Annotated in this window: 52 protein-coding genes, 2 tRNA genes and 2 pseudogenes (2 of these 56 cut by a window edge); 30 read left to right on the top strand and 26 right to left on the bottom strand. The window is 41.3% G+C overall.

Annotation, left to right across the window (positions count from 1 at the left end; all coding sequences use genetic code 11):
• The 12 genes from FY557_RS08595 to FY557_RS08540 all read left to right on the top strand — a co-directional run.
• Positions 1-3130 carry the 3' portion of a polysaccharide deacetylase family protein gene (locus tag FY557_RS08595; protein WP_149246849.1) on the top strand. 269 nt of this gene lie to the left of the window's left edge, so the window shows 3130 of its 3399 coding nt (coding positions 270-3399); the start codon falls outside the window, past its left edge; the stop codon is at positions 3128-3130.
• 76 nt (positions 3131-3206) lie between these two features.
• Entirely contained in the window at positions 3207-5234 is a 2028-nt protein-coding gene (locus FY557_RS08590) for a M13 family metallopeptidase (RefSeq protein ID WP_149246848.1), read from the top strand.
• A 197-nt stretch (positions 5235-5431) separates the two neighbouring features.
• Positions 5432-7531: a M13 family metallopeptidase gene (locus FY557_RS08585; RefSeq protein ID WP_149246847.1), complete on the top strand. Its 2100-nt coding sequence runs from the start codon at positions 5432-5434 to the stop codon at positions 7529-7531.
• Positions 7532-7784: 253 nt separating this feature from the next.
• On the top strand, positions 7785-8231 hold the full coding sequence (locus tag FY557_RS08580; protein WP_228451734.1) for a type VI secretion system contractile sheath small subunit: 447 nt from the start codon (positions 7785-7787) through the stop codon (positions 8229-8231).
• An 18-nt stretch (positions 8232-8249) separates the two neighbouring features.
• The gene (locus FY557_RS08575) at positions 8250-9614 is read left to right on the top strand and encodes a DUF5458 family protein (RefSeq protein WP_149246845.1); all 1365 of its coding nucleotides are present in this window, start codon (positions 8250-8252) and stop codon (positions 9612-9614) included.
• Between the two features lie 72 nt (positions 9615-9686).
• Positions 9687-10139: a hypothetical protein gene (locus FY557_RS08570; RefSeq protein WP_149246844.1), complete on the top strand. Its 453-nt coding sequence runs from the start codon at positions 9687-9689 to the stop codon at positions 10137-10139.
• A gap of 123 nt (positions 10140-10262) precedes the next feature.
• Positions 10263-11309, top strand: coding sequence for an A/G-specific adenine glycosylase (gene mutY, locus FY557_RS08565; protein WP_149246843.1), 1047 nt, complete (start codon positions 10263-10265; stop codon positions 11307-11309).
• Positions 11310-11787: 478 nt separating this feature from the next.
• Positions 11788-12345, top strand: coding sequence for a gliding motility lipoprotein GldD (gene gldD / locus FY557_RS08560; protein ID WP_149246842.1), 558 nt, complete (start codon positions 11788-11790; stop codon positions 12343-12345).
• Between the two features lie 28 nt (positions 12346-12373).
• The gene (locus FY557_RS08555; RefSeq protein ID WP_149246841.1) at positions 12374-13297 is read left to right on the top strand and encodes a PfkB family carbohydrate kinase; all 924 of its coding nucleotides are present in this window, start codon (positions 12374-12376) and stop codon (positions 13295-13297) included.
• An 88-nt stretch (positions 13298-13385) separates the two neighbouring features.
• Positions 13386-14756: a peptidylprolyl isomerase gene (locus tag FY557_RS08550; RefSeq protein ID WP_149246840.1), complete on the top strand. Its 1371-nt coding sequence runs from the start codon at positions 13386-13388 to the stop codon at positions 14754-14756.
• 78 nt (positions 14757-14834) lie between these two features.
• Positions 14835-15824: an NAD(P)H-dependent flavin oxidoreductase gene (locus tag FY557_RS08545; protein ID WP_149246839.1), complete on the top strand. Its 990-nt coding sequence runs from the start codon at positions 14835-14837 to the stop codon at positions 15822-15824.
• Between the two features lie 14 nt (positions 15825-15838).
• Complete coding sequence (locus FY557_RS08540; RefSeq protein ID WP_149246838.1) at positions 15839-16621, top strand: alpha/beta fold hydrolase; 783 nt, start codon at positions 15839-15841, stop codon at positions 16619-16621.
• A 393-nt stretch (positions 16622-17014) separates the two neighbouring features.
• On the opposite strand, the gene FY557_RS08535 is transcribed toward FY557_RS08540, so the two are convergent.
• Positions 17015-17632, bottom strand: a complete 618-nt coding sequence (locus FY557_RS08535) for a hypothetical protein (RefSeq protein ID WP_149246837.1) — start codon at positions 17630-17632, stop codon at positions 17015-17017.
• Between the two features lie 32 nt (positions 17633-17664).
• Positions 17665-17964, bottom strand: coding sequence for a rhodanese-like domain-containing protein (locus FY557_RS08530; protein ID WP_149246836.1), 300 nt, complete (start codon positions 17962-17964; stop codon positions 17665-17667).
• A 121-nt stretch (positions 17965-18085) separates the two neighbouring features.
• On the opposite strand from FY557_RS08530, the gene queG reads away from it, so the two are divergent.
• The 6 genes from queG to FY557_RS08500 all read left to right on the top strand — a co-directional run bounded on the left by queG (position 18086) and on the right by FY557_RS08500 (position 23636).
• Positions 18086-19030 carry a tRNA epoxyqueuosine(34) reductase QueG gene (queG, locus tag FY557_RS08525; RefSeq protein ID WP_149246835.1) on the top strand — a complete coding sequence of 315 codons (945 nt, stop codon included), beginning with the start codon at positions 18086-18088 and terminating at the stop codon, positions 19028-19030.
• Positions 19031-19383: 353 nt separating this feature from the next.
• On the top strand, positions 19384-20061 hold the full coding sequence (locus FY557_RS08520; protein WP_149246890.1) for a TIGR02117 family protein: 678 nt from the start codon (positions 19384-19386) through the stop codon (positions 20059-20061).
• Positions 20062-20065: 4 nt separating this feature from the next.
• On the top strand, positions 20066-20245 hold the full coding sequence (locus tag FY557_RS08515; protein WP_228451733.1) for a hypothetical protein: 180 nt from the start codon (positions 20066-20068) through the stop codon (positions 20243-20245).
• Positions 20246-20592: 347 nt separating this feature from the next.
• Positions 20593-21804: a T9SS type A sorting domain-containing protein gene (locus FY557_RS08510; RefSeq protein ID WP_149246834.1), complete on the top strand. Its 1212-nt coding sequence runs from the start codon at positions 20593-20595 to the stop codon at positions 21802-21804.
• Between the two features lie 67 nt (positions 21805-21871).
• Positions 21872-22333: an SRPBCC family protein gene (locus FY557_RS08505; protein ID WP_149246833.1), complete on the top strand. Its 462-nt coding sequence runs from the start codon at positions 21872-21874 to the stop codon at positions 22331-22333.
• Between the two features lie 4 nt (positions 22334-22337).
• Entirely contained in the window at positions 22338-23636 is a 1299-nt protein-coding gene (locus FY557_RS08500) for a cryptochrome/photolyase family protein (RefSeq protein ID WP_149246832.1), read from the top strand.
• Between the two features lie 381 nt (positions 23637-24017).
• Here FY557_RS08500 and FY557_RS08495 read toward each other — a convergent pair whose 3' ends face one another.
• The 8 genes from FY557_RS08495 to FY557_RS08460 all read right to left on the bottom strand — a co-directional run bounded on the left by FY557_RS08495 (position 24018) and on the right by FY557_RS08460 (position 34850).
• The gene (locus FY557_RS08495) at positions 24018-24482 is read right to left on the bottom strand and encodes a hypothetical protein (RefSeq protein ID WP_149246831.1); all 465 of its coding nucleotides are present in this window, start codon (positions 24480-24482) and stop codon (positions 24018-24020) included.
• A 357-nt stretch (positions 24483-24839) separates the two neighbouring features.
• Complete coding sequence (locus FY557_RS08490; RefSeq protein ID WP_149246830.1) at positions 24840-26123, bottom strand: TolC family protein; 1284 nt, start codon at positions 26121-26123, stop codon at positions 24840-24842.
• Between the two features lie 82 nt (positions 26124-26205).
• On the bottom strand, positions 26206-28635 hold the full coding sequence (locus FY557_RS08485; protein WP_149246829.1) for an ABC transporter permease: 2430 nt from the start codon (positions 28633-28635) through the stop codon (positions 26206-26208).
• A 96-nt stretch (positions 28636-28731) separates the two neighbouring features.
• Positions 28732-31143: an ABC transporter permease gene (locus FY557_RS08480; protein ID WP_149246828.1), complete on the bottom strand. Its 2412-nt coding sequence runs from the start codon at positions 31141-31143 to the stop codon at positions 28732-28734.
• A gap of 100 nt (positions 31144-31243) precedes the next feature.
• Complete coding sequence (locus FY557_RS08475; RefSeq protein WP_149246827.1) at positions 31244-32377, bottom strand: transglutaminase-like domain-containing protein; 1134 nt, start codon at positions 32375-32377, stop codon at positions 31244-31246.
• Between the two features lie 114 nt (positions 32378-32491).
• Positions 32492-33214: an ABC transporter ATP-binding protein gene (locus tag FY557_RS08470; RefSeq protein WP_149246826.1), complete on the bottom strand. Its 723-nt coding sequence runs from the start codon at positions 33212-33214 to the stop codon at positions 32492-32494.
• A 53-nt stretch (positions 33215-33267) separates the two neighbouring features.
• Positions 33268-33603, bottom strand: a complete 336-nt coding sequence (locus FY557_RS08465) for a hypothetical protein (RefSeq protein ID WP_149246825.1) — start codon at positions 33601-33603, stop codon at positions 33268-33270.
• 5 nt (positions 33604-33608) lie between these two features.
• On the bottom strand, positions 33609-34850 hold the full coding sequence (locus FY557_RS08460; protein WP_149246824.1) for an efflux RND transporter periplasmic adaptor subunit: 1242 nt from the start codon (positions 34848-34850) through the stop codon (positions 33609-33611).
• Positions 34851-35078: 228 nt separating this feature from the next.
• Here FY557_RS08460 and FY557_RS08455 point away from each other — a divergent pair, with 228 nt between their 5' ends.
• The 4 genes and pseudogenes from FY557_RS08455 to FY557_RS08445 all read left to right on the top strand — a co-directional run bounded on the left by FY557_RS08455 (position 35079) and on the right by FY557_RS08445 (position 38825).
• Positions 35079-35999, top strand: coding sequence for a YhcG family protein (locus FY557_RS08455; RefSeq protein WP_317131777.1), 921 nt, complete (start codon positions 35079-35081; stop codon positions 35997-35999).
• Complete coding sequence (locus FY557_RS20540; protein ID WP_317131776.1) at positions 35992-36120, top strand: hypothetical protein; 129 nt, start codon at positions 35992-35994, stop codon at positions 36118-36120. The genes FY557_RS08455 and FY557_RS20540 overlap by 8 nt, the downstream gene beginning before the upstream one ends.
• Positions 36121-36135: 15 nt before the next feature.
• Positions 36136-37479, top strand: a pseudogene (locus FY557_RS08450) (sigma-54-dependent transcriptional regulator).
• A gap of 29 nt (positions 37480-37508) precedes the next feature.
• The gene (locus FY557_RS08445) at positions 37509-38825 is read left to right on the top strand and encodes a sensor histidine kinase (RefSeq protein ID WP_149246823.1); all 1317 of its coding nucleotides are present in this window, start codon (positions 37509-37511) and stop codon (positions 38823-38825) included.
• Positions 38826-39024: 199 nt separating this feature from the next.
• On the opposite strand, the gene FY557_RS08440 is transcribed toward FY557_RS08445, so the two are convergent.
• Entirely contained in the window at positions 39025-39324 is a 300-nt protein-coding gene (locus FY557_RS08440) for a helix-turn-helix domain-containing protein (protein WP_149246822.1), read from the bottom strand.
• A 161-nt stretch (positions 39325-39485) separates the two neighbouring features.
• On the opposite strand from FY557_RS08440, the gene FY557_RS08435 reads away from it, so the two are divergent.
• Together FY557_RS08435 and FY557_RS08430 are read left to right on the top strand one after the other, a co-directional pair.
• Positions 39486-39722: a hypothetical protein gene (locus FY557_RS08435; protein ID WP_149246821.1), complete on the top strand. Its 237-nt coding sequence runs from the start codon at positions 39486-39488 to the stop codon at positions 39720-39722.
• 81 nt (positions 39723-39803) lie between these two features.
• On the top strand, positions 39804-40028 hold the full coding sequence (locus FY557_RS08430; RefSeq protein ID WP_149246820.1) for a hypothetical protein: 225 nt from the start codon (positions 39804-39806) through the stop codon (positions 40026-40028).
• A 70-nt stretch (positions 40029-40098) separates the two neighbouring features.
• Here the strand turns inward: FY557_RS08430 and FY557_RS08425 are convergent, their stop codons facing one another.
• The 3 genes from FY557_RS08425 to FY557_RS08415 form a co-directional block, all read right to left on the bottom strand.
• Complete coding sequence (locus tag FY557_RS08425) at positions 40099-40776, bottom strand: hypothetical protein (RefSeq protein WP_149246819.1); 678 nt, start codon at positions 40774-40776, stop codon at positions 40099-40101.
• Between the two features lie 185 nt (positions 40777-40961).
• Positions 40962-41041, bottom strand: a tRNA-Leu gene (locus FY557_RS08420).
• A 78-nt stretch (positions 41042-41119) separates the two neighbouring features.
• Complete coding sequence (locus FY557_RS08415; protein WP_149246818.1) at positions 41120-41887, bottom strand: MBL fold metallo-hydrolase; 768 nt, start codon at positions 41885-41887, stop codon at positions 41120-41122.
• A gap of 53 nt (positions 41888-41940) precedes the next feature.
• Between FY557_RS08415 and FY557_RS08410 the strand changes: the two genes are divergently transcribed.
• Complete coding sequence (locus FY557_RS08410; RefSeq protein ID WP_149246817.1) at positions 41941-43368, top strand: TonB-dependent receptor; 1428 nt, start codon at positions 41941-41943, stop codon at positions 43366-43368.
• A gap of 15 nt (positions 43369-43383) precedes the next feature.
• Positions 43384-43833: a GAF domain-containing protein gene (locus FY557_RS08405; RefSeq protein WP_149246816.1), complete on the top strand. Its 450-nt coding sequence runs from the start codon at positions 43384-43386 to the stop codon at positions 43831-43833.
• Positions 43834-44742: 909 nt separating this feature from the next.
• Here the strand turns inward: FY557_RS08405 and FY557_RS08400 are convergent.
• The 5 genes from FY557_RS08400 to FY557_RS08390 form a co-directional block, all read right to left on the bottom strand.
• A complete protein-coding gene (locus tag FY557_RS08400; RefSeq protein ID WP_149246815.1) occupies positions 44743-45483 on the bottom strand; it encodes a helical backbone metal receptor in 741 nt (246 codons plus the stop codon).
• 25 nt (positions 45484-45508) lie between these two features.
• Positions 45509-46831 carry a magnesium transporter gene (gene mgtE / locus FY557_RS08395; RefSeq protein ID WP_149246814.1) on the bottom strand — a complete coding sequence of 441 codons (1323 nt, stop codon included), beginning with the start codon at positions 46829-46831 and terminating at the stop codon, positions 45509-45511.
• A gap of 156 nt (positions 46832-46987) precedes the next feature.
• Positions 46988-47131 (bottom strand): bacteriocin-like protein, encoded by a 144-nt coding sequence (locus tag FY557_RS20110; RefSeq protein ID WP_185151688.1) that lies wholly within the window; start codon positions 47129-47131, stop codon positions 46988-46990.
• Positions 47132-47155: 24 nt separating this feature from the next.
• On the bottom strand, positions 47156-47305 hold the full coding sequence (locus FY557_RS20105; protein ID WP_185151687.1) for a hypothetical protein: 150 nt from the start codon (positions 47303-47305) through the stop codon (positions 47156-47158).
• A gap of 371 nt (positions 47306-47676) precedes the next feature.
• On the bottom strand, positions 47677-48228 hold the full coding sequence (locus FY557_RS08390) for a pyruvate decarboxylase (RefSeq protein ID WP_149246813.1): 552 nt from the start codon (positions 48226-48228) through the stop codon (positions 47677-47679).
• Between the two features lie 172 nt (positions 48229-48400).
• On the opposite strand from FY557_RS08390, the gene rpsO reads away from it, so the two are divergent.
• The 4 genes from rpsO (at position 48401) to FY557_RS08370 (ending at position 52675) form a co-directional block, all read left to right on the top strand.
• Positions 48401-48670, top strand: coding sequence for a 30S ribosomal protein S15 (gene rpsO, locus FY557_RS08385; protein WP_034704056.1), 270 nt, complete (start codon positions 48401-48403; stop codon positions 48668-48670).
• A 323-nt stretch (positions 48671-48993) separates the two neighbouring features.
• The gene (locus tag FY557_RS08380; protein ID WP_149246812.1) at positions 48994-51360 is read left to right on the top strand and encodes a polyribonucleotide nucleotidyltransferase; all 2367 of its coding nucleotides are present in this window, start codon (positions 48994-48996) and stop codon (positions 51358-51360) included.
• Between the two features lie 244 nt (positions 51361-51604).
• Positions 51605-51946, top strand: a complete 342-nt coding sequence (locus FY557_RS08375; protein WP_149246811.1) for a hypothetical protein — start codon at positions 51605-51607, stop codon at positions 51944-51946.
• Between the two features lie 294 nt (positions 51947-52240).
• The gene (locus FY557_RS08370; RefSeq protein WP_149246810.1) at positions 52241-52675 is read left to right on the top strand and encodes a cold shock domain-containing protein; all 435 of its coding nucleotides are present in this window, start codon (positions 52241-52243) and stop codon (positions 52673-52675) included.
• A 39-nt stretch (positions 52676-52714) separates the two neighbouring features.
• Here FY557_RS08370 and FY557_RS08365 read toward each other — a convergent pair whose 3' ends face one another.
• The 7 genes and pseudogenes from FY557_RS08365 to FY557_RS08340 form a co-directional block, all read right to left on the bottom strand.
• Positions 52715-53797, bottom strand: a complete 1083-nt coding sequence (locus FY557_RS08365; RefSeq protein WP_149246809.1) for a DNA polymerase beta superfamily protein — start codon at positions 53795-53797, stop codon at positions 52715-52717.
• 27 nt (positions 53798-53824) lie between these two features.
• Positions 53825-55201, bottom strand: coding sequence for a TROVE domain-containing protein (locus FY557_RS08360; protein WP_149246808.1), 1377 nt, complete (start codon positions 55199-55201; stop codon positions 53825-53827).
• Between the two features lie 106 nt (positions 55202-55307).
• Positions 55308-55438, bottom strand: a tRNA-OTHER gene (locus FY557_RS08355).
• Between the two features lie 207 nt (positions 55439-55645).
• Positions 55646-55918, bottom strand: a pseudogene (locus FY557_RS20325) (hypothetical protein); the annotation flags it as partial.
• 18 nt (positions 55919-55936) lie between these two features.
• Positions 55937-56407, bottom strand: coding sequence for a tRNA(His) guanylyltransferase Thg1 family protein (locus FY557_RS20320; RefSeq protein ID WP_228451732.1), 471 nt, complete (start codon positions 56405-56407; stop codon positions 55937-55939).
• A complete protein-coding gene (locus tag FY557_RS08345) occupies positions 56397-56831 on the bottom strand; it encodes an AAA family ATPase (RefSeq protein WP_149246807.1) in 435 nt (144 codons plus the stop codon). Before FY557_RS08345 ends, FY557_RS20320 begins: the two co-directional genes overlap by 11 nt.
• A gap of 118 nt (positions 56832-56949) precedes the next feature.
• Positions 56950-57671, bottom strand: partial view of an ATP-grasp domain-containing protein gene (locus FY557_RS08340; RefSeq protein ID WP_149246806.1) — the 3' portion only. 13 nt of this gene lie beyond the right edge of the window; 722 of the gene's 735 nt are visible here — the last part of the coding sequence; the start codon falls outside the window, past its right edge; the stop codon is at positions 56950-56952.

The raw sequence follows: 57671 nt of genomic DNA, 5'->3' as shown, positions 1-57671 counted from the left end.
TCTGGCCAAAATTGAGAAGGCAAAAGCCGAAAGACTGAAAAACCAGAACCGCAACTGGTCCCAGTTTCCCGCCGGGATCCGTTCTGCCTTTTATGTAGCCTGGGATCCGCAGTCCCTGATGTCTTTAAAAAGAAACATCAGGCACATCAACCTGGTTTTCCCGGAATGGTTTTTCCTGGATCCTAAAACCGGAGACCTGAAAACCAACGTGGATCCCGAAGGATACAAGATCATCAGAAGAACGGGGGTGGCTGCAATGCCGATTCTCAGCAATAATTTCAATCAGGAATTCCATTCGGAAGGATTGGGGCAAGTGTTGAAAGATTCCTGCAGAAGAACACAGCTTATCCAGAAACTGAAACAGCAGTGCAATAAGATGCATTTCAAAGGAATCAACATCGACTTTGAAGACATGAACCTCGATTCCGATGAAAACCTGATCGCTTTCATGAAAGAACTTTCAGAAACTTTTAAGAAAGATAAGCTTTTGGTTTCCATGGATATCATGACGGATAACGACGATTACAATGTTGAAAAACTGAGCCCGTATGTCGATTATTTTGTATTGATGGCCTATGATGAATATTCCGCCGACGGCGATGCCGGACCGGTTTCCTCACAGAAATGGATCGAAGCGCAAACCGGGAAGATCCTGGCAAAAACATCACCGGAGAAAGTTATTTTAGGACTGGGAGCCTACGGCTACGACTGGAGTACCCATAAAGACGACAACAGTTCTGTGACTTACATGCAAGCCATCACCAAAGCCAGTGCCAGCAAAGCAAAAATCAATTTTGACGACAATACCTTCAACCTGAATTATTCCTATACTGATTCCAAGAACAATACGCACACCGTATTTTTCAACGATGCGGCATCGGTCTTCAACACCATGCGTTTTTCTTCGGAATATCCGCTCGCCGGAACTGCTCTGTGGAGACTGGGAAGTGAAGACAGCCGGATCTGGAATTTTTATGACAAAGACTTAACGCTTGCAGGGCTTTTAAAATTAAACTTAAAAGTGCTGGAAAATGTAAAGGGACAAACCATGGTGGATTATATCGGCGACGGCGAAGTGCTGGACGTGCTGAACACCCCGCATGACGGAAAGATTGCCGTTGAGATCGACCCGGAAGAAAAAATTATTACCGACGAAAATTACATCACCTATCCGAGTTCCTATGAAGTAAGAAAGTATGGCGGAGCTCCTCAGAAAGAACTCGTGCTTACCTTTGATGACGGACCGGATGAAACCTACACGCCGCAGGTGCTGGATGTGCTTTCAAAATACCATGTTCCTGCCGCTTTCTTTCTGGTCGGTTTAAATGCTGAAAAAAACCTTCCGTTGGTTAAAAGAATTTACCGCGAAGGCCATGAAATAGGGAATCACACTTTTACCCATGAAAATGTGGCCAAAGTAAGTCCCGAAAGAGCCCTGCTCGAAATGAAACTCACCAGACTGCTGATCGAGTGTATTACCGGACACAGCACCATCCTCTTCAGGGCACCGTATAATGCGGATTCTGAACCGACGACTTCGGAGGAAATCATTCCCGTAGCTTTGGCAAGGCAACAGAATTACCTGGATATCGGTGAAAATATCGATCCCGAGGACTGGCAGCCCGGAATAAAAGCCGATGAAATCGTAAAAAGGGTAATGGCCGGGGTAAAAGCAGAAAGAGGAAATATTATCCTGCTGCATGATGCAGGCGGCGATACGCGGGAAGAGACGGTAAAAGCATTAAAAATTTTAATTCCAACACTGCAGAAACAGGGATATCACTTCACCAACCTTACCAACATCCTGCATAAAAGCAAAAACGAACTGATGCCTGAAGTGCCGAAAACAAAAGCTTATTACGTAATGCAGCTGAACCTCATCCTGGCAACAATTATTTATGGCATCAGTTATTTCCTGGTGGCCCTGTTTACGATCTTCATCGGGTTGGGACTGATCAGGCTGTCCGTTATGCTGTACTGGGCCTTTCAGGAAAGAAAAAAGGAGAAAAAATTAGGCGTTTTCCCGATGCTGGAATCCTATCCGAAGGTTTCGGTTATTGTTCCGGCTTACAATGAAGAGGTGAATATTGTTTCTTCACTAAGCAACCTGTTGAAACAGACCTATCCGAATTTCGATGTCATTATGGTGGACGACGGAAGCAGGGATTCAACGTATGAAAAAGCCAGGGAAGCCTTTTCCGGGAATCCGAAGCTTAAAATTTTCAGTAAAATAAACGGAGGAAAAGCAACTGCTCTGAATTTCGGAATTTCTGAAACGGATGCGGAATATATAGTCTGCATTGATGCCGATACCAAACTGGAACAGAACGCGGTAAAATATTTAATTGCCCGGTTTTTAAATTCCGCGCCGGAAGATAAAATTGCCGCCGTTGCAGGAAACGTAAAAGTAGGGAATACGGTAAACTGGCTTACCAGATGGCAGTCTATCGAATATACGACCAGCCAGAACTTCGACCGGCTGGCCTATGCCAACATCAATGCGATTACGGTAATTCCGGGAGCCATCGGAGCCTTTAAAAAATCTGTTGTCGAAGAAGTGGAGGGCTATTCTTCTGATACCCTGGCGGAAGACTGTGACATTACCGTAAAAATTCTGAGAGAAGGATATACCGTAGCCAATGAAAACAGGGCGGTTGCCGTAACCGAAGCGCCTGAAAGCGTAAAGCAGTTTTTAAAACAGCGCTTCAGATGGACTTACGGCATTATGCAGATGTTCTGGAAACAAAGACAGACCTTTCTGAATCCGAAATACAAAGGCTTAGGACTATGGGCAATGCCGAATATTTTATTGTTCCAGTATATCATCCCGTTTTTCTCACCGATGGCTGATCTTATCATGTTTTTCGGTCTCTTATCAGGAAACGGCGGGAAAATATTCGGCTATTATCTGATCTTTCTTCTGGTGGATGCTTCACTGGCCTTCATTGCCTTTATCATGCAGCGCGAGAAAATCGTTAACCTGCTGTATGTCATTCCGCAGAGATTCGGTTACCGGTGGCTGATGTACATCGTCCTGTTCAGAAGCCTGAGAAGGGCGCTTAAAGGCGAAATGCAGTCTTGGGGATTCCTGAAAAGAACCGGGAATGTAAAAGAAATCGCAAATTCTTAATATTTGATTAAATTTGTTTTCATAAAAAGTAACGAATTAAAAAAAAGTTATACTTATTGTATAAATTGTAATTATAATGAAAAAACTAACGCTTTCCCTGCTTTTATTGGGAGGACTATGTTCACAGACGGTGAACGCTCAGGCGACAGACAAAGGCCTGGATCTTACCCTGATGGATAAATCGGTACGTCCGCAGGATGACTTTTATAACTTTGTAAGCGGAACATGGATGAAGACGGCTAAAATCCCTTCCGATAAACCTACCTGGGGAAGTTTCAACAAGCTGGCTGACGATACGGACAACAATTCCATGACTATCCTGAACTCGCTTCTGAAAGATAAATTTGCTGACGGAACAGAAGGTAAAAAAATCCAGGACCTTTACGCTTCGTACATGGATATGGCCAAAAGAAATGCAGACGGCATCAAGCCGATCCAGGCCAACCTGAATAAGATCGACGCTATTAAAAACGTAAATGACCTTCAGAATTATTTGATTTCCGTAACCAAAGAAGGAGAGAATAATTTCTACGGATGGGGCGTGGATGCGGATCTTAAAGATTCCAAAATGAATGCGGTGTATCTTGGAAATGCTTCTTTAGGACTGGGAAGAGACTATTACCAGAAAGTAAACGAAAAGAATACCGAGGCTTTGGCGGAATACACAAAATATGTGGCTTCCATGCTGAAAGAATTAGGATATAAAAACGCGGATGCGGCTGCAAAAGGTATCGTTGATTACGAGAAAAGCATCGCTCAGACCTATCTGACCAACGAGCAGAGCCGTGACAATACCCTCCAGTACAATCCGAAAACCATGGCTGAGCTTTCCGCTCTGGTAAAAAATGTAGACCTTGCGGGTTACCTAAAAAAGGTAGGCGTAACTTCAGATAAGGTGATCATTGGGGAATTAGGCTATTACAAAAATTTAGATAAATTCATCAACGCCAAGAATCTTCCTGTGATCAAAGATTATCTTAAATTCCACATGATCCATGGCAGTGCTTCTTATCTAAGCGAAAAGATCGGAGATATGAAGTTTGCTTTTTACGGTAAATACCTGAGAGGCCAGCAGGAGCAGAGGGCTTTGAACAAAAGAGGGTTTGAGCTGATCAACGGAACTTTGGGCGAAGCGTTCGGAAAATTATACGTTGAGAAATATTTCCCTGCGGAAGCCAAAGCGCAGATGGTAGAACTGATCGATTACCTGAAGAAAAGTTTCGCGGTACACATTAATAATTTAGCGTGGATGTCTTCAACAACCAAGGAAAAAGCGACGCAGAAATTAAATAAATTCACGGTAAAAGTAGCTTATCCGGATAAGTGGAAAGATTATTCCAAATTAACCATCGTTCCTGAATCCAAAGGCGGAAACCTGTATTCCAACCTTCAGAACATTACGGAATGGCAGTACAACAAAGACCTTGCTAAAATCGGGAAACCGGTGGATAAATCAGAGTGGGGAATGACGCCACAGACGGTGAATGCCTACTATAACCCGGTAAATAACGAAATCGTTTTCCCGGCTGCCATCCTTCAGCCGCCATTCTTCAATCCTAAAGCGGATGCTGCCGTGAACTTCGGAGGAATCGGTGCGGTAATCGGTCATGAAATGAGCCACGGATTCGATGATTCCGGAGCGCAGTTTGATGCCGACGGAAACCTGGTAGACTGGTGGACACCGGAAGATAAAGCCAACTTCGAAAAAGCAACCAAAGCTTTGGCTGCACAATATGACAAATATGAGCCTGTAAAAGGAACTTTCGTCAACGGGACCTTTACCAACGGTGAAAACATCGCCGACCTAGGCGGGGTAAACATCGCTTATGATGCCTTGCAGATGTATCTGAAAGATAAAGGAAATCCGGGGATGATCAGTGGGTACAGCCAGGATCAGAGGTTCTTCTTGAGCTGGGCAACCGTGTGGAGAACTTTATCAAGTGAAAAATACATGGTGAATCAGGTGAAAACCGATCCTCACTCTCCGGGATATTTCAGAAGTTTCGGACCTTTAACCAACGTTGACGCTTTCTATAAAGCATTCGACGTAAAAGAAGGTGACAAACTTTATAAGAAGCCGGCAGATCGGATCAAAATCTGGTAGTCCATTCTTAAATATCATAAAAACCGTTCAGCAATGAGCGGTTTTTTTATGGAAAATACAGCCGACTTTAGCTGAAGTTTATCTTCAGCCGGTAATTATTTACTTAAACTGGTGTTTTCTTGTGGTACAAATAAGCGGTCAAGATTACAATCAAATTTGTATATTTGGTAAGTTTGTGTAAATCAAAATATATTTAAATGAAAAAGCTAAATATCGGGATACTTGCCTTTTCGGGACTGGTATTCCTAAATTCGTGCGGTACAGCAAAGACGGCGGATACTCAGAAACCGGAAACCGTGAAGGAAGCGGCCGCGGAGCCGGTGAAAAAAGAAGAAATGAAAGAAGAAGGACTGAATTTGGCCTATATGGATAACTCCGTACGTCCGCAGGATGACTTTTTTAGCTACGTTAATGGAAATTGGGTGAAGACCACACAGATTCCTTCCGATAAAGCGAGCTGGGGATCTTTCAATGCGTTGAGGGAAAATGTAGACGATGCTTCCCTGGATATTTTAAATAAAATTTTATCCGAATCGTATCAGGCAGGTTCCGAAGGACAGAAAATCCAGAATCTATACGCCTCTTTTATGGATACCGGTAAAAGAAATGCAGAAGGCCTGAATCCGATCAAGGGAGACCTGGCAAAAATCGATGCCATCAAAAACCTGAACGATCTTCAGAAATACTTACTGGAAGCAACGAAAGTAGGCGACAATTCCTTCTACGGCTGGAGAGTAGGCGCCGATATGAAAAATTCCAATATGAATGCAGTATATCTTGGCGGGCCGGACCTTGGTTTGGGAAGGGATTACTATCAGAAAGTCAATGAAGCCAATACCAAAACCCTGGCGGAATATCAGGCATATGTCGGGAAACTCTTCGGCGTTCTAGGATATAAAAATGCGGATGCTGCATCGAAAAACGTAGTGGATTTCGAAAAGCAGCTGGCCAATTACTTATTGACACTTGAGCAGAACAGAGATGCCAATTTAAGATACAATCCTAAAAACGTATCGGAACTGCCGGCTTTGGTTAAAAATATCAATCTTCCGAAATACTTAAAAGAGGCAGGCGTCAGTACCGACCGTGTGATTGTCGGCGAATTGAAGTATTACCAGAATATGGATTCGTTCCTGACACAGAAAAACCTGCCGTTGCTGAAAGATTATCTGAAATATCATTTAATTAATGGAAATGCCAGCAATTTAGATGAAAATCTGGAACAGATCCGGTTCGATTTCTATTCCAAATACCTTCAGGGCCAGAAAGAACAGCGGCCGATGAACAAAAGAGGACTGTCTCTTGTAAACGGTGTTCTGGGAGAAGCTTTCGGAAAACTGTATGTTGAAAAATACTTTACGCCTGAAGCCAAAGCGCAGATGGAGACATATATCGATTATATTTTAAAGTCATTCAAAACCCATATCAACGATATGGACTGGATGTCTCCGGAAACCAAAGTAAAAGCACAGGACAAACTGTCGAAATTTACAGTAAAAATCGCTTATCCGGATAAATGGAAAGATTATACCCAATTAAAAGTGGAATCTCCGAAAGCAGGAGCAACCTTATATTCCAACCTTCAGAATGTGTCGGCGTGGCAATACCAGAGGAGCCTCGATAAAGTAGGAAAACCTGTTGATAAATCGGAATGGGGAATGACGCCGCAGACGGTAAATGCTTACTATAGCGGATCCAACAACGAAATCGTTTTTCCTGCTGCAATCCTTCAGCCTCCGTTTTATAACCCTAATGCAGATGCTGCCGTAAATTTCGGTGGAATCGGAGCGGTAATCGGCCATGAGATTTCCCACGGATTCGATGACAGCGGTTCCAGATTCGACGGTGACGGTAACCTGAACAACTGGTGGACGGATGCGGACCGTAAGAATTTTGATGCCAAAGTAGCCCAGCTGGCTGCCCAGTACAGTGCTTACGAGCCGGTAAAAGGAAGCTTCGTGAACGGTAAATTCACCAGCGGTGAAAACATCGGGGATCTGGGAGGAGTAGCGGTTGCCTACGACGCGCTTCAGATGTACCTGAAAGACCACGGCAATCCGGGACCGATCAGCGGTTTTACGCAGGACCAGCGGTTCTTTATGAGCTGGGCAACGGTGTGGAGAACAAAATCCACCGACCAGTACATGACCAACCAGGTGAAGACCGATCCGCATTCACCGGGCGTTTTCAGGGCATTCGGGCCATTGGTAAACCAGGATTCTTTCATCAAGGCATTCGATGTAAAGCCGGGCGATAAAATGTATAAAGCGCCTCAGGACAGAATAAAAATCTGGTAAAAAGCCGGAAAATTGTTAGAAAGAAAAAACGCATCGGAAATGGTGCGTTTTTTTATTTATTTTTCCTAGTTTAGTGAAGCCGGAAATATCGGTTTTTTGCTGATGTTGATCCGCTAAACAATATTTCAAAAAAATCTTAACAAAATTTTTTATGTTACAGTTTTTTTTTAAATTTAAACATTGGATTGGTCAGTTATTTGATGCTGATAAAAACAATGAACACCAAAATAGGAAATCTCAAAATAACAACAATATGGCAATGTTTAATTATGGCGTTGGCGGAAACGAAGTAAAAGTAGACGCTAATGAAGCTATTCAGCAGATACAGGAGAACAAGTCGCTGATAGTGAGCCAGCTTACAACAGAAGAATCTTACGTTCCTGAAATTGTGACAGGATTAAAAACCGTGGAAGACGTCTTCAGACATTTCCAGCCTTCTGTACACGTTCAGCACGAAACGGAAGACGGTAATGTAGTAGAAGAAGAATTCCGTTTCCAGAATCTTGCGGACTTCACTCCCAGAAACCTTACGCAGAAATCAGAATACCTACAGAAGCTGAGCATGGAGCAGGAGCAGTACAATAAAATCGTACGCCAGCTGAAAACCAATAAAATTCTGCGCAATATGCTTGAAAATGACCAGACCAGAGCTGCATTTGTAGAGGTATTGAAAGAAGTGGCCCAAGAACTTGAAAAATAATCTAAAGACTCACGAATCATGGACAGTAAATTACAGGCAGCTGAAAACCAACAACAGCACGGGCAGCAGCAACATGCAGGCCAGCCCAAAGGTAATCCGCTCGCCGAACTCAATAAAATAGGAGGTTTCGGTTTTGTAGAATCCGTTGTAGACGGCATCGCCAATATGAACCCCACCAGAAAAGCCAGAAAGGAAATCTTCCTGAACGACAACAATAAAGCAGAAGAAAGAAAAGAACTTCTTCAGAAAATCAACCTTTGGGTGGAGCTTCTGGAAGGCAATGAATCTGCAGATAAAATGGCTGATACCTGCAAATCCAAAGCACAGGCAGCTGACCAGAATCTGAAATTAAACCTGAAAAATACACTGGACGCCGTTCGTTTACTCGAAACCAACTATAGAACGGTTGCCCAGTTTTATAAAAACACCGAACTGGATAAGGTAGATAACGTAAGCATCGTGAATGCAAGCTTAGATCAGGTTTCAGACCTTGATAATCCGTTGTTTATTGATGCGGTGGCAGAAGAATTTAAAAATTACTACGACCGTCTGGATCTTAGGGATAATTATTCCATCCTGGCAATCCCGGGATACCTGGGCTCCAATAAAGTTGTTGAAAAATGGGCAAAAATCTGTAATGAGAACAAGGTGATGATGATTACCGATTTCGCCAACCTCGACAAGCCGGATGATGTAGTAGATTTATTCCATTCAGCCAACCTTACCGGCGGCGAGCTTCACAGAAGTAATGTAATTATGACGTGTAACTGGCTGGTAGGCCGGGGAAAAGCTGAAGAAGTAGGAGAAGAGGAAAATGTAGAACTTCCGCCTTCCACTTCACTGGCCGGAAAAATCCATAAGACGCTGATGTCCCAGGTAGCCGCAGGAAAGAAGCACGGTAACATCAATGAAGTGGATGCCGTAAAATTCGAGCTGAAAAAAAGCGAAATTTCCCAGTTGGAAAAAATGGGATTGGTGCCGATGGTAAACGAATACGGAAAAATCATGGCGTTTTCTGCTAAAACATTGTTTACCGGAGACAATATCGGACTTCAGACTTACTCTGTGGTACGTGTATTCGACTATGTAACCAAAGTATTACTTGACTTCCTGAACAGAAGGGCTTTTGAAAACTGGAATGCCAAGAATGAAGATGATCTTAGAAGGCAGATCGTAACTTTCCTCGATGGAATCAAAGGTCCGGACAAACTGATCGAAAAATTCAAGATCGTACGTTTTGAACAGGATAAAGTAAATAAAGACCGCGTTTGGCTGGATATCCGTTTAACCCCTTATTTCCCTACTAAAAGTTTTGTTATCAAACTGGACGGGCATAAAGGAGATGACGGTAATGAATGGGATGCCGAATATCTTCAGGACTGATCTTAACTCAATTAAAATACTAAACCGATGGAATTTCACATCGGTTTTTTTCTACCGAATTATTAAATCATTATGAAAAAGAAGCTGCTGTACATTCTGCCGGTACTTTTTGGATGGGTAGGCTGTGAAGAAAAGAGAATTCATCAGGACCAGAAAATTGACCTTTTTGCCGATGAAAGACAGGAAGGAAAGGCCTATATCATGAAACCTCAGGAGTGTTTTAATGAAAGCGATATGGTGGTTTCGTCGGCAGACATCCAACTCGTCGACCAGTCTTCCGGCCGCGGAAGATCGGTTTTTATCTACCGGGTGAATTCAGGGAAAGTGCTTAAGACCACCAGGGATTCGGTGGTGGTTTTTCCGTTTCAGTTTCTTTCCAACCAGCGGCTGGCGTTCCGCCGCGATTCTGCTTCTTACACCTATCTTAAAAAACTGGAAGGCTACCGTTTTATTGCCAAACCGATGAACCTGAAATACCAATGGCTGAAAGCGGCCCCGGTCTATTCGGTAAAAGCTGAACAATAAAGCATTATCTTTGCCATATTAAAATTCCGGCACCTTAGACTTTATAAGCTGGCCATTTGCTGAAAAGCAGATTGTACCGGCTTTCTATTCAACCGGCCGGGATCTGAATAACGATTAGAAATTTTGAAAAATATAAATAAAGAGCCGGATTTCAGGCATATCGGCAATAAGCTTCTCAGCTGGTACAACACCAATGCCAGGGACCTCCCTTTCAGACAGACAAAAGATCCTTATAAAATCTGGATCTGTGAAATTGTCTTTCAGCAGACCAGGATCAGCCAGGGCTTAGGCCACTACAATAATTTTGTGGCCAGATTTCCGGATGTAAAGACCCTGGCAGAAGCCCAGGAAGATGAAGTACTGCTGTACTGGAAAGGCCTGGGTTATTATTCCCGAGCCATCAATATCCATAAAGCGGCCCGGCAGATCATGACTGATTATCATGGGGAATTCCCTCATCAATATGAAGAGATTTTAAAGCTGAAGGGAGTCGGGAAGTATACGGCGGCGGCAGTTTCCAGCATCTGCTTCAATGGAAAGATTCCGGCGGTGGATGGTAATTTCTACCGGGTATTGAGCCGGGTTTTCGCTGACGGTTTCGATATTTCCAACTCAAGGGCTTTCAATTATTTTTCAGAGTTGGCGCATCTCATTTTACCGGATAATGTCGGCGATTTCAATCAGGCCATGATGGATCTGGGTTCCGAAATCTGCAAGCCTAAAAATCCGCTTTGCCGGGAATGTCCTATCAATGGAGACTGCCTGGCCTTCTCCATGAACAGAGTCTCCGAATTCCCGGTTAAAGCCAAAAAAACGAAAGCAAAGGACCTGGAATTGAAATATTACTTCGTCCATAGAAACGGACAGTTCCTGATTCAGCAGCGGAAAGACGATTTCATCTGGAAAAAGCTGTTTGAATTTCCGCCCGAGATTTCCGAGGAGCTGGTGGCGTTCATTGTAGGAGTAAAAACCGTCAGCCATAAACTGACCCACAAAAACCTCAGCATCGAAATTTACAACGTAGAAGTGCAGTCCGAAGAAACCTGGAATCATTTTATTGCCGAAAACAACTATCTGGTTACCGATGTGGAAGCTTCCCACGAAAAATCATTTCCGAAACCCCTGGAAACCTACATCCGGAATTATGAGGAGGCGTACCGGTTTTTGTAATCCTATAGTAAATTATACATCATATCCTATATTAGAGAAAACACCGGAAAGATCTGAATTTGCTTTATTTCCTCTTCAACAGGGATTTATGCACCGGTTTGTCATTCCGAAGGAATCCCGACATAGTATTAAAGAAGCCAGAAAGATTCAGGGTTAGACTCCTCCAAAATGACAAAAGTGCCGGAAATTTTAGTTAAAATTTTACCGCATTGTTGTCATATATGCAATGATTTTAGAGAAGAGAAAAATTTAAGCTTCCTATAAATGAACAAAGGTGCTGAAAAAATACCCTTCGCGGTCTCTTCCAAATGAATCGAAGATTCAACATAATCAAACGGCTCTGTGGGCTAAAGCAGTTAGTTGTAAAAGTACTTTGTGCACTCTGCGTTCAGAAGCGGCATTCATATTGAATCCAAAACTCCTTGAAATGCTGAAATTTGTCTTCTGAAATCTGAAATCTAATTTGTACTTTTGCAAAATGTTTAAAAACGCGATTTTTATTTTTGTAACCCTGCTTTTGGTATCGTGTGGAAAAGATCCGGTGCCGAAGCCTTACGGAGAACTCCGGCTGGAATATCCGAAGCCTCAGTACCACAAATTTGAAAACAACTGTAATTATACCTTTGAATATTCTGATTTTGCAAAAATTACCGATGCGAAAAAACCATGCTGGTACTATCTGAATTATCCGAAAATGAAAGCCAAGGTTTTCGTAACCTATTATCCGATACAGAACGATTTTGCCGATCACATCAAGGAAGCGGAAAAAATGGTGTACGAACATACCATCAAGGCCAGCGCCATCGATACAAAATCTTTCGAATACCCTGACAAAAAGGTGTACGGCAACTTTTACGAATTGAAAGGACAGAGCGCCTCCAATCTTCAGTTTTACATCACAGACAGCACGAAGCATTTCGTGACGGCTTACTTATATTTCAACACCAGGCCGAAGCCTGATTCACTGGCTCCTGCGGTAGACTATATCAAAAAAGATATGAAGCACCTGCTCGATACTTTTGAATGGAAAAAATAATTGACTTTTATAATACTTTGAAAAAAATATGAAACTTTTAGTTGTAGGAAGTGTTGCGTTCGACGCAATCGAGACGCCATTTGGAAAAACAGATAAAATTTTAGGAGGTGCTGCCACGTATATCGGGATCACTTCATCCATTCTTGGCGTTAAGTCCGGAATCGTTTCTGTAGTAGGAGGAGATTTCCCTCAGGAGCATCTGGATATGTTTACCGATAGAGACATCAATATTGAAGGAATCGAAATAGTAAAAGAAGGAAAAACATTCTTCTGGGCAGGAAAATACCACAATGATCTTAATACAAGAGATACTTTGGCAACGGAAGTTAACGTACTGGAAAACTTCGATCCTAAAATCCCGGATTCCATGCAGGATGCGGAAATCCTGTTGTTGGGGAACCTTCACCCGGGCGTACAGCTTTCCGTACTGGAAAAAATGCATAACCGTCCGAAGCTGGTAATCCTGGATACCATGAACTTCTGGATGGATTCCGCACTGGATATTTTAATGGAAATGATTGCCAAGACAGATGTGATCTCCATCAACGATGAAGAGGCAAGACAGCTTTCAGGAGAATATTCTCTGGTAAAGGCTGCTAAAAAGATCCATGAAATGGGTCCGAAATACGTTATCATCAAAAAAGGGGAACACGGTGCTTTGCTGTTCCACGACCATAAAGTGTTTGCTATTCCTGCATTGCCTCTGGAAGACGTTTTCGATCCGACAGGAGCCGGAGACACTTTCGCAGGAGGATTTGCAGCCTATCTTGCCAAGAAAGAAAAGATCGATTTTGAAACCATGAAATCCGCTTTGATCGTAGGTTCGGCCATGGCTTCTTTCACGGTGGAAAAATTCGGAACCGAAAGAATCCAGGAAGTCAGCGAATCCGATATGTTCGAAAGGTTGAGACAATTTAAGGAACTGACAACCTTCGATGTGGAACTCCAGTAAATAGCTTTCTTTTAAGAAATATTTATAATAAAAAATTTAGTCTGATTCATTAAGAATTCTAAATTTGCAACTTGTTTAAAATAGTAAAATGACAAATAAACTTAAGATCACTTTTCTTTTTGGAATTTTCATCCTGTTGTTCGGCGTAAATGCGATGAACGCACAGCTGAAAAAAGGAGATTTAGTGGATGGTATCTCTGCGGTAATCGGCGATGAAATCGTGCTGGAGTCCGATGTAAACGAGCAGATGAACTATGCAAAACAGCAGGGGGCTTCTAATATCGATAAGTGTGAGTTTTTAGAAAATTTTCTTAACAACAAACTTCTTGTTTACGAAGCCAAAAAAGATACGCTGATCGAAAACCGTTCGGCAGCTATTAAAGAACAGGCCAATTCAAAATATCAGCAACTGCTTTCCCAGTTCCCGGACGAAAAAACAATGCTGGCAGCCTATAAGTTCAGAAACGGTTTTGAAATGAAAAATGCGATCGAAAAGATCGACGCCGACCAGTATTACGGACAGGCAAAATACCAGAGAATTACAGAAAAGGCAGACGTTACCCCTAATGAAGTAACCGATTTCTACAATACCTTTAAAACGCAGCTGCCTGAAATCAAAGATGAGATTTCTTTATCCCAGATCATGATGTTCCCTAAGCTTACCGAAGCACACAAGGATGAACTGATTACCAAGCTAAAGAAAATCAAAAAAGATATTGAAGGCGGAGAAACATTTGAAAGCCAGGCCAGAATCTATTCTGAAGATCCGGGATCGGCTTCAAACGGAGGCCTGATGAAAAATATTTCCAAAGGACAGATGGTAAAGCCTTTCGAGGCAGCGGCACTCAATCTTCAGGAGGGGGAGATCTCAGAACCGATAGAGTCGGAATTCGGATACCATATTATTCAGCTGGTGAAAAAATCAGGGAAAATTTATGATGCAAGACATATTCTTCTGATGGCAACGCCAACGGATGAGGAAATGAAAACCGCCAAAGCAAAACTGGACAGTATCAGAGGATTGATCCAGAATGGGAAAATGACTTTCAAAGATGCCGCTTTCAGGTTTTCTGATGATAAAAGAACCAAATTCAACGCCGGGGTAATTCCGGGAGCAGACGGTTCCAACAAAATTGAAAGAGAAACGCTTCCCGGAACCATCAGCTATGAGCTGGCAGGTTTAAACAAAGGGGATATCACAACCGCTTTTGACGATGAAGATGAAAGAAAGAGAAAAGTGGTGAAGATTGTTAAGATCGAAGATGTGATCCCTGCGCACAAAATTACGCTGGAAACGGATTATGACCGGATCAAGCAGATGGCGCTGAACAAAAAGAAAAATGAAATGGTTGAAAAGTATGTGAATTCAAAACTTCCGACTACCTTTATTTCCATAGACAGCCGCTACAGCACCTGTAGTTTCAAAGGAAACTGGAAAAAAGATTCAGTGAAAAAATAAAATAAAAACCTTCAGAATTTCTGAAGGTTTTTTTATTTAAAACTGTCCGGTAACCGGTGTTTTTATTATTTTTACATCATGAGCAGTTTTATAGATTTCAATTCAGCAAAAAAGCTTCACGACGTGCAATCGCAGCAAAATAAGATTACCCAACTCTTTGGCATCCAGTATCCCGTTATCCAGGCGGGAATGATCTGGCATTCCGGCTGGAGGCTCGCTTCAGCGGTTTCCAATTGCGGCGGATTAGGTCTGATCGGTGCCGGAAGCATGTACCCCGATGTTTTGAGAGAAAATATCAGGAAGTGTAAACAGGCTACAGATAAGCCTTTCGGGATAAATGTGCCCATGCTGTACCCAAACCTGGATGAAGTCATCAGCATTATCCTGGAAGAAGGCGTAAAGATCGTTTTTACCTCTGCCGGAAACCCGAAAACCTATACTGAAACTTTGCAGAAAGAAGGATTAAAGGTTGCCCATGTTGTTTCGTCTACCAAATTCGCCGTCAAATGCGAAGAGGCAGGAGTAGATGTGGTGGTGGCAGAAGGTTTTGAAGCCGGAGGCCATAACGGAAGGGATGAAACTACGACTCTCTGCCTCATCCCGAATGTAAAGAAACATATCTCCAAACCCCTGATCGCAGCAGGAGGAATTGCTTTAGGCTCCCAAATGAAAGCAGCCATGATCTTGGGCGCAGACGGCGTTCAGATCGGTTCGCGTTTTGCGGCGACTACAGAAGCCAGTGCACACGAAAACTGGAAACAAAAGATCACCGAACTCAACGAAGGCGATACCCATTTAACCCTGAAAGAACTTGCGCCGGTGAGAATGGTAAAAAATAAATTCTTTAACGAGCTGGAAGACATTTATAACACCGGAAGGAACAAAGAATCGCTTATCGCTTCTTTAGGCCGTGCAAGAGCTAAAAGAGGAATGTTTGAAGGCGATATGGAAGAGGGCGAACTGGAAATCGGCCAGGTTTCCGCTTTGATCAATGAGGTACTGCCCGTGGAAACGGTTTTCAGAAATTTACTGGAAGAATTCAACAATACCGCTAATCCAAGTTTGTAACCGGATTAAAGATAATGGAATCTAGAATTATTGATGTAAAAGGAAAAAAGTTTTATACCGAATACCACCATCTGTCTGAAAGCAGGCCGACAATTGTCTTTTTACACGACTCTTTGGGCTGCACGCAGCTTTGGAGGGATTTTCCTTCTGTATTAGGCGAAGCTGCCCGATGCAATGTGCTCGTCTATGACCGGCTGGGCTACGGAAAATCTTTTCCTATGCCTACCCACAAAAGGGAAAACAATTACATGGAAACCGAAGCCGACCTGCTGAATGATTTGATAGATGAGCTGGAAATAAATGATACCATCCTTTTCGGTCACAGTGACGGCGGGACCGTTGCTTTGATCGCTGCTTCAAAATACCCTGAAAAGATAAGGGCAACTATTTGTGAAGCCGGGCATATTTTTGTGGAAGACATCACCGTAAAAGGTGTAAGGGATGCGTCGGAAGATTATCAAACAACCAATCTTCCTGAACGTCTTGCAAAATACCACGGCGATAAAACGGAAATGATGGTCAGGGCCTGGACGGAAATCTGGCTCAGCGACCGTTTCAGAAGCTGGAATATCGAATCTTTACTCAAAAATATTACTGCACCATTACTTTTTATCCAGGGCACCAATGACGAATACGGAACGCTGGATCAGGTTGAAAAAACCGTTTCGCAGGTAAACGGAGCATCCGAAAAATTCATTATTCCCAACGTCGGACACACGCCCCATAAAGAAGTTCCGGAAATTGTTTTAGAAAAAGCCACCGGCTTTATCAACAGCATTCTGAAAGGTAAAGGGTGAAAGGTGAATCCGCTTCGATTCTTAATGGTCAATCGTAAATTGCGAATATTGAAAAAACGCAGAGCTGCAAGAGGTTTTTGAATGCTTTGTGTTGTAAGTCGCAAGGATTTATCTTTGATAAAATTGAGTATTGCTGATTTTAAAAAATAAATTTTAAGTATTGGTATTAGCGATGTGAAAATTTGGCGACGTCAAATTTCTTGCATCTTGTGAATTAAATATCCTTAACCGTAATTCCCCTCCGATTTTGGAGGGGTGCCGAAAATTCAAGGAGTTTTTGACGGGGTGGTTTTTTAGAAAGTGAATTGTTAATCCGCTTCGCCCGTCAATTTTTATTGAAAGTAAAAATTAACCACTCACCTGCACAGCAGAATTCACCATTGACTTTAACCCCTACAAATTTTCAATCTCCCATTTAAGATTTCCCCTTGCCTGACCTTCATAGGCATTCCTGAATTCATTGGTCTTAAAGATGCTTTCCAATTCTAAAAAATGCTGCAATACCTTTTTTCTTCCGGGTTTATATAAAAAATCAGGATAGATGGAATACTCTTTCCTTATTTTCCGGGTATAATCCATATAGGTTTCCCGGTCTTTTCCCAGAACCGAAAGATCAGCATCGAGAAGATAATTGGTATTAGGATCATCAGACTGATGATGAGCCTTTGTAGCGATAATCTGTTCCGAAACTTTCTTTATCATCTCCTGACCGATATTCATCCTTTCCAACCTTGATGCTGCAAACTCCGCACTCTTTTCTTCATTGTTTTTTGAAGTGGCATCATAAATGACATCATGATAGAAAACGGAGAAGGTGACGATTGAAAAGTCTGCGATGTAATTCTTTACGGCATCAAGCTCGGAAAACATATTTTCAAGATGCAGCAGATTATGGTATTGTCTTCCTTTTGCAGTATATTTTTTATCAATTTCTGCCCATAAACTTCCGATCAGCTCCGGGTCATTTGTAAATTTAAGACACTGACGGGTAAACCTTTCCTGTAAATTCATATCCGGCATTTTTCAGATAAAAAAAGGAACTTTTAAAAAGTTCCCTGATTTGCTTCAATGGTTGCTTTCAGTTCAGCCCAGCCTCCGCCGTTATAGCCGTCTTTCAGACCTTGCGTATTTAAATATTCCAATGCTTTTCCGCTTCTGTTTCCGCTTCTGCAGAAGATCACTACCGGTTTTTCAATCGAAAGGATCTCCTCCTGTCTGTCTTCCACTTCACCAAGCGGGATATTTTTAGCTCCTTCTATAGATCCGTCCATTTCCAGTTCCATAGGTTCGCGAACGTCGATTAACTGATAATTTCCTGATTTTAAAACTTCTGATAAAGACATAATGTATTAATATTTAATGTTAAAATTACTTACGGCTTCCCGAAAATACCCATATAGCAAATCGATCGGCCTAAGTCCAAACAAATTTATAAAATAATCTTAGTTTTGCAATGTAAAAAAGATGAATTCAACCGCAGAAAAATATTCACAGCTGATCAAAGCCAAGGCCCGGAGTTTTGGGTTCCAAAGCTGTGGAATTTCCAAAGCGGAATTTCTTGAAGAAGATGCCCGCCCGCTGGAAAGCTGGCTGAAGAACAATTTTCATGGCGAAATGAAGTACATGGAAAACTATTTCGATAAGAGGCTGGATCCGCGATTACTGGTAGAAGGTTCAAAATCGGTAATTTCCCTATCGTATAATTATTTCCCGGAAGAAAAAATTTCGACCCTTGAGAATTTTAAGATCTCAAAATATGCTTACGCGGAAGACTACCATGAGGTCATCAAAGATATTCTGCGTGACATGGTGTCTGAACTACAGCAAGAAATAGGGGAATTCGGGTTCCGGGTATTTGTGGATTCCGCGCCGGTCCTGGAAAGAAGCTGGGCAAGAAAATCAGGAATAGGCTGGGTCGGTAAAAATGCTAATCTGATTACCCGGCAAAGCGGATCGTTCTACTTTCTGGCAGAAATCATCTGTGACCTGGAATTAATTCCCGACCACCCCACAACAGATCATTGCGGAACCTGCCGGAAATGTATCGATGCCTGCCCGACAAATGCCATTGTTTCCGAAAAGCTGGTCGACGGAAGCAAGTGTATATCGTATGCTACGATTGAATTAAAAGATTCGATTCCGGATTATTTTAAAGATAAAATGGACGACTGGATGTTCGGCTGCGATGTCTGTCAGGATGTTTGTCCGTGGAACCGTTTTTCAGCGCCGCATCAGCAGAGCAAATTCAAGCCGAATGAAAATTTAAAGAACTTTAAAAAAGGGGAGTGGAGGGAACTGACGCAGGAACTGTTTTCCGAAATATTCCGGAAGTCTCCGGTAAAAAGGACAAAATTCGCCGGCCTAAAGCGTAATATTGAGTTTTTAGAGCGATCTTCAGATAAAAGTTGAAGGTTGTTTTTTGCGGATACGGCCTTATCCGGAAGAATGGAAGTTCCGGGCAAAGGCGGTTAAAAGGCCATTCTTAAAAGTATAATTTTAAGAAGGTAAAGATTTAAAGGTACTAAGCCACTGCTCTAAAAGAAAAATTGACCTCCGGGAGATTTCTTCTCACCGAAAATCAACGTTTTTTCTGAGTTCTTTTTGGAGCGACTTTTACTCTGATTTTAAATCTTTTGTTGGATTTGGAGTTTTTCTGCATATTTGTGAAGTATTTGTATTTAAATTTAACAAAAATTTCAATTGAAACCAATACTTTTGCGAAAAATTACACATTAAATTTTATTAAATTATCAAACATGACGGTGAAAAAAATGGCTCTGCTGATTCTGAAAACATTGGGGATTGTTCTGGGAATTATTGTGGTTTATGTTGCCGCCGGATATTTCCTTCCTTTTATAGAAGTTCCGGCAAAGGATGACGGGCAGAAAAAAGAAATCCCGATTTACATTTATACCAATGGTGTTCATACCGATATCGTCATGCCGGTAAAGACTGATCTGCATGACTGGAGCACAAAAATCCCGTTCAGCAACACCAAGTCCAAAGAAACCGGTTACCAGTTTGTAGGGATCGGGTGGGGCGATAAGGGCTTTTATCTCGATACACCGACCTGGGCCGACCTGAAGTTTTCAACGGCTTTCAAAGCGGCATTCTGGCTTAGCGAATCGGCCATGCACTGCAGTTATTATAAAACGATGAAAGAAGGTGACGACTGTAAAATGATCATGGTCAGCAGGAATCAATATAAAGATCTGGTGAAATTTGTTGATGAAAAATTTGATAAAGATGCCGGTGGAAACTATATTTTGGTTCCTACCGACGCCGTGTATGGAAACAACGATGCTTTTTACGACGCTAACGGTAAATACAGCTTCCTGGATACCTGTAATACCTGGGCGAATAATGCTTTAAAAGCTGCCGGGCAGAAAGCAGCATGGTGGACGCCTTCAGATTATGGGATTTTCCTTCATTATAAATAAGCCTGTGAAGTTTTTAGGCTTCATTGTATTCCATTCCTGGAACCTGATGAGTGATAAGGAGGTCTTTCCAAAAGGTTCCCCGGAAGGATGGGGTTGTCCGACAGTTTCCAACAATGCGATGAAAGAAATCGATCCGATACTTCAGAAGTCCGGAAAACCTGTGCTGATGTGGATTTATAATTAAGTTTAAACTTCAAATAAATGATCAAAGATCTGATTTTGTTTTAAAACGTCTTTGCAAACTTATAACGTATTAAAAGCTGTCGGACATACAGCAGCATATTAAATACCTTCAGATGATGAGACTTTCTCATACTGCATTTAATTCATTATTAAGTATGATTTAAAAAAATAAATACTATAAATTTCTAGGGTTGTGGATATTACATTTTTCCATGATTTTTTTAAATTAAATGTTTTAAAAATTACTGTTTAAATACTATTTTTGCGTGCCTTTAATCGTCGTAAAGTCCGATCGATAAAGGCTTTTCTAATTTTAAAATTGGCAAAAAAAATATTTAAATTATATTTATGAATAAACATTTTTATTTATTAATTCTGGGGATATTATTAAATTTTAATTGGATTACTGCACAAACGGTAACGGTAAGCAACAATACTCTTGGACAGCCGGCTGTATATACATTTACGTATACCACTTCACAGGCCATCGGAACGGGAACATCCACTCCAAACGTATTTTATTTATCTATGCCTTCAGGATATCCTGCCATATCTCCTCTCGTTTCCGGAGGATCAAATCTCAATCCTTATGTCACTTTCAAGGTAAATGGTGTTGCTTATCCTTGTACCACATCATTTGGTAGTGGTGTAGGGGGATCATGGGCATCCGGAATACAATTGTCTACCGGTGGGGCAAACCCTGGAATCTCTATTCCTGCAGGAGCAGAAATTCAAATTACAGTATCCGGACTTATTACAAATCCATCCAGTTATGGGACATACAACTTTACATGGAGAACATCACAGGCCAACGGGGCCACTGTACAGAATTTCAGTTCTCCATTGAATTTTAGTTTGGCTGCTGCGCCAACGGTAACGGTAAATAACAATACTCTTGGACAGCCTTCGGCCTATACATTTACTTATACAACTTCACAGGCTATTGGAACTGGGACCTCTGTTCCGAATGTGTTTTATCTTTGGCTGCCTTCAGGATATCCATCTATTTCCCCTGTTGTTTCCGGAGGATCAAATCTCAATTCGTATGTGACTTTCAAGGTAAACGGAACCGCTTATCCTTGTAGTGCATCATTTGGTAGTGGTGTAGGGGGATCATGGGCATCCGGAATCCAATTGTCTACCGGTGGGGCAAACCCCGGCATCTCCATTCCAGCAGGAGCTCAGGTTCAGATTATAGTGTCCGGACTTATTACAAATCCATCCAGTTACGGTACATATAATTTTATGTGGAGAATAGCACAGTCCAACGGAGCCTCCGTACAGGATTACAATGTTCCTTTAAGTTTTTCTTCGACGCTTTCGACAGGAGAAACCAATAAAGCAAAAGAACAGATTAAAGTATATCCTAATCCGTCGGCAGATTATATTCAGCTTTCAGGAATATCTGCGAATGAAGTTTATGAAATATACAACCTCGCCGGACAGCGGATTTCATCAGGACGTATTTCTTCAAATGAAAAAATCAATATTGAAAAGCTTGTCAAAGGCTCATATATTATACAGGTTGGCTTTAAAACTTTCAATTTTATTAAAAAGTAATAATTTTAAAACCGTTTCGAAAGAAGCGGTTTTATTTTTGTAATGAAGAAAATATAATAATTTATCAATGAAACACCGACTCTACCGTGAACAGCAGCTCGACTGTGATATCGAAACCGCCTGGAAATTCTTCTCTTCTGCTGGTAACCTTTCAAAAATAACCCCTAAAGAAATGAATTTCATTGTACTGACAAAATTTGAAAACGATGAAATTTATGAAGGAATGATCATTGATTACTTCGTTTCACCTTTATTCGGAATAAAAATGAAATGGCAGACCGAGATCATTCACGTCGACGATCGGAAGAGCTTTACGGATTTCCAGAAACAGGGGCCTTACAAACTGTGGCATCATTTCCACGAATTTATCGAAAATGATAAGGGGATACTGATGAAAGACACGGTGGATTACGAATTACCGTTGGGTTTTCTGGGAGAAATTGCCCACAACGTAATGGTGAAGAAAAAGGTGGAAGGTATTTTTGATTACCGCTATCAGGTTCTTGAAAAAATGTTCAATCAAAAATAAAGGAATGTCTGAGAAGCAAAAAATAAACATTTTCTGGTTCAGAAGGGACCTGAGGCTCGAAGACAATTGCGGACTTTCAGAAGCCCTGAAATCGGGATTGGATGTGCTGCCTGTATTTATTTACGATACCGGGATTCTTGATAAGCTGGAAAACAAATCGGATAAGAGGGTAGACTATTTCCATCGCGCACTGAAAGGCATTCATGAGGAGTTGAAAAAGCACAAAAGCGGGCTGACTACATTTCGAAGCAAGCCTTTAGACGTGTTCGAAAAGCTGACAAAAGATTTTAAAGTTGATACTGTTTTCTGCAATGAGGATTACGAGCCGGGAGCCATACAGCGTGATAAAGAAGTCGCTGAGTTTCTGAAAAAACAGAATGTCGAGCTGAAATCTTCTAAAGATCAGGTAATTTTTCATAAAGACGAGGTTACTAAAAAGGATGGTAAACCTTACACCGTTTATACACCGTATTCCAGAAAATGGAAAGAAGTTCTGAAAGACAATCAAATCAAAATTTACAAAACCGACTTTTCTCAGTTTTTACCCTATTCTGCACCGGAGTTTCCTGAATTAAAAGATATAGGATTCGAAAAGACAGCTATTAAAGATGAAAAACCGGACCTGAAAAAATCAATTATTGAAGATTACGGTACGTACCGGGATTATCCCGGTATGGATCATACAACCCACCTGGGCGTTGCCCTCCGTTTCGGAACGATTTCCGTAAGACAGTGTGTCAATTATGCATCGGAGCATAACGAAATCTGGCTGAACGAACTGATCTGGAGGGAATTTTTCATGCAGATTCTCTATCATTTCCCAAAAGTAATCAATCATCCTTTTAAAGGTAAATACGAAAACATCCAATGGCGGAATGATGAGAAGGAGTTTAAGATCTGGTGCGAAGGCAAAACCGGTTATCCTATTGTTGATGCAGGAATGCGGCAGCTGAATGAAGTAGGGTTTATGCACAACCGGGTACGGATGGTGGTGGCCAGCTTTCTGACCAAGCACCTGCTGATCGACTGGAGGTGGGGAGAAGCCTATTTTGCCGAAAAGCTTCTGGATTACGAACTGTCTTCCAATAACGGTAATTGGCAGTGGGCGGCGGGCTGTGGCTGTGATGCGGCACCATATTTCAGGGTCTTTAATCCGGCAGAGCAGACCAAAAAATTCGATAAGGATCAGAAATACATCAAAAAATGGCTCAGTGAAGAAGATCTGAAAACCGAACCTGTCGTAGAACATACTTTTGCCCGGAAGCGTGCATTGGAAGTATATGGTAAAGCGGTAAAAGGATAATTTTAGATTATTAAAATTTTAAATTCCCACGGATGCTCAGAATCTGCGGGAATTTTATCTTTATAAACATCTGTTAAAATCTTTCAGAAATCATAAACTTATCAGATGCATAATTTATTTATGTTAATTATTGCAAGTTTTTTAAAAGGGGTACAGACTTTGTTTATTCAGAATAAGAGACTTAAGGGGGAAATAATCCATACGAGCCTGAAGGGTCGCGAAAATCATTTAATTTTAAAAACATCTGTTATGGCTAAGCAAATCCTCAACTTACCGGTTATTAAAAAAGTTGTCAAAAAACTTTCTTTTTTTTCAAACTCCAACAAAAATATGTCCGAGTTTATCTCATTGATCAACGAAGATCATTTTATCAGATAATGATCACTGAATTCCGATTTTTTTCAAAGCAGCGCCATTCAGATATATTTCGCCGAAACGTGTCAATGATTCTATGTCGTTAAAGCTTTGAAATGACTTATCATTTTTATTGAAAGATAATTCTATCGATTTGTCATACTCAGCAACAATTCTCACCACCGAATAGCCATTATAGGCAATTGTAAAGCCTTCAAAAAGGCATTTTCTCTCAGCTTTCTGATACACTTTATATTCTTCAAATACCGCACTTTCTGCATTGCCGGCAGATCCTTTTTTGTTATGCTTCAGAGATTTCCAGGAAGTGTAATTTTTAGGTTCCTTCAGAATATTTCCCTTTTCATCCACCGGAACAAACATCCCCAACGTCAACGGTTTTTTCAGAAACGTTGCATAATTATTCATCAGTTTCAGGGTCTGCAGATCCGCATATCCCTCATGAGAATAATATTCTATCACGAAATCGGTCATCGGAATCAGTTTGTGCGGGCTGAGCGGCATAGTTATTATTTCTTAAAAGTAAAGATTAATATACGATTTTTGAAAAAGCGAAGATAAATAAATTGTGAAAAGCAATAAAATAATTTTATTAATACAATTCATGTACTTATAATTAAATTTTTCTAAATTAATATGTAAATATATGTTAATCAGCTGTTTATTTCGTTGCCTGAAAATACTTGGTCTCTTATTTAAAATAATTCAAAATTTCTATAGGACTAAAAACCCTCTACGCATTGCAGAGGGCTGACGAATAAATATATATAATGATAATGAAATGAATATAGAGCAGGAATTAGAAGATTTATGACCGGCTGAAATTATGAATCATTTATTTCCCAAAACCTTCAGCAGCTCCGTTTGCTGAATTACTTCGTTTTTACTGCTGATGAGGGTATAATTGGCCTGTAGCCAATTGTTTCTTACGACGAAAAAAGTGTAGGCATCCATTAATCCTTCTTTGTATTTTTCCTCCGACTTCTGAAACGACAGCCGCTGATTTTCGAAATTGGCTTCCAGAAGCCTGTACTTTTCCTGTGCATTAAGAAATTGTACCCGGATGGAATTGATGTTTTGGGTAAGATTGTTGATAATAATCTCTTTGTCGTAATAGGAATTGATGACATTCAGTTTGGCATTTTCAATATTGCTTTTTACCTGTAATTTGTTAAATACCGGAATACTTAACCCGAAAGAAATCTGCCGGTTTTTGTTGTCTCTGATCTGGTCTGTAAAGGCGGAAGCAGGTTTTTCCAGAATCCTGTTATAGAAGCTCGACCAAATGCAGGAACCTGTTAAAGCCGGAAGATATGCTGATCTGCCAATTTCTACATTTTTCTGCTGTGCCTCGATTTCCTTTTGAATGGCCTGATACGCAGGATTCTTTTCCAGGAGATTACGGACGAATCGGGAATCGTTGAAATCCGAATCGGGAAGACTTTCTTCGGGCATTACAAAATCCAGGGTGTCCTGGGTAATGGCCAGGGCATTGAGCAGGTCAATCCTGGAGAGGTCTCTCTGGTTCCGGGCAGAAACCCACTGTTCCTGCATGGTTCCGAGGTTGGCTTTTATATCGTATATATCGCTTTTCGGCCGGTTTCCGATTTCCACTTCTTTTTCGGTACGCCTGATCTGGTTCTCAATTCCCGACAGTTGCGTCTCCAATACTTCCAGCCTGCTTTTGCTGTTGTGATAAGTGAAAAACATCCGGATGATATTCATTTTAACTTCATTTGCGGTCTGCTTCATCCGGTAATCCGAAGTTTCCTTATTGATTTTGGATAAAGAGATGTTCAGGTAATTTCTCCAGTTCATCAGTTCCCAATTCACCTGTGCATAGAGGTTATCAGTTTGGGTATTGATGGCTTCCCGCCGGTTATTCTCCTGATTAATGCCGTTCCCGAAATTATAATTGTGATTGATTCCTGCATCGGCAGACGGCAGCAGCATTCCTTTGGCAGCAGATACCTTTTTTTCGTTTTTCTGAATGTTCACCACAGACTGTTTTACCAGCGGATGGTTTGCCCCAGCATAATCCAGGCATTGCTTCAGCGTCCAGTTCTGTTGCGCCGGAAGAAAGTTAATTAATAATATAAAGAATAACTTTTTCATGATTGAATGAATTGAATAGGTGATACTGATGAGAAAAGTCTGATTGGAATTCTAAAAAATTTCCTGCATCCACTATCCGGCTTTACTCGTATTTAAGGTATTGAATAGGGTTAATTCGGGTAGCATACCACGCCTTGAAGCTGACCACCAGAAAGGTTAGGACCAGCAATAAAAGCATACTTAAAACATAAGGCCAAACCGGCATATCGATTCGGTAGGCGAAATCCTTGAGCCATTCGTTCATTGCATAATAGGCAAAAGGAATGCTGATCAAAACTGCAATCATACAGATCAGCAGAAATCTTTTTGTTAAATCCCAGACAATTGTTTTTCTATCGGCACCCAACGTTTTTCTGATGGCCACATCTTTAAGTTTCTGCCCGATCAGTAATGATGACAGAGCAAACAGTCCTAATAGGGCAATGCTTAAAACCACCATATTCAAAGTGGTAAAAAGGGTTTGTTGCTTCTGGAATTTTTCAAATGTTTTGGCGAATTGTTTATCCACAAACTCGAAATCATAAGGATACCCCGGTTCGCCTTTGGTCGTCCAGAATTCTTTGATTCGTTCCAACGTTCCGTTGATATCGTTGCCTAAAAGTTTTATCTGTATGTTTCCCATGTTATTTTTGGACCAATTTCTATCGTAATTAAAAAAAAGAATCGGTTCAATCGGCTTGTCGACACCGTTCATATAAAAGTCTTTAATAACGCCCAAAATTTTATATTTCTTTTTTTGTTCCCATCCCGGAAAAACTTCTTTACCCAGAGCCTGCTCTTTGTTCCAGCCCATTTTCCGGATGAAGGCTTCATTGGCAATTGCTCCTGAAGCGGTATCCGAAGCAAGACGCAGATTGATATTTCTGCCGGAAGCAAATTTCATTTGGTAAAAGGAAAAATAATTGTAATCAATGGCTCCTAAAATAACATTCTGTACGGATTTTGTAGTGTCTGCGGCATTTCTCACGGTAGAAGAATTTGCAATGCCCATTCCGATGGCGTTCACTGAGCCGGTAACCTCCTCTACACCGGGCATTTTTGAGATCTCACTTTTTAAAAGGACATATTTTTTGTAATTAAAATCATTTTTCCAGTCTATCTTTTTAAAAGGAATATAAATTACCTGATCGCCTTTGAAGCCCAGGTCTTTGTTCATCATATAGCTTACCTGTGTATGAATGATCAGTGAGCAGATGATAAAAAAAGACGAAATAATAAGCTGCAGGGTTAAAATAAAATTTCTGAGCAAAGCTCCGCTTCTGCTTCGTGCAAAGTTTCCTTTCAGGGTATTGACAGGTTTGAAATCAGAGAGGTAGAGGGCCGGGATCAGTCCTGAAACCAACGAAAATACCGCCAGCAGTAAGCCGCTGTAAATAAAGATTTCCGGATTATTGAGATTTATTTCTTTGCCGAGGAATGTATTGTAACCGGGGAGCAACAGTTCAACCATAGCAAAAGCAAGCAGATAGGCCGCTGCACAAAGAATAAATGTTTCCAGCAAAAACTGAAGAACCAGACCTGACCGGGTACTGCCCATTACCTTTCGGATGCCGACCTCTTTTGCGCGCTGGGAAGCCTGGGCCGTTTTCAGGTTGATCAGGTTGATGCCCGACAACAGAAGAATCAGCGAAGATAAGCCAAGAAGGATCATGATGGATTTTTTGTCGCCCTTTTTTATTCCTTCACTTCGGGCATCCAGCTTCATTTTGGATATCGGGGTCAGAAATACCCGGGCCTTCTTTTTATTGTCATACTTTTCGCCCCAGCTTTCCGCAGCTATTTTTTCCTGCAGGACCATCTGGTCTGAAAGTTTTTTTTCCAGATTTTCAATGTCGGTACCCGGTTTTATCTTGAAGTATCCTACGTAGCTGTAATTCGTCCAGGAAAGGTCTTTTTTGCCTATATCAGGATGTTTCATAATAAAATCCGGCTTAAAGATGGAATTTTCGGAAGGCACCCGGTAAACTGCCGTGATTATATAATTTTTCCCTTCTGAATCATCGATCTTCACGGTCCTGCCTATGCATTCCTTATATTCGTCACCAAAAAGGGTCTTGGCCGTTTGTTCGGAGATGGCCATTTTCTGGCTATCGCTAATGGCATTCCTAAATGTACCCGCAATTTTTTCAAGTGGGAAAAAATCGAAATAGGACTGCGAAGCCCTGCAGGAAGCTACATAAGCCGATCTTTTTCCCGCATTCAATTTTACTTTGTAAATATCCCAGAAATTGGCAATGGCAAAATCCTCTATTTCAGGGAATTTTTCTTTGGAAACAGCCAGTGCAGGATACCCGGAAACCACCATTTTCCCGAAATCACCGGTTTCATTTTCCACCAGGAAGATAAGATCTTTATTCTTGTTATGCTGTTCATACGATTTCTCGTCCTGCCAGTGTATAAATACCAACAGGAAAACACACAACCCGACACTCAATCCCAGGATATTGATAATGGTGGAAAGCAGGTTTTTCCGGTAATTGATAAAGGCTATTTTGAGACGGTTTTTAATCATAAATGATAATTGATAAAGTATGAATGATGGTGTTCGTGACAGGTACCGGAAGGCTGAAGTTTTTAAAGCGGTTTCTCCAGTATCCGGCTTACGGTTCTACTCGTACTTGAGATATTTGACAAGATTTACTTTGGTCGCCTGGTATGCTTTGATGCTTACCACAGCAAATGTGAGAACCAGCAGGAGAATCATACTCAGCAGAAACGGGAAAACCGGCATATCGATTCGGTAAGCAAAGTCTTTCAGCCATTCGTTCATGAGGTAATAACTGACCGGCATGCTGATCAGTACGGCAATCAAAGTAATCAGGAGAAACTGTTTGGTTAAACCGAGGATCAGGATGCTGTCCGATGCACCCAATGTTTTCCTGATGGCCACATCTTTCAGCTTCTGACCGATCATCAGTGAAGAAAGAGCGAAGAGCCCCAGCAACGCAACCACCAGCACCATGGCATTCAGAATGGTAAAAAGCGTCTGCTGTTTCTGATAGGTTTCGAAAGTCTTTGCAAAATTTTTATTGATAAAATAGGCTTTAAAAGGATAGCCGGGTTCCACATTGTTCTGCCAATGGGCTTTCAGCCTTTTTACGGTACCTTCGATATCATCGGATTTCAGCTTGAGCAGGATTTTTTCCACATTATAGCGTTTCCATGAAGTTGCTTTATAGTGGAAAAATATTATGGGATCTACTTCTGTTCTCAGGCTTTCGATATTGAAATTTTTTACAATTCCGACAATACGGTAAGGCTTATTGTCGAATCCGGGCCTGATTTCCCTTTGCATTGCCTGCTCGTCGGTCCATCCGAATTTTCTTACAAAAGCTTCATTCACCAAAGCTTTGTCCACGCTGTCCGAAGCCAGTTCCGGTTTCAGCAGTCTACCTTTGATAAGCTTAACGCCCATAAAAGGCAGATAATTATAATCCATGGCCCCATGTCTTGCATTAATGCTGGACTTTATATAATCCATATTGGAACTGCTGCGGTTATCATCGCCCGGAGGTATCTCCGAGAACGAGATGCTTTCTACGCCGGGAATTTTTGCCAGTTCGGTTTTCAGCCTTTCATATTTCAGCCATGGCTGGTCTCCAAAGGTATTGAAGTTAATCTGGAATACCTGGCTGCCGTTATAGCCCAGGTCTTTATTGATCATATATTTTACCTGTTGGTTGACAATAAGCCCGCCGATAATGAAAAATGATGAAACAATAAGCTGTAAAGTAAGGATTCCGTTTCTCAGCCATATTCCCTGCTTGCTCCGTGCAAAATTGCCTTTAAGCGTTTCAATAGCCTTGAAACTGGAAAGGTAGATGGCCGGTATCAATCCTGAAATCAGCGTTACGGCAACAACCATTAGGAAGGAATACAGGTAGATTGCTGCATCATTCATGACGATTTCTTTGTTAAAAAACTTATTGAAGCCAGGCAAAAGGATTTCTGTTAAAGCAAGTGATAAAACGTAAGAAGTCAGGCAGATCATAAAAGTTTCCATCAGAAACTGGATAACCAATGCCTGTTTTGAACTTCCGGTTGCTTTTCTTACGCCTATTTCTTTGGCTCTCTGGGAAGCCTGTGCTGTTTTAAGATTAATGAAGTTAATTGCCGATAAAACCACGATGAGTACGGAAAGCGTAAACAGGATCATCAGGGTTTTGAAATCGGGTTTCCCGAACCAGGTCATTTCTGCGTGCAGCTTCATTTTATCAAGGGGTGTCAGTAATGCAGATGAAGGACTGTATAATCTGATGTATTCCTGCGGACTTATTCCCAACGGCTTGGCATCTCTTTTAGCACGGAACATGATGATGTCCTGAAATTTTCTTTCAAAACTTCTTGGGTCAGCCCCATTTTTCAGCAGGAAAAAACCGCCATAATTGAAATTGCCCCAATTTTCCTTATCATTTTTCAGCTCTTCGGAAGCAATTTTTACAAACTCCGGTTTTATCTGGCTGTTGCCTTCCGGCAGTTCATATACCGCCGAAACAATATATTTTTTATTATTGATGGTGATGGTTTCTCCTACCGCATCGGTTTTCCCGAAAAGATTTTTTGCCGTAGTTACAGAGATAGCCATACTGTTGTCATTTTTCAGTGCATCTTTGTAGCTTCCTGCTACCAGAGGAAAGGGGAACAGATTGAAAAAATTCCTGGAAGTGCTTAATCCGTGCTGCTGATATGTAGTCCTGTCTGCTGAAGACATTTTATAGGAAATGTTATAGCTGAACAACAATGCATAATCCTGAACTTCGGAAATATTTTGCAGGGCAGCCTCAGCGAATGGATAAGAGATGGCAGAACCGTATAGATGATCCTTTTTATAATAACCCTGAAAATAATAGATGCTATCCTTCTTCGGGTTCCATTTTTCATAGGATTCTTCATCGTTCCAATGCATCAGGATCAGCATAAATCCTGTAAGTCCGATCGTTAATCCGAATAGATTGATGATCGTGGAAAGCATGTTTTTTTTATAATGGATAAAGGCAATTTTGAGCCAGTTGTTGAGCATAGCTTTAGTTTTTTGAATATACTTTTGTTAACCTTCAGGATTCCGTTTCGGGATCCTGAAGGTTCGGATATATGAAAAGAACGTTTTGTTTTGCTTTTCTTTAAGGTATTACCCAGAACAGATTGGGGTTGTTGGTCTTATAATAAGTAAATTGTACGCCGGTATTGTTATTGATCTGTTCCTGCATCTGAGGTGTTTGCACCAATGCATCCAATGGCAGAAGCTCGACATAGGCAATTTTCTTCCCGCTTTTCCAGGTTTCAGAATCGTACTCACTGGCAACAGGGGTCTGGAAGCGGTACAGGTTTTTGGCCATGTAATTTTCCAGATATTGTTCTTTGGTCTGCATGCTTTCGCGGTTCCAGTTGGCATCAGCGTTCAGAACCAGTCCCTGTCCTTTAATGAGGCGTTCCCGTACTTCCGGGATTCCCAGCAGGTTTCCTTTTTCATCCATTACGTAAGCGTCAAAAGTAGGATCAATCCAGATCCATTTGCTGAGTTCTTTGCTGTACACCATATTGATGACGTGGCAATCGTCGAAATTTGTTTCTTTCGGCATACAGGTAATATATCGCGAAGGGATGCCCATGGAAAGATAACATTCGTTGAGGATGGTGGCCAGCATTCTGCAGTTGATGCCGCGGTTTTCTGTTTTACACACCTTGATGAGGTCAATGGCATTCTTCAGAGTCGGATTGTTGCTGCTGCCGTCATGCCTTACCAGGTTATGCACCCAATGCATCAGGTTGAAGATTTGGCTCAGCTCACTGCCTTTTCCGGCAATGGAATCCAGTTTCAGGTCTTTTCTGATTTTCAGGAGATCCGGATGGTCCTGCGGCTGATAACCGAATTTCGGAACAAAACGGTTGTCCGAATAATTGTATTTCTCTGCCTGTTTCAGCATATCCAGTCTCAAAGGCTGGTATTGGATCCTCGTGTTTGCAGAATCTTTGCCATTAAGCAGGATTACGAAATCGTAGGTTCCTATCTTAGGATCGATTTTGAAGGAAACGGAATCGATATCGGTGTAAAAAGTTACTTTCTTTGCAGACGTAGTATAGACATCCAGCTTTTCTTCGGGAACAATTTTCCAGGCATTTTTTCTTAAAGTTCGATCGTCTTTGATATCCACATTTGCAGAATTCGCTTTAACGATGCGGAGTCTTTTGCTTTGTGCCGACAGGTTTTGGGTAAGCAAGACGGCTATAATGAAAATAAGAATTTGCGGTTTCATTGGTAAGCTTTATTTGTTTTTAAACTGATTGTAAATATTCGATTTCCGATTACAGAGGAGTTTAAAATAAAATTTATATTAATGATTCAGGTTATTGGATGTATTGTTTGTTTTTTATTTGAAATCCCCGGCGTCTGCTTTTTCAAACAGGTCTTTTCTCTGGTCGGCATGTTGCTCCGAGAAGATCTCACCATCTTTCATATTGACGATTCTTGAAGCGTAGCCTGCATCATAAGAAGAGTGGGTCACCATGACAATCGTCGAGCCTTCACGGTGAAGTTCGGCCAGGAGATTCATTACTTCGTTTCCGTTGGAGCTGTCGAGGTTTCCGGTAGGCTCATCGGCCAGAATCAGTTTTGGCTTTGTTACCAGCGCTCTTGCCACGGCTGCCCTTTGCTGTTGCCCTCCCGAAAGCTGCTGCGGATAATGCTTTGTCCTGTGGCTGATGTTGATCTTCTCCATAATTTCTTCCACCCGTTTTCTTCTTTCGGATGATGAAACACCGTTATAGATTAAGGGAAGCTCGATGTTCTCATAAACATTAAGCTCATCGATCAGATTAAAATTCTGGAAAATGAACCCGATATTCTTTTTTCTGAGGTCCGATTTTTTCTTTTCGCTAAGCCCCAGCGTTTCCGTACCGGCAAATCGGTAGGATCCTGAAGAAGCATCATCTAATAGCCCGAGAATGTTCAGGAAAGTAGACTTTCCACAACCGGAAGGTCCCATAATGGCTACAAATTCGCCTTCTTTAATATGTAAGCTCACTTTGTTGAGGGCATGGGTCTGTACATCTTCCGTTTTGTAAATTTTAGAAAGTTCTTGAATATTGATCATTGTTATTTAATTTTTATTTTTTACACATCCTTCATCACCTAGAAGTTTCCGGGTTACCATTTTGTTGTGACCTGAACAGGTTCATCCTCTCTCCCGGAGTTGCTTGTATGCATTCTGCTTTTTATTTTATTCTGTGCAAAAGAAAGATAATTCTCCGGAAAAAATACTTTGCTTTCAGAAGATGTTGCCGTTTTTTCTTTGGTCATGCTTTTAAACCGTTCTGATCCCGACCTTTTAAAATCAGGTTCGCCCGCTTTGAAGATCGCCAGGATGGCAGCAAAGATCATGATAAGAAATATAATATTCTTCTGAGCTACCTTTTCCCGGGAAAAGCCCAAGTCTGAAATAAATACCTGTGATGTAGACATTAATTTTTTTATTCTTTTCATTTGTTTTATTTTTTGATATCCAGCAGTTCATATTTTTTGAGCTCATTATAGTCTGAAGTAATTATCTTTTCACCCTGCTTTAATCCTGAAATCACCTCATAATAAAGCGGGTTTTCCCTTCCGAGGCTGATGTTTCTTTTTTCGGCTTTGTTGCCTTTCACTGCAAAAATCCATTTCCCGTTGGTGTCTTTACTGAAATTTCCTTTAGGGATCATCAGGCTTCGGGTATCGGCAGATAATTTAAGCTTTACTCCGAAAGTCATCCCGATTTTCAGGTTTTCTGCTTTCGCATCAATAAAATTCAGCTCTAAGGAAAATTGTCCGTCTTTCACTTCAGGAAGGATTTTGGTAATAATGACTTCATATTCTTTTCCGTTGTTATCCAGTGTTCCTTTTATTCCGGTGGTAAGCTTATTGATGTAATACTCGTCTGCCTTGGCCACCAGCTTGTAGCCGTCCATCAGATCGATTTTACCGATGCTTTCACCGGTGGTAAGATTCTGTCCCGAAGAAATACTGAAAGAGGATAATCTTCCGGAAGCGGGCGACAGGACCAGGAAATTGTTTTTGTTGGACCGCAGGATATTCAGGCTCCTTTCCATCTGGCTAATGGAGCTATTGATCGCCGCAAACTGGGCATTCCTTGAGATTTTTTCGTTGGAAGCGCCTTTCTCCACGATTGATTTTCTCCGTTTCTGGTAATTTAAATTCTGCAAAGCCACATCATAATCCGTTTTTTTTCCGATCTCGGCATCATACAGCCTTTTCTGAAGATTGTAATTCTGTAAAGCGGTATTGTAATCGTTTTGAGTTTGCAGCAATTCTTTATCCTGTCCGGATTCCTGATTTTTCAGTTCCAGAAGTGAATTTCTCATCTGGCTGATCTGCTGCATAATACCTGTCTCCTGGTTAAGGTAATTAAACTCCGTATTCGGATTGTATACCTGCGCAATAGGTTGTCCTTTTACCAGCATCTGTCCGTCCTCAGCAAAAATTTCTTTTACGGCACCGCCTTCCAGGACGTTAATCAGGGAGGAATGCAGGGATTGCGTCTGGGCCGTTACCATCAGTATATCCTCAAATTTTCCTTTCGTTACTTCATCAATGGTGATATCTTCTAATTTTACGTTATAAGTTTTTTTCTGTTGAAAGAAATAGACGCTGAAAGACGAAATAATCAACAGGCAGGCAAGAATCGTCAGGGTGAATTTCAGTTTCGATTTCTTTTTTACTATTTTCGTATCCATAATGGTGATAACACTTTTGATTACAACGAATTACACAATCGCAGTGCCACGGAATTATGGCTTTGTAAATCGCTGTAAATAAGAACAGATGAAATTTAAATGATTTTAAAACTGTTCATTACCGGACACTTTTTGTACGGAAACGGACAACTTGCAAATAATTCAGGTCAAAGCTTCATAAGCCTGATAGGATTATTTTTTATATTTGAAAATGATGAATTAAAAATTATGGCTAAAAAAATTAAAAACACAGAATCCGCCGAAAAGCAAATCATTATCCCGGACGGAAAACTTTTTACAGACATATCCTTACTGATCAAGCAGAGCAGGCATCAGATCGCGATGCAGGCCAACAGTACGCTTACCCTTTTGTTCTGGAAGGTCGGTAAACGCATCAATGATGAAATCCTGCAGAATCAACGGGCAGAATATGGAAAACAGATTGTAACAACGTTATCATCACAGCTTGAAAACCTTTACGGCCGTAATTTTACTGAAAAAAACGTAAGACGAATGATGCAGTTTGCCGGTCTTTTTCCTGATGAAAAGATTGTCGTTACACTGTCACGACAATTGAGCTGGTCTCATTTTCTTATTTTAATTCCTTTAAAATCAGCAGAAGCACAGCGGTTTTACGCTCAGTTGGCAATTAAAGAAACGATGAGTGTACGGGATCTCCGTAAACAGATCGCCAACAAAACCTTTGAACGTACTGAAATTGCGAATATACAGGCGACGGATAATGCAGACTTTCCTGTTAATACATTTAAAGATCCTTATTTGCTGGATTTTCTTGGCTTGCAGGCTGGTTATCTGGAGAAAGATATTGAAACGGCCATACTCGGTGAGCTGGAAAAATTTATTCTCGAATTGGGAAAAGGATTTGCTTTTGTGGAAAGACAGAAAAGGATGATTATCGAGGGCGAAGATTTTTACCTGGATTTATTGTTTTATCACCGTTCGCTGCGAAGACTGGTAGCCGCAGAGCTGAAGCTCGGTAAATTTCAGGCCCGGCACAAAGGGCAGATGGAACTTTACCTGAAATGGCTTGATAAGAACGAACGTAAAGAAGGAGAGGAAACCACCAATCGGATTAATTCTCTGTGCCGAAAGCAGCAAAGAACAGGTAGAACTTCTGGAAATGCATAAAGACGGCATCATGGTAGCGGAATACTGGACGGAGCTGCCGTCGAGAAAAGAACTGGAAAAGAAACTTCATCAGGCACTGATAGAAGCAAAGGAACGTTTTGAACGTCGGAAATTATTATAACGGAAATGAAAAGAAATGCGAAAAAAGGAAGCCCATATTTTAATTGTAGATGATGATGAAGATATTTTATTCTCGGCAAGGGTCTGGCTCAAGAAATTTTTTACCACGGTCAGCTGTCTCAGCCGACCCAAAGATATTCTGAAATTTATGTCGGAGCATCAGGTGGATGCCGTTCTTCTGGATATGAATTTCCGCAAAGGATTTGAAAACGGGCAGGACGGCCTGTACTGGATGCAGGAAATCAGAACGCTGGAACCTCAGCTCCCGATTATCCTTATGACGGCTTACGGTGAAGTGGAGCTTGCCGTGGAAGCGCTGAAAAACGGTGCTTCCGACTTTATTTTAAAACCCTGAAACAACGAAAAGCTTTATGCTTCCGTTAATCTGGCCGTTGATGTTTCCCGGAAAAACAAAAAGCTGGACCAATGGGAGAATATCAGTGTGAAGCCTAATCGGTACCGTCTGGAAACCAGATCGCCGGCCATGCAGGAAGTGATGGAGCAGATCGGAAAAGTTGCGGCCACCGATGCCAACGTGCTGTTGCTGGGAGAAAACGGGACCGGGAAATACGTATTGGCAGGATATGTTCACGAATTGTCGGAAAGAAAAGGCCAGCCTTTTGTCCATATCGATCTCGGAAGCCTTTCGGAAAACCTTTTTGAATCGGAACTCTTCGGGTACAGGAAAGGAGCCTTTACCGGTGCAGACCGTGATTATGCGGGAAAGATCGAAAATGCGCAGAACGGAACGGTATTTTTAGATGAGATGGGAAATCTTCCGCTTCATCTCCAGACCAAATTGCTGAGCCTGATCCAGAACCGGAAATTGTCCAGAATAGGGGAAAGCAAAGAACGGCTGCTTGACGTAAGATTTATTTTTGCCACGAACGAGGACCTCAGAAAAGCGGTTGCCGAAAACCGTTTCAGGAAAGATCTCTATTACCGGATCAATACCGTTGAATTACAGATTCCGGGACTTCGGGAGCGGCAGGAAGATATTTCTTCGCTGGCAGATTATTTCCTGGAGAAATACAGACAGAAATACCATAAACCCGGACTTGTGCTGAATGAAATCCTGATTTCCGAATTGAAGAATTATTCATGGCCCGGAAATATCCGCGAGCTCGACCACTGTATCGAAAGAAGCGTGATTCTTTCCAGTGAGAAACAACTGAAACTGCTGATGCCTCAGGATGAAGAGCCTGAAAAAACCGTGGTCAACCTTAATCTCGAAGAGATGGAAGAATTCCTGATCAAAAAGGCCCTGAAAAAGCACCGGGGGAACATTTCCCTGGCAGCCGCAGATCTCGGTTTATCGAGGGCTGCACTTTACCGCAGAATGGAAAAATTTGAATTGTAGGCAGTAATGTATGATTTTAATTGAAATGAATGAATAAAACATATTATATCCCGTTTGTTTTTATCCTGGCAGCTGTTGTCTGTGGAATTTTTTCTTATCATTTTTATCTGGAAAGCAAGTGGATCAACTGTTTTCTTTTTGTTTTAGCCGGAGTCTGCTTTATGATCCTGTCACAACGGTTTGCTTTACAGAAGGCACAGAAAGCGGAGAAGCTGATCCTGGGAATTATGAAAAAAGATTTTTCGCTGTTTCCCGGACCGGAAGGAGACATCCTGACAGATACTGCCGTAAAATTGTATTATCAAACTAAAGAAGAGCACCTTTCCCTGTCTTCTTTCAGGCTTTTATACGAAGAAATCCTCGGGCAGATGGAAATCGGATTGATGATTCTGTCCTGTAAGGATGAAGGGTGGCAGGTTTTTTACGTAAATCCCGTTTTTCTTGAAATCCTCCAGATCCCCAAATACAATTCCTGGAGCCTCTACGAAAGCAAAGCGCCGGATTTTTATAAGATTATCGAACAGACGGGATATGAAAATTCTCAGGAGTTCTTCGATATTTCAATTAACGAAAATACACGGCAGTCTTATTCTTTACGAACCAAAAAAGTACAAAGTGTCAGGCACCGTTTCTGCATCGTCAGTCTCGAATCTGTCCAGAAAATCATTGAACAGAAAGAGAAGCTCGCCTGGAATAACCTGATGAAAGTAATTTCCCATGAGCTGCTGAATACCCTTACGCCCGTTAACAGCCTGATCCAGAATATGGAATATATTGCCAACCAGAAAACCATAGACCGGGAAGACCAGGAAGACATGAAGGAAAGCCTGATGATCATCAGCTCCAAATCCAGGCAGCTGCTGGATTTCGTAGATGATTACCGGCAGGTTGCCGAACTGCCGAAACCGGTTTTCAGGAAAATTTCGCTGACGGATATTGTAGAATCTTCACTGCTGTTCCTGAAACCTGAGTTCGATAAGAGACAGATCACCATCATCAACTCAATGGAAAATTTCACCGTTTCCGCTGATGAGAAAATGATTCAGCGGTGCCTGATCAATCTTTATCTTAATGCCATGCATGCCGTTTCCGACAGCGGGGAACGAATCATAAAGACAGATATAAAAGCCCTGAATAAAAGGATTATCCTGAGTGTAGAAGACAGCGGCAGCGGAATTCAGAAAGAAATTCAGGATAAGATTTTTCTTCCCTTTTTCACTACGAGAACCGGCGGCTCGGGAATCGGTCTGACGCTCAGCAAAAGTATTATTGAAGCCCATAAAGGATATCTGAACTATAAACCTTTGGAGCAGGGCAGCCGTTTTGAGATCTGGTTTATGCAATAGGCATTAAAGAAATACAGGTTAAGCCGATACAAGAATAATCGGAAAGATTATCTAAGAAAAGCAGAAACATTGTATATATTGATCACAATGGAGTAGTCATAAAATCTCGCTGTATTCCTGTGAAAATGAAAAACCGGAAAAGCCGCTCCTGGCTTTTCCGGTACTGTCTTTTAAAGATAAGAACCAGTGCAATCCTGATTTACAATTCTTCCTCCAGAATATTGATGATCCGGTCGATCACATGCTGTTTCCTGTATTTCTTATGATATTCGGCTCTGGGCTCAGAAACGATCTGGTTGTGTTCTTTGCTGAAGAGCGCATATAAATCTATCTCCGGATGTTCTTCAATGTACCAGACCAAAAAATTAAGTGGCATTGCATTTTTTCCTGAAAAATACATCTGGATGGCCTGTGGCGTCACTCCGTATTTTTCTGCAATTTCTCTCATGGTTTCACCTTTTCCCTTGCTGTACTCACGGATCTTTTCGTAAATTTTCATATTGAGTAGCTTAATTTGTGTTAAAATAAACAATATATAATTGTTAAAATTTAAATTATATATTGTTGTTTAAATATATAGTTGTATATTTGTTTTTATAATTGTCCTGTCGGACAAGCACAAAATTACGAAAAAAGGTTAAACAAAATTCATTTATTTGTATGGGCAAACCGATACATCGCTACCACAATAAAAAAATCGCCGATAAATTTGATTTCATTGACAAATGGTTACCTGCACATTATACAAGCTCCGTCAATTTAATCCTTAAAGAAAATACCCATGATCCTGCCTACATCAGGCGGGTAAAAAACAGGCGGATGATTGATCCGCCGGTAGTTGATGCACTGTACAAAGTTTCCCAGTTCAATAAAATACAGGTAGAGAATGAGATATAACTGAGATTTTATTTCGTTAACCTACTAAACCTGAAAAATTAAAAAAGTTCTGATATCATCTCAAAAAATAACACAATAACTATGGAAAATTTCGAAAAAAAAGAAATCATCATTACCGAATGCCTTATCTGCGGAGCGCGTTATGAAAACTATTTCTATGCTTCTCCGTGCTGCCATTCTCTTGTCTTGAAAGTAGATAAAGATGGAAACCGCACCCATATGACTTTTCTGAGCGTTCTGTCTTTGCCCCAGCCACATCTGGCAAAAAAAGTTTCCGGCGTCAAGCTGGAGAAAAGGGTATCGTAATTTTAAATTATAGCCAAAAGAGATTTAAAATGAGAAAGTTTGAAGTATACATATTCTATTTATTAAAAGATCAAAAGAGTATTTTGATTTCATTAGCAATAACTTCTTCAAAATCTTCCAGGTAATCAGGATCTTTAGTTAGTAAGGGAATAATATATTCTTTTATATCAGATTCATTCCTGATCGGGGTTATTTTTGTTTTCCAGTTCAACGTCACTTCGATGCCTTCATCAACAGCTCTTTTAAGTTTCTTTAGACTGTCTTTACCATCCTCAAACATACTTAATATACCAATCACTTCAAAATAAGCAATATGATTAATTTCACTTTCTGTCCATATGATGGGCTGAAGATCCAATTCTAAAAACTGCTTTATAATTTGATATGAAATCCTGGCATGGATGCCGTGTTCCTCGACCAACGGTTTTAGTTTGCAATAGGAACGTTGGTTGTAATTCCAGAAATAATCCGGCAATAGGATGAGTTCTTTCAGGATGTCCTGTTGTATTATGGATTTATCATCAAAGCCATGACCATAAAAACCGTTGTTCTCCATTTCCCTGACTGCCAGAAGAACCGCGATTTCTTTATATACGGAACGCCTTAGCAAATACAGCAAGTCTTCCGTATCTAAATTACCAATTTTTTTTTCTGCAATTTTAAAGCTGAGGTCGCTGGCCCCGAAAAAATATTGGCTTAGCTCTTTAATTTTAAAATCGTCAATTTCTTCTATACTAATTTCATTCATTTTTTTCTGAAATATCAATTTAATCTTTCATTAAAATTCAGCTGATTATTTAAGATCGGGAAAATTTTAAATAACGTTCTATTGCCCAGCATCAGGTTTTTGGATCAATTTTATCAAGAAGAATAACAATAATTAATATTTTAAAATCAAAAACCTCCGAAATCAAAAGATTTCAGAGGTTTTTGTACCCAGGACCGGGATCGAACCGGTACTCCTAAGAACTGGTGTTTGAGACCAGCGCGTCTACCAATTCCGCCACCTGGGCCGGTGTTACCTTGTTTTGAATCGGTGTGCAAATATAAAAACTTTTCTCAATACTCCAAAGCTTTTTGAAGGGATTTTTTTAAAAATTAATCTGAAGACCGTCGTAGGCAAGGTGCATTCCGGCTGGAAGTTGTTTGTCTTCAACATCATGCAGCCCGAAATGGTGGCTGAGGTGGGTCAGAAACATTTTTTTAGGTTTCAGCTCTTCAAACAGGTGAATTGCATCCGGAAGAATGAAATGGGCCGGATGCGGATCAAACTTCCGGATGCAGTTAATGATCAGGACGTCCAGATCCTTCAGCTTTTCTTTTTCAGTATCTGAAATAAAACCGGCATCGGTAACGTAAGCCAGATCCTTGAAGCGGTAACCGAAAGCCGTAATTTTAAAATGAACCACTTCAACAGGGATGATTTCCGTATCCACTACCGTAAAAGGCTTATTTTCGATTTCATGCAGCTCGAAAGCGGGGGCGCCGGGATATTTTTCGTCGGCAAAAGCGTAAGGGAAACGTTTTTTCACTTCGTTCCCGACTCTTGAATAGCAGTACAACGGCATATCCTTTCCCGTCTTGAAAATCAGCGGGCGCATATCGTCCAGTCCGATCACATGATCGTTATGCTCGTGGGTAAGCAGCGCTAGATCAATGTGGCTTTCTTTGTGGGTAAGCATCTGCTGCCGGAAATCGGGGCCGCAGTCGATCAGGATTTTCCGGTTTTCATCGGTGGTCACCATTACGGAAGACCGCAGGCGGTTGTCTTTCGGGTTTTCCGAAGTACATACCTCGCAGGTGCAGCCGATCACGGGTACGCCCTGCGAAGTTCCCGTTCCTAAAAATTTCAACTTCATTTCTTTTGAGGTTGGTTTAATTTTGGTAAATTTACGAAAAATTTAATGTCCTAATGTATCAGAAACTAACTCCTAAACAAAAAGCATTAACAATTAATCTAGATCCTACTATTTATGGTACTTTCGCAGAAATTGGAGCAGGGCAGGAGACTGTTCGGCATTTTTTTAGAGCAGGAGGGGCTTCCGGTACAATTGCCAAGGCGATGTCGGCTTACGACAAAGATTTCAGTGATGCCATCTACGGAAAAGAAGTAAAAAACAGGTATGTTACCCAGAACCGGCTTCGGAAAATGCTTCGATATGAAGTTGCTCTGATCGAAGAACGGATTTCCAGGGAAAACAACCCGAACCGGAAGTTTTTTTCCTACGCCAATACGGTGACGACCATCAATTTTGATAAAACCGTTAAGGGCCACGGCTGGGTGGGCATCCGTTTTCAGGTAAAAGAAAATGAGGATTATAACGAAATCGTGATCCACGTCAAATTCAAGGAGAACGATGCGACGTTGCAGCAGGAAACCTTAGGGAATCTTGGGGTGAACCTTATTTTCGGGGCATTCCATTATTACGACAACCCAAGAAATTTGGTAGAATCCCTTTACGATGAAGTGGCCAAGGACAACCTGGAGATCGACATGATCGATTTCAGCGGTCCGGCCTTCGAATATGTAGACAACAGGCTGATGTCCTTACAGCTGGTAAAGCATGGGATGACGGATGCGGTAATCTTCAATTCGGAAGGGAACAACATGCTTCCTGCCGATATTCTGTATAAGAAAAATATTTTTGCAGTACGGGGAAGCTTCCGTCCGGTAACCAAAGTGAACATCGACATGCTGAAAAACGGGATGGACATGTTCCTGAAAGATTCGGCCTGCAGTCCCGACACGACGGAAGTGCTGATCGAAATTACCATTTCCAACCTTCGCGCAGACGGTGATATCGACGAAAGGGATTTCCTGGACCGGGTTGATGTCCTGGGCAAACTGGGCTATACGGTGATCATCTCCAATTATTCGGAATATTACAGGCTGATCGATTATTTTGCTTCCTACACCAGCGGGAACATCGGGGTGGCCATGGGCGTAAACAACCTACTGATGGTTTTCGACGAGAAATATTACAAGAACCTGTCAGGGGGAATCCTGGAGGCTTTCGGTAAATTTTTCAGAAACGGACTGAGGGTATACCTGTATCCTTACAAAGATCCGGAAACCCATGAACTGTTGAATTCCGATACGTTAAAAGTAGAAGAAAACCTGAAAGAACTGTACAAATATTTCAAACACAACGAACGTATTGTAGACATTACCAACTACAATCCGGAGTTCCTGGAAATTTACTCAAGAGATATTTTAAAGAAAATAGGCTGCAACATCAAGGGCTGGGAAACACAGCTTCCGGAAGGCGTTGCGGAAATGATAAAGGAACGCGGGATGTTCGGCTACAAAGAAGAGCTTTCGCTGAAACAATTCTCTTAAAAACAATATATTACAATGTCAGAATTAAAGAAAAGACTTTCCTCGATTCTTGAAAGTCCGAAACATAATACGGAAGAAAAACTGGAAAAAGTGTGTCACCTGCTGGATCAGGAAATATCCTATTTCAACTGGACGGGTTTTTATTTTAAAAACGGAGATAAAGACGAACTGAAGCTGGGGCCTTACGTGGGCGCGCCTACCGATCATACGATTATCCCATACGGAAAAGGGATCTGCGGACAGGTAGCGGTTTCCAACGAAACTTTCGTGGTTCCGGATGTGCACGAGGAAAGCAATTACCTGAGCTGCTCCATCGATACCAAAGCGGAAATCGTAGTCCCGATCTTCAAGGACGGACAGAACATCGGCCAGATCGATATCGATTCCCACACCATCAATCCGTTCACCGATGAAGACCGCGAATTGCTGGAATGGCTTTGCAACGAGGTTTCCAAAATTTTGTAACAACGATCTGCAATAAAAAATTACCCTCCGGCTCTCCACTGAGCCGGAGTTTTTAGTTTTAAAGAAGTAATGCTGTACTGTCGCTGATGTCTACGAAACCCTCGGTGGCTGAGGCTCCCGAAGCCACATTGTACCCTAAAACTAACCAATCCTCAAATTTTAAGGAGCTGTTTCCGGCTATCCACTCTTACTCCTCGCGCCGTCGCTAAGGCCCCCGCCTGCTGTGGGGTAACCGTTACTATCCGGGCTAGGGCATTTGTAAGGAGATTCAGTATTCCGGAGATATTGAAAGATGGGTCATCCTCAAACCACCCCGTCAAAAATTCCTTCGGAATTTTCGCCACCCCTCCAAAAGAGTGGAATTTTATTTCCTCTGTCAATCAATATGTTACCTGCGGTTAAGCCGCATAATCATTAAAACGTTTATATGCTTCCGCAGATTTCACGGATTCACGGAGGTTTGTGGCTTCCAGGCCCTCAGCCACCAATCATAAAAAGGATGGTGAATAATAATGTGTTTGTCCATCCCGTAGGAATTTAAACATCGTATGAGGGAATCGCTTGGCTCAGTTTGTCCTGTCTTTAAAATCAGTCTGCTAATCGTTGTCTGTTTAATTTTAAAAGCCCTGCAAGGGCGTCACAACAATAGCACCAGGTGTAACCCGGTGTCATATGGAATCCGATTATCGAAGCCTTTAAATACGCAGGATTTTAAACCACGAATTGACACAGATATCTGCGCATATTTATGTTGTTTGCTCTATTTCCGTATTAACTTTCCAAGCCCTGAAAGGGCGTTACAACAATAGCACCGGGTGTAACCCGGTGATTAGAAGAATATTTCAGTAATTTCATTTTGAGAGATAGTACCCTAATGTATTTGAAAAATACAGTTAAATATCCATAAGATTATCTTATAACCTTAGCAGTCACTTCATGGATCAGCTCTTTAAAATAATCCCCGCATTTGGCAATGTGGGTTCCGTACCACGAAAAGGCTTCCCCGTCCACGATCATGATCTTTTTATCAGGATAAACTTTTCTCAGTTCTTCGATATGCTTTTCTTTGAAAGGGAAGGGTTCGGAAGACAACATAATGAGATCGGCGCCGGCTAAATCTTCAGTGGTAATCTCAGGATAACGCTTCCGGTCTTTGAAAAGATTTTCAAAACCGATTTCAGCCAGGATTTTATGGATGAAGGTGTCGGAACCGACCGTCATGTAAGGGTTGTTCCATATCAGATAAGCGGCTTTTAATTTGGAATCGATGGCAGCCTGGTTCAAAACTTCGTAAATTTTCAGATTGAAAGCTTGCGCCAGGTCTTCTTTATTCAATAGTTTCCCAAGATTTTTCAGCAGGTAATAATTGTCTTCAACCGTTTCCACATTCGTTACGATGACTTTGAAATCATCCATCAATGCTTCTACCTGTTCTTTTATGTTTTCTTCCTTGTTGGCCAAGATCAGGTCCGGCTGAAGGGCCCTGATTTTATCGATATTTATATTTTTCGTTCCGCCGATAACCGCTACGTGCTTTACTTTTTCGGCCGGGTGGATACAGAATTTGGTCCTCCCGACAACTTCATGTTCTGTCAGGCCTAAATCAAACAGTGCCTCGGTAATGGAGGGGACAAGGGAAACAACTTTCATAATTGCAATTTAGAGGTTGCCTAAATTACAAAAGTTTGCCCGTTAAGAAAAGTCCGGCTACGGAAAAATAGATAATCAGTCCGGTAACATCCACCAAAGTAGCCACAAAAGGGGCAGAGGAAGTGGCCGGGTCAAGCTTCAGTTTTTTAAGGATAAAAGGAACCATGGAACCGGAAAGGGTACCCCAAAGTACGATCATCACCAGGGAAACCCCGACACTCAGCCCTACATAGGCCCAGTGCATTCCGTAATTGAAAAAACCGGTCTTATGCCAGACCATGATTCTCAGGAAACCGATAATCCCCAGGATTCCGCCGAGCAGCAGTCCGGTGAAAATTTCTTTCCGCATCACATACCACCAGTCTTTCAGTCCGATCTCCTGCAGGGCCATCGCCCTGATGATAAGGGTTGCCGCCTGGGAGCCTGAATTTCCGCCGCTGGAAATAATCAGCGGAACAAACAGGGCCAACACCACCGCTTTCTGAATTTCATCTTCAAAATAGCCCATTGCCGAGGCGGTCAGCATTTCCGAAAAGAAAAGGATGATCAGCCACATGCCTCTTTTCTTCACCATTTCTATAAGAGAAGTCTGGGTATACGGAAGATCAAGGGCTTCCAATCCCCCGAATTTCTGGATATCCTCGGTATTCTGCTGTTCAATCTGATCCAGGATGTCGTCGATCGTTACGATGCCCACCAGAACGCCGGCCTCGGTGATGATCGGAAGGGCGGCACGGTCATACTTTTCAAAATACTGTACGGCATCTTCCTTTGAGGTAGTTGTGGTAATCGCTACGAAATGGTTATCGGTAATTTCCGCCACCATTGTATCTTCTTCTGCCAGCAGCAGGCTTCCCAAGGCAATATCATCGATCAGGCGGTTTCTTTCGTCAACTACATACAGGTAATTCATCGTTTCCACCTTGCTGCCCACTTTCTTGATCTGCTCCAGGCATCGTTTGATGGTCCACTCCTTACGGATCTGGATATAATACGGCGTCATCAGACGGGCAATGGAATCGGAATCGTAACCCAACAGCTTTAAGGCAATTCGCCGTTCCTGCGGATTCAGGTGGTTGATGGAATATTTGATCAGCTCATCCGGAAAATCCTCGAACAGGGCCGTCCGGTCATCCGGAGTCATGGCATTCAGGATTTCGGAAACTTCGTCGCTGCCGATGCTTCTGATAGTCTCTTCCTGGAAATCGGGATTCAGGTGGGAGAAAACTTCCGCTTTGTATTCTTTCGGAACTTTCAGGAATGCCAGAAGCCTTTCATCAGCATGGAGTTCACTGAGGGTTTCGGCAATATCTTCAGGGTTGAATATAAGTTCGTCTTTAGAATTCAAAACGTGATTTTTTTTAGGGTACTACAAAAATAATTCAATTTTTTAAAATTGAGGAGTGAAGTGGAAAATTTAAGGATTAATTAAACTTTTTTCAGCTGCAGACAAAAAAAGCACCCGGAAACCGGATGCTTGTGAAATTTAGATCGATGATAAAACTTATTCTTCAATGCAGGCATAAGGCACGCACATCCTGTTGCAGCACCATCCGCCGAAGCATTGGCTGTTGCTGGTACATCTCGCCAGGCCTGCACCGTTTATTTTTTCCTGTTCTTTTCTTGTAAGTTTCTTTAGATTTTTCATAGCGGCAAATTTTGAAATGATAAATTATACTTCAGGGCAATTATAAAGGACACATACATTCTGGCAGCAGGAACCGCCCGGGCATTCATAATGGTCCTGGCATCTCTTCAATGCTCCTCCGTTGATTTTTCCCTGTTCTTTACGGGTAAGCTTTTTTAGATTGGTATTTTTCATATGAAATGGATTTTGATGTGATTAAATATACATGAACTTTTTTAATTAATCACCATGAAATGAAAAATATTTATCGGTAACGATTTGATTTTGATTTATATCCGGTAGCGGTATTAAGTTTTAAATAAAAAAAGCACCCGTACGGATACAGGTGCTAAAGAAATTTCTATTGAGATAGTTTGAATGAATTGTTATCCCGAAATTACTAAAATATTTTAAATTATTCACCATATTATGAATTTAAATCAGTGAAATTCAATGAGGTGCATAGCTTTATTTTATAAAGGATGATATGGGAATGAAAACGTAAGATTGAGAAAGGATTTGCCGGGATCAATTTTATCCTGCAAAATGAAAAGCAGCCGTCGATTTTAAAATCCGGTGCCGTCGGCATGCCTGCTTTTTCTGAACTGCTTTAAAATTCCTTTGATGGCACCATTGGTACCGATCTTCACGGAGTTTGTCGTGGAACCCAGCAAACGCATATTCTTTTTATAGGTATCATAATCGGTTTCAGTGAGCAGGTTTCCCTGGGCATCAAAAAGCTTCATGCTGACCACCACCTGGTTGGAGAATACATATTTTCCAAGCCCGACCTTAAAATATTTTACTTTGGGAACAATAGCGAAATCGGCATCGTTGTTTATGCAGTAATCGGCAATGGTCTTCTGATCGATGCTGTCGAAAGAAATTTGGGTTTCCGTTTTCAGCATTCTGTTCTTTCTCTCGCTTAAATTATCGGACACGGCGCTGAAGAAGGCCGTATTGGTAGGTTCTTTGATTTCTTCGAGATCCGGTTCCACCTGAGGATTGAAATACAGGACTTTATTAATTTTTTCGGCAGCAGATTTTTGTGCTCTCAGTATGAAAACACCTCCGAAAAGAAGCCCGGTACATAGAATAAAAGTTAGTTTTTTTCCCATCACTAATTACCATGCAAAATTACTGCCTTTTCTCAGCATTTCATCATTTTTTTAAGAAATTTTTAACATTTTTCTCTATGAATGGCGATAAATGGAATCGATAATGTTGGCAGATTCAAAAATAAACCGTACTTTTGCAGCCGTTACATAATAATCATTAAACAATATTGGAATGTACTTAACAACAGAAAAAAAAGCAGAAATTTTCGCAAAACACGGAAAATCTGCACAGGACACAGGAAGCGCTGAAGGACAGGTAGCTTTATTTACTTTCAGAATCAACCACTTATCCCAGCACTTGAAGGCTAACCGTCATGACTTCAATACTGAAAGATCATTGGTGAAACTGGTAGGTAAAAGAAAAAGCCTTTTGGATTATCTTAAGAAAAAAGATATTACAAGATACAGAGCGATCATCGCTGAACTAGGTTTAAGAAAATAATCGGTATAGATTTAAAAATAAAGCAACTTCAAAAGAGGTTGCTTTTTTTATGGTCCTTTGCTTTAAACTTAGATAAGGTAACCTGAAAAAGAAGATTGGTTTTTTAATTTTATTTTTAGAGTAATCAATTTTAAATCTTTGATACTGAATGTAATTTCAGTACTCAGAGATCTGATGCAATTATCAGATATTCCGGCCGTCTTTTATCGATTTTAAAGACAAGACGTGCTTTTTCCAAATAATTACAGTAAATTTGCAGCTGAATTTTAGACGAAATATAATCATTAAAAGTGCTCAATACGGAGCGCAACACAAAACAATTTATGAGTGTACCTCAAGCAATTACAGAGCTGATTACTCTTGCAGACGGCAGAGAAATCACCATTGAAACAGGGAAGCTGGCCAAGCAGGCTGACGGATCTGTTGTCGTAAAAATGGGCGGGACCATGCTTTTAGCAACGGTTGTAGCCAATAAAGAAGCAAATCCGGGAGTGGATTTTTTACCTTTAACGGTAGATTACAGAGAGAAGTTTTATGCCGGCGGTAAGATCCCCGGAAACTTTTTCAGAAGAGAAGCACGTCCTTCCGATCAGGAGATCCTGACGATGCGTTTGGTAGACCGGGTATTAAGACCTTTGTTCCCGGAAGATTTCCACGCGGAAGTTCAGGTGATGATTTCCCTGATCTCTTACGACGGACAGTCGATTCCTGATGACCTTGCCGGTCTTGCGGCATCTTCAGCGATTGCCATTACCGATATTCCTTTCAACGGACCGATGTCTGAAGTAAGGGTAGTAAGAATCAACGGTGAACTTTCCATCAACCCGAACTATGCGGATCTTAAGGATTCCGACCTGGATATCATGGTAGGAGCAACCAAAGATTCCATCGTAATGGTGGAAGGCGAGATGAAAGAAATCTCCGAGCAGGAAATGCTGGAAGCCATTACTTTTGCTCACGCCGAAATCAAGAAGCAGGTGGAAGCACAGGAGAGACTGGCTGAAAAAGTAGGAAAATCGTTCCCGAAAAGAGAATACAACCACGAAAACCACGATGAAGCCATCCGTGAGAAAGTGTGGAAAGAAACTTACGATAAAGTGTACGAAGTAGCCAGAACCCCTTCCGGAAAAGAAGAGCGAGGCGAAAAGTTCAAAGCGGTACTGGCTGAATTCCTGGCGCAGTACGTAGAAGATGCAGAAGAACTGGAAAGAGTAACGCCTTTCGCCAAAATCTATTACCACGATGTGGAAAAAGAAGCGATGCGTAACATGATCCTGAACGATAAGATCCGTCTGGACGGTCGTGATCCTGAAACCATCAGGCCGATCTGGAGCGAAATCGATTATTTGCCGGGCGCCCACGGTTCCGCGATCTTCACCAGAGGGGAAACCCAGTCTCTAACAGCCGTTACGTTAGGCTCCGTTAAAGATGCCAACATGGTAGACAGCGTTATGGTAAATTACGACGAAAGATTCTTCTTACATTATAACTTCCCTCCGTTCTCCACCGGTGAAGCAAGACCTCTTAGAGGAACTTCAAGAAGGGAAGTAGGACACGGGAACCTGGCTCAGAGAGCTTTGGCCAACATGATCCCGGAAGAGAATCCATACACCATCAGAATCGTTTCCGATATCCTTGAATCCAACGGGTCGTCTTCGATGGCTACCGTTTGTGCAGGAACACTTGCGCTGATGGATGCCGGTATCCAGATTGCAAAACCGGTTTCCGGAATCGCAATGGGATTGGTAACCGATACGAAAACAGGAAACTTTACCGTATTGTCCGATATCTTAGGGGATGAAGACCACTTAGGAGATATGGACTTTAAAGTAACCGGAACGGCAGACGGAATCACCGCTTGCCAGATGGATATCAAAATCCAGGGTCTTTCCATGGATATCATGGAGAAAGCCCTTTTACAGGCTAAAGACGGCAGACTTCATATCTTAAACAAAATCACGGAAACGATTGCTGAGCCGAGAACCGATGTGAAACCGCATGCTCCGAAAATGGTGATGATGGAAATCCCTAAAGATTTCATCGGTGCCGTAATCGGACCTGGAGGAAAAATCATTCAGCAGATGCAGAAGGATACCGATACCGTTATTGCCATTGAAGAAATCGGCGAAATCGGAAGAATCGAAATTTCCGGGGTTAGCAGAGAGAAGATCAACGAGGCGATCGCGAAAATCAACGAGATTACTTTCGTACCGGTAGTCGGGGAAGTATACAACGGTAAAGTAGTGAAAGTAATGGACTTCGGCGCTTTCGTAGCGATTGCAAAAGGTACCGAAGGACTCCTTCACATTTCCGAGATCGAATGGTCGCGTCTGGATACGGTTCCTTACAAGGAAGGTGATGAAGTGGAAGTGAAGTTCATGGGCTACGACGACCGTAAAAAGATGAAGCTTTCCAGAAAAGTATTGTTGCCGAGACCTCCTAGGGCAGAAGGGCAGGGAAGACCTGAACGTTCTGACCGACCTGAGCGTTCCGACAGACCGAACCGACCTGAAGGCCAGAGAAGACCTGAAGGACAAAGAAGATCTGAAGGAGACCGTGAAAGAAGGCATGATGGCGAGAGAAGACATGACGGAGACCGGAGAAATGACGGAGAGAGAAGACAGGAGAGAGAAAGAAGACCTGAAGGTGATCAGCCGGCAGGAGATCAGAATCCTTCTTCTGAAGAATAAGATATTTGTTATCAATTATAATATTAACCATCGGAACTCCGGTGGTTTTTTTGATGTATAATAAGTGAATTAAAAATTACATTGCCCATCTTTTTATGATAGAAATTGGCAGAACACATTGATTATTGCGTAAATTATATAGTGTGCCGAATCACATAAATCTCTCTGCTTTGTTTGAACTTTTATAAAAATATCATCTGTATTTCAAAATATATATTTTATTTATATACTGAAAATCAAAAATATGACTAAAAGAGAACAATACGGTTTAGAATTTTATAAGATAAGTTCTGATGGTATTATAGGTTATAATTGTCGTCGCAAAGACTGGATTGTGGACCAGAATAACAGTCTGCAGTTTCTGTCTTATCTGGATCGTGCCGGAACAGAATTTCTTTTATGGGAAATCAATGCCTTTCTGAATGCAGATGATCTTGACAGGTCAATTTATGAATCGATGATATTAGATCATGTTGAACTGGATATAGAATATACGGATTTTAGAATCGACGAAAGACCTTATACATTTCCTTTGGCTGATATTAAAGATCTGCTGAAGGAATGGCTTGATTTTCTGAAAGCTTAAAATAAATTGAATTTCAGGGATTTGAAGCCATAACCACTTGCATAGTACGTTTTTTTTCCGTATCTTTGTTTACTTATTAAAAGAAATCTCTGTCTTTACTTCTGTGACCGTTAAGAATATTTATTCAATTCCGTTTCACATCGGCCTTTCAAAAAGGCACTCGCATGAATAAAAGCACTCAGAAAACCTTTAATAGGTAGCGATCACAACCTGGCATTGAAAAATAACAGGCAGACAATATAGCTTTGTCATGAGCGTTAAAATTAAATCGTAATATAAAATTCAATACAATATATGGCAGATTCTTTCTCTAAAAAAGAAAATTTCAAGAAAAAACAGCAAAAATTAAAAGAAAAAGCTTTACGTCGTGAAGAACGTAAGGAAAACAACGACAAAGGCAAAAGCTTTGACGATATGATCATGTATGTGGATGCGAACGGGCAACTGACGTCTACCCCACCGGATCGTGATGAAAAAGAAGAAATCGATATCAACGACATTCAGCTGGGCGCTGCTCCGATTGAAGCTGAAGAAACCGTTAAAAAAGGAATCGTTACTTTCCTGAGTGAAAAAGGATACGGCTTCATTACCGAAGATAAAACCAAAGAAAATATCTTCTTCCACAACAACAACTGTATCGACCAGGTAAAAAAAGGAAACAAGGTTTCTTTTGAAAAGGAAAAATCACCAAAAGGCTTTTCCGCTATGGAAATCAGGCTTGTAAAATAAAATACACCTCAAGATAAAAATAAAGCTTCGCAAGAAGCTTTATTTGTTTTTATACAGTTCCTCCCGGATCTCCACCAATAGCTTTGTGGTCTTTGCCAAATCCGGAAATTCGGAAAGGGCAGAAACCGAATGATAATATTCAATCGAGCGGATCAGTTCGTCCGCTTTTTTCATAACGGCTTCATACGGCCGGTTTCCGGCTTTAATGTCCAGCAGTTCGTCCCGATTGTCCACCCGGATGTTCAGGGAACCTGTTTTAAAAATCTGTTCGCAGGACTGCAGCAGGCGGATCGTGTGCATCATATTTTTGCTGTCGTAATTCTGTCCGTGGTTTTGATTCACGTTGTAGCGGTCTTCGTTCCGCTCCGAAACCCACTTCCAGTATTCCCGGTAATCTTTGCAGTAGGTAGAGTAGGCATCAAGGTTGCAGAACAGGTAGGCCAGCGGTTTTTCCCCTTTCGGAACCGATGAAACGGAAACCTGGCTGGCTTCTTCATGCCGGATGATTCCTTTGTATCCCAAATCTTCCGATCCGTCATAAAACAGCGCAAACATGCCCTTTGTATGTTCAATGCTGACCAGTCCGCATTTTTCCTGTACCAGACCACGCTGTCCGCCGTCTGAAAATTCCCGCAGCCACTTCTTCAACGGCACCGAGCCCTGATCCTGCAACACATAGCAGAAATCCAGGACCGATTTTCTTTCCTTGTCCATCGGGTTTAGGATCTTTTTGTTCAGGCCTTTCGCCTTTCTGATCTGGGAAACGGCATAGCCTGCAAAAGTATCCTTGCAGAGCTTTGACAGGAAATCCTCCGGTTTCAGCAGATCCATCAGCGGATGTTTCTGCTGAATGCAGTCGGCCGGACTCGCCAGGACTTCCAGGATATTCGGGTTATTTTTCTGCAGCAATTCTATAAACCTTCCGATCTCGTAATAGGTAATGTCATTGGTTTCATTGGACACCTGCGGTACGTAACTCAGTCCGAAAAAGTCTTCTTTCGGCAGATAATATACGCCCCGGATATCCGTATCCGAATTTTCCGTCGCCAGCCCGAAAGCCCGGCTGCCGGAGATGGCCTCGAGGAGGACGAGGTTTTTGGTTTTGAGGGTAGGAATGTTCATAACATAAAAAATTAGCTTTAGAAAAAATTAATTTTCCAAAGCTTTAATATAATGAAAAACTTTATCGCTCCAACCATTTATTTCAGCAGTCCAATTACCGGTTTTTATACCATGTGTATGCGTGGATATATCAATGATATATGATGTTTTGTATGGCAATGTATCTGGCTTTTTATCTGATCCATAATATGTGTCAATATCTTGGCTATCAGAAATAACAACTAATCTATCAGCATCTTTGGAGTAACCTTCTTCTTTTAACCATTCACATAACTGATAAGTGAAAATACCTCCACCTCCTAACTCTGTACAGATCTCCCTGTAATGATCATATATTCCTAAACCTCCGAGTTTATTCCAGATCATATGTTTTCCTTTTCTTTTTCCATCACAACCTGCAGTGAAAACCAATATTAAGTTTTCAAATATGTAAGAACCGGCTGCTGCCATAGCAAAAGCGAGATCCATTCTTGAAAATTTTGAATGAGATGAACTTACTTGTCCCATACTTCCCGATACATCGATTACCAGAATCGTGGTACCTCTTATTGTTTCCTGGATAAAACAGCTTTTCATGGCTTCATCAATATCAGATGTAAACTCAGGGGCATTTCTCTGTGCTGCTAAAAAGTTCAGAGGAGTAAGCCATTTACTGTTTACCATTGAAATGGCTTTTTTTATCATATCTCGTGAAAGTCCGGCATCCTTCATATTTCTTAGATTTCTAAGAACAGCTAATGAGCCAAGACTTTTTTCATCTATCATTCGCTCAAAAGTCAATCTCTTATCTGCTCCTTGTGATAATGCTGTTTCCCAGGTGTTTGCAGGAGATAGAGTATTGTTAACCAAATCTTTTAGTGCCCTTTCATTGGTCGCTGTAGGTTTTGGATGAACCAGATTAACTATATCTACAAGAGATAATTCCATATTACTCTTTTTATATTTAGAGATCTGGTATTCATCGTAATTATCAAAAGCTTTTGCAAGACCTTTTTTAATTGGTTTTGATATTTTATAAGAACCGTTTCTTATTTTTATCATCTGAAGCATATCCATAAGCATATCCGGTCTGTTAGCAATTTTTACAATTGCATCTTTGATAGAGATTCCATGAATTTCGTGGGCTAAAATTAAAAGCCATAAAGGAGTATGTCTTAACTTCTGTTCGAAACGGCATTCTATAGCCAATTGAATGATTTCTTCACCTTCAACTTTGCAGCATAGATCTTCTATTTGTCTCATGATTTCATCAGCAGACTGGTAATAATTAGATTCGAAAAGGAGATTAGCCAGTGTTACTCGTCTCAACAGTTCATAATCAGAATATTTACCTGCAGTATCTGTCAATTTTCCGGCAATAAAGCCAGGGGCAAACCCAATTTTCCTTGTGTTAAATTTTGACATGTTATTTGTTTTTAATGATTAAAATAGAGAAGTGGTTAAAAACTGATTAAGGTGTTTTTTTCATGTAAAGCGAAGTAACCTAAATCTCACACCACTTCAAATTAAGGGAGGCTGATCGGAATCGAACCGACGACACACGGCTTAATAGGCGAAGTAACTTTATAGATCACACCTGTTGAACAGATTAAAATATTAATAAAGTATTTTACGTTGCTCTACCAACTGAGCTACAACCTCCAATTTGATATTGCAAAGTAAGAATGTTATTGCGCAGTGTTTTTGCGTAGATCTTTTTTTAAGGATTTTTTTTACAAAACAGATGTTCATACTTCTTCACAATTATTTACTTCAAAAAGAAGTGTCCCTGAAATAAACATCTGAGAAGCATTTTCACCTGATATACAAACTTATCCCTTTTAAATAATTTTAGATATAAAAAATTATTTAACGATTGTTGAAGATTCCTCTCAAAAAGGTCCTATATTCCCCACGCATCCCCAATTCCTTCTCCACAAACAATTCCTTCCTCGTACAATCCACCGTTTCCCTCGTCACCGGATTAAAGCCCGGCTTTATAGAATCTTTATTATAAATTCCGACGCCGCGTTTCTGCCAGGACGGGAGGGTATTGTAATTGATGCCATACTGAAACAGCAGCTCGTTTTTTTCGGACTGGGTCATCTTTTCGATCTTTCCGGTGACTTGCTTTGCGGTAAAGCCATTTTTCCGTAACGTTCAGTAACAATAGGCGGAAAGCGAATTGCGGTGGGCATCTTCCTGCCGCCAGCAGAAATAATCCAGCAGCATTTCATGGTTGGGGACTGCTATGGTGCGGCAGTCGAAAACGCAGAGTTCCCGGAACTGCAGGCTGAAAAAAGCACTGGCTTCCCCGGCCAGCACGGAATTTAGTTTGCGGGTTTTCCTGCTGAAGGTCTGGTCGTCCCGGTCGATCAGCAGTGAAATTTCATCGCTTTGTATATAACCGTAAATTACTTTAAAACCGCTGCCAAAAAGGTGCTTGGCAGCATCAATCATTACCTGGCCGAATCTTTCATCGAAAGGCTTATCTAAAGTAAGCTTTTCTTTGGTGAGTTTCGTGAAGCCTTTTCCGTCGAGTCTTACGATGATATAATTTCCCGGAAGGATATACTGTTCCGAAAGGCTTTCGTTTGTACGCATGACAGCTTGAATTTCTTCAAATTTCATAAGGGCTGATTTCAAAAGTGTTATTGACGATCTTTACGTTGAATAGTTTATCAAAGCCTTCCTCAAATCCCGGCTTTTCAAGGTCTTTGTACTTGGCTTTGATGCCGATCTCATTGATGGCATCTTTCCGGTTCCGGTTTCTTTCGAGGCAGTCCGGGACGCTGCTTTCAAAAAAATAACCGATAATTTCATATTTATTCCGTTTCGCAGATTCAATGTATTTCTTACGGCTTTCCCGGGTGACGTTCGTATTGTCGATCACCATTTTCGACTGGGTTTCAAAACCATACTGCAGCAGCCTGTTTTCTTTGTTCCGCGTATTCAGAAGGTCCATGCTGATCCTGAGGTGCGAATTGAAAAAAAGCTCCTTGTAAAAGGAACTTTTCCCGCTTGCCGGAATGCCGGTGAAGATGATCATTTCCATAATTTATTGTGATTTCGACTGTATTGAATTTATTTTCAGCTGGTTTTAATTAATACCTTTAATATTAATACTATTGACCAGAGAAACTTCCGGCATCCGGCTTTCCTCTTCCAGGCTGTTAATTATTTTTAATGCAACTTTCCACAATCAGCTCCAGAGCGATCTCCGCATCACAGGCATACAGCCCGGAGCACCAGGCGGGATTGGCTTCGATTAGCGCCCAGCCTTTTCCCCTGATGATCCCGAAATCGAGTACGATCGCTTTAGGCAGCGTTTCCTTGTACCGCTCCATAAACCGGCTGAAAAACGCGAACAGTTCCTGCTGCTCGGTTTCTGCAAGCGGGTTTATATCATAAACATCATTCCGCCAGTAGGAAGAGAAGGTTTTTATTTCACCGTTTAATACAAAACACCGTACTTCCAGTTCCCATTCCACGACTTCTGAAGTGAAGACCGTAATTTCCGGATCCAGTGAGTCGAAGCCTTTGATGTCGGTAACTTTATCGAAAACCCCGGCTTTAAAGCTTTTAAAATCCGAACATTTGATGAAAACAGGCCCTTTATTTACAAAATCTTTCAGTATTCCGTAAGAAATCTTCCGTTTGGTAAATTCCTCCGAAATGATCGAAAGCCAGTGATCGTCGGGCTTGGTTAAAGTGAGGTTACATTGTTCCGCCACAATCTCAGCGTAAATATCTTCACCATACACCGCCACGACCGCTGTCCTGAATTCTTCCGGGACATTCCATTTGCCATTGAAGCGGCTCAATTCATAAGAAGAACAAAGGGAGGCTTTTTTCAGGATGTTGCTGTCTTCCGTATATATCGGAGAGAGGGCGA

This window comes from Chryseobacterium sp. SN22 (assembly GCF_008329705.1).
Classification (GTDB): Bacteria; Bacteroidota; Bacteroidia; order Flavobacteriales; family Weeksellaceae; genus Chryseobacterium.
This window is presented reverse-complemented; position numbering and strand designations above follow the sequence as displayed.

Bases quoted from the DNA above. Each gene is read 5' to 3' on its own strand.
- FY557_RS08590 (WP_149246848.1), top strand. From the start codon at position 3,207: ATGAAAAAACTAACGCTTTCCCTGCTTTTATTGGGAGGACTATGTTCA.
- FY557_RS08585 (WP_149246847.1), top strand. From the start codon at position 5,432: ATGAAAAAGCTAAATATCGGGATACTTGCCTTTTCGGGACTGGTATTC.
- FY557_RS08580 (WP_228451734.1), top strand. From the start codon at position 7,785: ATGGCAATGTTTAATTATGGCGTTGGCGGAAACGAAGTAAAAGTAGAC.
- FY557_RS08575 (WP_149246845.1), top strand. From the start codon at position 8,250: ATGGACAGTAAATTACAGGCAGCTGAAAACCAACAACAGCACGGGCAG.
- FY557_RS08570 (WP_149246844.1), top strand. From the start codon at position 9,687: ATGAAAAAGAAGCTGCTGTACATTCTGCCGGTACTTTTTGGATGGGTA.
- gldD (WP_149246842.1), top strand. From the start codon at position 11,788: ATGTTTAAAAACGCGATTTTTATTTTTGTAACCCTGCTTTTGGTATCG.
- FY557_RS08555 (WP_149246841.1), top strand. From the start codon at position 12,374: ATGAAACTTTTAGTTGTAGGAAGTGTTGCGTTCGACGCAATCGAGACG.
- FY557_RS08550 (WP_149246840.1), top strand. From the start codon at position 13,386: ATGACAAATAAACTTAAGATCACTTTTCTTTTTGGAATTTTCATCCTG.
- FY557_RS08545 (WP_149246839.1), top strand. From the start codon at position 14,835: ATGAGCAGTTTTATAGATTTCAATTCAGCAAAAAAGCTTCACGACGTG.
- FY557_RS08540 (WP_149246838.1), top strand. From the start codon at position 15,839: ATGGAATCTAGAATTATTGATGTAAAAGGAAAAAAGTTTTATACCGAA.
- FY557_RS08535 (WP_149246837.1), bottom strand. From the start codon at position 17,632: ATGAATTTACAGGAAAGGTTTACCCGTCAGTGTCTTAAATTTACAAAT.
- FY557_RS08530 (WP_149246836.1), bottom strand. From the start codon at position 17,964: ATGTCTTTATCAGAAGTTTTAAAATCAGGAAATTATCAGTTAATCGAC.
- queG (WP_149246835.1), top strand. From the start codon at position 18,086: ATGAATTCAACCGCAGAAAAATATTCACAGCTGATCAAAGCCAAGGCC.
- FY557_RS08510 (WP_149246834.1), top strand. From the start codon at position 20,593: ATGAATAAACATTTTTATTTATTAATTCTGGGGATATTATTAAATTTT.
- FY557_RS08505 (WP_149246833.1), top strand. From the start codon at position 21,872: ATGAAACACCGACTCTACCGTGAACAGCAGCTCGACTGTGATATCGAA.
- FY557_RS08500 (WP_149246832.1), top strand. From the start codon at position 22,338: ATGTCTGAGAAGCAAAAAATAAACATTTTCTGGTTCAGAAGGGACCTG.
- FY557_RS08495 (WP_149246831.1), bottom strand. From the start codon at position 24,482: ATGACCGATTTCGTGATAGAATATTATTCTCATGAGGGATATGCGGAT.
- FY557_RS08490 (WP_149246830.1), bottom strand. From the start codon at position 26,123: ATGAAAAAGTTATTCTTTATATTATTAATTAACTTTCTTCCGGCGCAA.
- FY557_RS08485 (WP_149246829.1), bottom strand. From the start codon at position 28,635: ATGATTAAAAACCGTCTCAAAATAGCCTTTATCAATTACCGGAAAAAC.
- FY557_RS08480 (WP_149246828.1), bottom strand. From the start codon at position 31,143: ATGCTCAACAACTGGCTCAAAATTGCCTTTATCCATTATAAAAAAAAC.
- FY557_RS08475 (WP_149246827.1), bottom strand. From the start codon at position 32,377: ATGAAACCGCAAATTCTTATTTTCATTATAGCCGTCTTGCTTACCCAA.
- FY557_RS08470 (WP_149246826.1), bottom strand. From the start codon at position 33,214: ATGATCAATATTCAAGAACTTTCTAAAATTTACAAAACGGAAGATGTA.
- FY557_RS08465 (WP_149246825.1), bottom strand. From the start codon at position 33,603: ATGAAAAGAATAAAAAAATTAATGTCTACATCACAGGTATTTATTTCA.
- FY557_RS08460 (WP_149246824.1), bottom strand. From the start codon at position 34,850: ATGGATACGAAAATAGTAAAAAAGAAATCGAAACTGAAATTCACCCTG.
- FY557_RS08455 (WP_317131777.1), top strand. From the start codon at position 35,079: ATGGCTAAAAAAATTAAAAACACAGAATCCGCCGAAAAGCAAATCATT.
- FY557_RS20540 (WP_317131776.1), top strand. From the start codon at position 35,992: ATGCATAAAGACGGCATCATGGTAGCGGAATACTGGACGGAGCTGCCG.
- FY557_RS08445 (WP_149246823.1), top strand. From the start codon at position 37,509: ATGAATAAAACATATTATATCCCGTTTGTTTTTATCCTGGCAGCTGTT.
- FY557_RS08440 (WP_149246822.1), bottom strand. From the start codon at position 39,324: ATGAAAATTTACGAAAAGATCCGTGAGTACAGCAAGGGAAAAGGTGAA.
- FY557_RS08435 (WP_149246821.1), top strand. From the start codon at position 39,486: ATGGGCAAACCGATACATCGCTACCACAATAAAAAAATCGCCGATAAA.
- FY557_RS08430 (WP_149246820.1), top strand. From the start codon at position 39,804: ATGGAAAATTTCGAAAAAAAAGAAATCATCATTACCGAATGCCTTATC.
- FY557_RS08425 (WP_149246819.1), bottom strand. From the start codon at position 40,776: ATGAATGAAATTAGTATAGAAGAAATTGACGATTTTAAAATTAAAGAG.
- FY557_RS08415 (WP_149246818.1), bottom strand. From the start codon at position 41,887: ATGAAGTTGAAATTTTTAGGAACGGGAACTTCGCAGGGCGTACCCGTG.
- FY557_RS08410 (WP_149246817.1), top strand. From the start codon at position 41,941: ATGTATCAGAAACTAACTCCTAAACAAAAAGCATTAACAATTAATCTA.
- FY557_RS08405 (WP_149246816.1), top strand. From the start codon at position 43,384: ATGTCAGAATTAAAGAAAAGACTTTCCTCGATTCTTGAAAGTCCGAAA.
- FY557_RS08400 (WP_149246815.1), bottom strand. From the start codon at position 45,483: ATGAAAGTTGTTTCCCTTGTCCCCTCCATTACCGAGGCACTGTTTGAT.
- FY557_RS20110 (WP_185151688.1), bottom strand. From the start codon at position 47,131: ATGAAAAATCTAAAGAAACTTACAAGAAAAGAACAGGAAAAAATAAAC.
- FY557_RS20105 (WP_185151687.1), bottom strand. From the start codon at position 47,305: ATGAAAAATACCAATCTAAAAAAGCTTACCCGTAAAGAACAGGGAAAA.
- FY557_RS08390 (WP_149246813.1), bottom strand. From the start codon at position 48,228: ATGGGAAAAAAACTAACTTTTATTCTATGTACCGGGCTTCTTTTCGGA.
- rpsO (WP_034704056.1), top strand. From the start codon at position 48,401: ATGTACTTAACAACAGAAAAAAAAGCAGAAATTTTCGCAAAACACGGA.
- FY557_RS08380 (WP_149246812.1), top strand. From the start codon at position 48,994: ATGAGTGTACCTCAAGCAATTACAGAGCTGATTACTCTTGCAGACGGC.
- FY557_RS08375 (WP_149246811.1), top strand. From the start codon at position 51,605: ATGACTAAAAGAGAACAATACGGTTTAGAATTTTATAAGATAAGTTCT.
- FY557_RS08370 (WP_149246810.1), top strand. From the start codon at position 52,241: ATGGCAGATTCTTTCTCTAAAAAAGAAAATTTCAAGAAAAAACAGCAA.
- FY557_RS08365 (WP_149246809.1), bottom strand. From the start codon at position 53,797: ATGAACATTCCTACCCTCAAAACCAAAAACCTCGTCCTCCTCGAGGCC.
- FY557_RS08360 (WP_149246808.1), bottom strand. From the start codon at position 55,201: ATGTCAAAATTTAACACAAGGAAAATTGGGTTTGCCCCTGGCTTTATT.
- FY557_RS20320 (WP_228451732.1), bottom strand. From the start codon at position 56,407: ATGAAATTTGAAGAAATTCAAGCTGTCATGCGTACAAACGAAAGCCTT.
- FY557_RS08345 (WP_149246807.1), bottom strand. From the start codon at position 56,831: ATGGAAATGATCATCTTCACCGGCATTCCGGCAAGCGGGAAAAGTTCC.